Origin of the sequence: Bradyrhizobium murdochi, assembly GCF_000472965.1 — a bacterium.
Lineage (GTDB): Bacteria > Pseudomonadota > Alphaproteobacteria > Rhizobiales > Xanthobacteraceae > Bradyrhizobium > Bradyrhizobium murdochi.
The window spans coordinates 112,149-158,806 of the sequence record NZ_AXAU01000018.1 but is presented as its reverse complement, the minus strand read 5'-3'; the positions used below and the strand labels follow the sequence as shown (position 1 = coordinate 158,806).

At 58.0% G+C, this 46,658-nt stretch carries 40 protein-coding genes (1 of these 40 only partly in view); 20 read left to right on the top strand and 20 right to left on the bottom strand.

What is annotated here, in order from left to right; all coding sequences use genetic code 11:
• Positions 1-170, bottom strand: a 170-nt coding sequence (locus YUO_RS45120; protein ID WP_156908806.1) for a helix-turn-helix domain-containing protein, incomplete at its 3' end; no start/stop codon positions are given.
• Between the two features lie 390 nt (positions 171-560).
• On the opposite strand from YUO_RS45120, the gene YUO_RS0128195 reads away from it, so the two are divergent.
• Positions 561-1,361: a methyltransferase domain-containing protein gene (locus YUO_RS0128195; RefSeq protein WP_028350275.1), complete on the top strand. Its 801-nt coding sequence runs from the start codon at positions 561-563 to the stop codon at positions 1,359-1,361.
• Between the two features lie 70 nt (positions 1,362-1,431).
• On the opposite strand, the gene YUO_RS0128190 is transcribed toward YUO_RS0128195, so the two are convergent.
• Positions 1,432-2,010, bottom strand: a complete 579-nt coding sequence (locus YUO_RS0128190) for a hypothetical protein (protein ID WP_028350274.1) — start codon at positions 2,008-2,010, stop codon at positions 1,432-1,434.
• 108 nt (positions 2,011-2,118) lie between these two features.
• Positions 2,119-2,277: a hypothetical protein gene (locus YUO_RS46545; protein ID WP_156908805.1), complete on the bottom strand. Its 159-nt coding sequence runs from the start codon at positions 2,275-2,277 to the stop codon at positions 2,119-2,121.
• A 114-nt stretch (positions 2,278-2,391) separates the two neighbouring features.
• Between YUO_RS46545 and YUO_RS0128180 the strand changes: the two genes are divergently transcribed.
• Together YUO_RS0128180 and YUO_RS0128175 are read left to right on the top strand one after the other, a co-directional pair.
• Entirely contained in the window at positions 2,392-5,268 is a 2,877-nt protein-coding gene (locus YUO_RS0128180; protein ID WP_028350273.1) for a penicillin-binding protein 1A, read from the top strand.
• An 8-nt stretch (positions 5,269-5,276) separates the two neighbouring features.
• A complete protein-coding gene (locus YUO_RS0128175; RefSeq protein WP_035727810.1) occupies positions 5,277-6,284 on the top strand; it encodes a hypothetical protein in 1,008 nt (335 codons plus the stop codon).
• A 201-nt stretch (positions 6,285-6,485) separates the two neighbouring features.
• Here the strand turns inward: YUO_RS0128175 and YUO_RS0128170 are convergent, their stop codons facing one another.
• Complete coding sequence (locus tag YUO_RS0128170; protein ID WP_028350271.1) at positions 6,486-6,782, bottom strand: hypothetical protein; 297 nt, start codon at positions 6,780-6,782, stop codon at positions 6,486-6,488.
• Positions 6,783-7,244: 462 nt separating this feature from the next.
• On the opposite strand from YUO_RS0128170, the gene YUO_RS0128165 reads away from it, so the two are divergent.
• On the top strand, positions 7,245-7,907 hold the full coding sequence (locus tag YUO_RS0128165) for a hypothetical protein (RefSeq protein WP_028350270.1): 663 nt from the start codon (positions 7,245-7,247) through the stop codon (positions 7,905-7,907).
• A complete protein-coding gene (locus YUO_RS45115) occupies positions 7,904-8,170 on the top strand; it encodes an HGGxSTG domain-containing protein (protein ID WP_028350269.1) in 267 nt (88 codons plus the stop codon). Before YUO_RS0128165 ends, YUO_RS45115 begins: the two co-directional genes overlap by 4 nt.
• 87 nt (positions 8,171-8,257) lie before the next feature.
• Here the strand turns inward: YUO_RS45115 and YUO_RS0128155 are convergent, their stop codons facing one another.
• The 6 genes from YUO_RS0128155 to YUO_RS0128130 form a co-directional block, all read right to left on the bottom strand.
• Positions 8,258-8,686, bottom strand: coding sequence for a PIN domain-containing protein (locus YUO_RS0128155; RefSeq protein WP_028350268.1), 429 nt, complete (start codon positions 8,684-8,686; stop codon positions 8,258-8,260).
• Positions 8,683-8,922, bottom strand: coding sequence for a hypothetical protein (locus tag YUO_RS0128150; protein ID WP_051379686.1), 240 nt, complete (start codon positions 8,920-8,922; stop codon positions 8,683-8,685). The genes YUO_RS0128155 and YUO_RS0128150 overlap by 4 nt, the downstream gene beginning before the upstream one ends.
• Before the next feature lie 539 nt (positions 8,923-9,461).
• Complete coding sequence (locus YUO_RS0128145) at positions 9,462-10,316, bottom strand: carbohydrate ABC transporter permease (protein WP_083754744.1); 855 nt, start codon at positions 10,314-10,316, stop codon at positions 9,462-9,464.
• Complete coding sequence (locus tag YUO_RS0128140) at positions 10,316-11,251, bottom strand: carbohydrate ABC transporter permease (protein ID WP_051379681.1); 936 nt, start codon at positions 11,249-11,251, stop codon at positions 10,316-10,318. Before YUO_RS0128140 ends, YUO_RS0128145 begins: the two co-directional genes overlap by 1 nt.
• Positions 11,232-12,275, bottom strand: coding sequence for an ABC transporter ATP-binding protein (locus YUO_RS0128135; RefSeq protein WP_028350264.1), 1,044 nt, complete (start codon positions 12,273-12,275; stop codon positions 11,232-11,234). Before YUO_RS0128135 ends, YUO_RS0128140 begins: the two co-directional genes overlap by 20 nt.
• A gap of 81 nt (positions 12,276-12,356) precedes the next feature.
• Positions 12,357-13,700 (bottom strand): extracellular solute-binding protein, encoded by a 1,344-nt coding sequence (locus YUO_RS0128130; RefSeq protein ID WP_028350263.1) that lies wholly within the window; start codon positions 13,698-13,700, stop codon positions 12,357-12,359.
• A gap of 799 nt (positions 13,701-14,499) precedes the next feature.
• Between YUO_RS0128130 and YUO_RS0128125 the strand changes: the two genes are divergently transcribed.
• Positions 14,500-15,864, top strand: coding sequence for a tyrosine-type recombinase/integrase (locus YUO_RS0128125; protein WP_028350262.1), 1,365 nt, complete (start codon positions 14,500-14,502; stop codon positions 15,862-15,864).
• 517 nt (positions 15,865-16,381) lie between these two features.
• On the opposite strand, the gene YUO_RS0128120 is transcribed toward YUO_RS0128125, so the two are convergent.
• Positions 16,382-16,672: a hypothetical protein gene (locus YUO_RS0128120; protein ID WP_156908804.1), complete on the bottom strand. Its 291-nt coding sequence runs from the start codon at positions 16,670-16,672 to the stop codon at positions 16,382-16,384.
• Between the two features lie 288 nt (positions 16,673-16,960).
• Between YUO_RS0128120 and YUO_RS41940 the strand changes: the two genes are divergently transcribed.
• The 3 genes from YUO_RS41940 to YUO_RS41935 all read left to right on the top strand — a co-directional run bounded on the left by YUO_RS41940 (position 16,961) and on the right by YUO_RS41935 (position 19,059).
• On the top strand, positions 16,961-17,179 hold the full coding sequence (locus tag YUO_RS41940; protein WP_035727807.1) for a helix-turn-helix domain-containing protein: 219 nt from the start codon (positions 16,961-16,963) through the stop codon (positions 17,177-17,179).
• A gap of 29 nt (positions 17,180-17,208) precedes the next feature.
• Positions 17,209-17,862: a helix-turn-helix domain-containing protein gene (locus tag YUO_RS0128110; protein ID WP_028350260.1), complete on the top strand. Its 654-nt coding sequence runs from the start codon at positions 17,209-17,211 to the stop codon at positions 17,860-17,862.
• A gap of 771 nt (positions 17,863-18,633) precedes the next feature.
• Positions 18,634-19,059: a hypothetical protein gene (locus YUO_RS41935; protein WP_156908803.1), complete on the top strand. Its 426-nt coding sequence runs from the start codon at positions 18,634-18,636 to the stop codon at positions 19,057-19,059.
• Between the two features lie 729 nt (positions 19,060-19,788).
• Here the strand turns inward: YUO_RS41935 and YUO_RS0128100 are convergent.
• The 4 genes from YUO_RS0128100 to YUO_RS0128085 form a co-directional block, all read right to left on the bottom strand.
• Complete coding sequence (locus tag YUO_RS0128100; protein ID WP_028350259.1) at positions 19,789-21,459, bottom strand: esterase/lipase family protein; 1,671 nt, start codon at positions 21,457-21,459, stop codon at positions 19,789-19,791.
• A gap of 667 nt (positions 21,460-22,126) precedes the next feature.
• Positions 22,127-23,668, bottom strand: a complete 1,542-nt coding sequence (locus tag YUO_RS0128095; RefSeq protein ID WP_028350258.1) for a PEP/pyruvate-binding domain-containing protein — start codon at positions 23,666-23,668, stop codon at positions 22,127-22,129.
• Positions 23,665-24,756, bottom strand: coding sequence for a hypothetical protein (locus YUO_RS0128090; protein ID WP_156908802.1), 1,092 nt, complete (start codon positions 24,754-24,756; stop codon positions 23,665-23,667). The genes YUO_RS0128095 and YUO_RS0128090 overlap by 4 nt, the downstream gene beginning before the upstream one ends.
• Positions 24,757-24,779: 23 nt before the next feature.
• Complete coding sequence (locus YUO_RS0128085) at positions 24,780-25,733, bottom strand: radical SAM protein (protein ID WP_083754743.1); 954 nt, start codon at positions 25,731-25,733, stop codon at positions 24,780-24,782.
• A 111-nt stretch (positions 25,734-25,844) separates the two neighbouring features.
• On the opposite strand from YUO_RS0128085, the gene YUO_RS0128080 reads away from it, so the two are divergent.
• On the top strand, positions 25,845-27,122 hold the full coding sequence (locus YUO_RS0128080) for a DegT/DnrJ/EryC1/StrS family aminotransferase (protein ID WP_035727803.1): 1,278 nt from the start codon (positions 25,845-25,847) through the stop codon (positions 27,120-27,122).
• A gap of 9 nt (positions 27,123-27,131) precedes the next feature.
• On the opposite strand, the gene YUO_RS0128075 is transcribed toward YUO_RS0128080, so the two are convergent.
• From YUO_RS0128075 to YUO_RS0128065, 3 genes are read right to left on the bottom strand one after another with little or no spacing between them, the layout of a single operon-like run.
• On the bottom strand, positions 27,132-28,094 hold the full coding sequence (locus tag YUO_RS0128075) for a radical SAM protein (protein ID WP_028350254.1): 963 nt from the start codon (positions 28,092-28,094) through the stop codon (positions 27,132-27,134).
• A gap of 49 nt (positions 28,095-28,143) precedes the next feature.
• Positions 28,144-29,247 carry a hypothetical protein gene (locus YUO_RS0128070; protein ID WP_156908801.1) on the bottom strand — a complete coding sequence of 368 codons (1,104 nt, stop codon included), beginning with the start codon at positions 29,245-29,247 and terminating at the stop codon, positions 28,144-28,146.
• Between the two features lie 27 nt (positions 29,248-29,274).
• Positions 29,275-29,619 (bottom strand): hypothetical protein, encoded by a 345-nt coding sequence (locus tag YUO_RS0128065; protein ID WP_028350252.1) that lies wholly within the window; start codon positions 29,617-29,619, stop codon positions 29,275-29,277.
• A 232-nt stretch (positions 29,620-29,851) separates the two neighbouring features.
• Between YUO_RS0128065 and YUO_RS41930 the strand changes: the two genes are divergently transcribed.
• Both YUO_RS41930 and YUO_RS0128055 read left to right on the top strand, forming a co-directional pair.
• Entirely contained in the window at positions 29,852-31,141 is a 1,290-nt protein-coding gene (locus YUO_RS41930) for a radical SAM protein (protein ID WP_083754742.1), read from the top strand.
• A gap of 132 nt (positions 31,142-31,273) precedes the next feature.
• On the top strand, positions 31,274-32,722 hold the full coding sequence (locus YUO_RS0128055; RefSeq protein WP_156908800.1) for an HD domain-containing protein: 1,449 nt from the start codon (positions 31,274-31,276) through the stop codon (positions 32,720-32,722).
• Between the two features lie 67 nt (positions 32,723-32,789).
• On the opposite strand, the gene YUO_RS0128050 is transcribed toward YUO_RS0128055, so the two are convergent.
• On the bottom strand, positions 32,790-34,040 hold the full coding sequence (locus YUO_RS0128050) for a glycosyltransferase (protein WP_028350250.1): 1,251 nt from the start codon (positions 34,038-34,040) through the stop codon (positions 32,790-32,792).
• A 61-nt stretch (positions 34,041-34,101) separates the two neighbouring features.
• Here YUO_RS0128050 and YUO_RS41925 point away from each other — a divergent pair, with 61 nt between their 5' ends.
• A complete protein-coding gene (locus YUO_RS41925; RefSeq protein WP_035727801.1) occupies positions 34,102-36,054 on the top strand; it encodes a RiPP maturation radical SAM C-methyltransferase in 1,953 nt (650 codons plus the stop codon).
• 335 nt (positions 36,055-36,389) lie between these two features.
• Here YUO_RS41925 and YUO_RS43980 read toward each other — a convergent pair whose 3' ends face one another.
• A complete protein-coding gene (locus YUO_RS43980; protein WP_028350248.1) occupies positions 36,390-37,508 on the bottom strand; it encodes a polysaccharide pyruvyl transferase family protein in 1,119 nt (372 codons plus the stop codon).
• Between the two features lie 154 nt (positions 37,509-37,662).
• Between YUO_RS43980 and YUO_RS0128030 the strand changes: the two genes are divergently transcribed.
• The 7 genes from YUO_RS0128030 to mads1 all read left to right on the top strand — a co-directional run.
• A complete protein-coding gene (locus YUO_RS0128030) occupies positions 37,663-38,400 on the top strand; it encodes a hypothetical protein (RefSeq protein ID WP_156908799.1) in 738 nt (245 codons plus the stop codon).
• Positions 38,401-38,555: 155 nt separating this feature from the next.
• Positions 38,556-39,164 carry an FkbM family methyltransferase gene (locus YUO_RS0128025; RefSeq protein WP_198028109.1) on the top strand — a complete coding sequence of 203 codons (609 nt, stop codon included), beginning with the start codon at positions 38,556-38,558 and terminating at the stop codon, positions 39,162-39,164.
• Positions 39,165-39,217: 53 nt separating this feature from the next.
• Entirely contained in the window at positions 39,218-43,054 is a 3,837-nt protein-coding gene (locus YUO_RS0128020) for an AMP-binding protein (protein WP_198028108.1), read from the top strand.
• Positions 43,055-43,070: 16 nt separating this feature from the next.
• Positions 43,071-43,928: a cupin-like domain-containing protein gene (locus YUO_RS49015; RefSeq protein WP_430649564.1), complete on the top strand. Its 858-nt coding sequence runs from the start codon at positions 43,071-43,073 to the stop codon at positions 43,926-43,928.
• A gap of 447 nt (positions 43,929-44,375) precedes the next feature.
• Positions 44,376-45,059: a hypothetical protein gene (locus YUO_RS0128010; RefSeq protein ID WP_156908798.1), complete on the top strand. Its 684-nt coding sequence runs from the start codon at positions 44,376-44,378 to the stop codon at positions 45,057-45,059.
• Positions 45,056-45,682, top strand: coding sequence for a PIN-like domain-containing protein (locus YUO_RS0128005; RefSeq protein ID WP_028350242.1), 627 nt, complete (start codon positions 45,056-45,058; stop codon positions 45,680-45,682). Before YUO_RS0128010 ends, YUO_RS0128005 begins: the two co-directional genes overlap by 4 nt.
• An 841-nt stretch (positions 45,683-46,523) precedes the next feature.
• On the top strand, positions 46,524-46,658 hold the 5' portion of the coding sequence (mads1, locus tag YUO_RS0128000) for a methylation-associated defense system helix-turn-helix domain-containing protein MAD1 (RefSeq protein ID WP_028350241.1). It continues 60 nt past the right edge of the window; only the first 135 of its 195 coding nucleotides appear in the window; the start codon lies at positions 46,524-46,526; its stop codon lies off the right edge, out of view.

The window sequence follows — 46,658 nt, the reverse complement described above, 5'->3', positions numbered from 1 at the left end:
AAACCATCGACACCTTCCGCGCGGAAGCGTTCGACCCATTTGGCGACCGTCTTCGCTGTGGTGTTGAACTGACGGCCGGCCGCGGCCTTGCTCAGCCCGCCGTCGACTACGCTCCGCGCCATCGCCTCTCGACCTTTCGGTGTCAGAGGCGCATTCTTATGGGTGTCCATTCGGTTCTCCCCTCAGAATCTGAAGCTTCAGCAACCTCAGCTTCCTCGGTCAGGGCCGAATGGACAACCTCCTGAAAGCTCACATCTAGGCAGCCGTCTCAAAACCGAAACCGTCGCTGCCGAGATGCTTCTGGAGATGAGATGCTCGACCGGCGCCGAACGAGGGGCAGAGTGCCCTTACAGTGGTGATCCGGGAGCGGAACCCTTCGGGGCTCGATCACGCCATCGTGCTTGCCGATCCACGCGACTTCCGCGAGGATGTCGAAGCTTGGTCGGCGAGCGAACCCGATACCGGGTTGTGAAAGGCCTCCCGGATCAAGGCATCAGCTTGCCCGACCATGCAGCGTTTCGTCTTTCCAGCACCAGTTTGCTTTTGCGCGAGGTGACACGATGACCTCACCTGATTCGCAAACCTTGATCGACGCTGCGAGGACCTACGAGGCACTGTTCGTTCCGGCACTCTTTCAGCAATGGGCGCCGATGGTGGCAGATGCTGCCAGGATTGAGCGCGGCGATCGCGTTCTGGACGTTGCCTGCGGCACCGGCGTTCTGGCGCGCGAGGCGGCAAGGCGGACCGAAAGCTCAGCTCGTGTCGCCGGACTCGATCCAAACGCAGGAATGCTGGCCGTGGCGCGAGACCTAGCGCCCGGCATCGACTGGCGCGATGGAGCGGCCGAGGCGCTGCCGTTTCCGGATCGTTCGTTTGATGTCGTCGTGTGTCAATTCGGCTTGATGTTCTTTTCGGATCGCGACAAAGCAGTCCGGGAGATGCTGCGCGTGATGGTGCCTGGCGGCAGGTGCGCGGTCGCAGTTTGGGATGTCATCGAGCACGCCCCCGCATTCGCTGCCCTCGTGGACCTGCTGGATCACGTCGCCGGAAAGCCCGCCGGTGACGCGCTTCGCGCACCGTTTGTGCTGGGTGACAGGCAGGGGCTCGCCGTGTTGTTCAAGGGTGCCGGAGCCAGCTTTGTAGATCTTACGACCTGTACCGGCACAGCACGGTTTCCCAACATACGCGAATTCGTAGAGGCGGAACTCAGGGGGTGGCTGCCCGTGATGGGAGTTGTGCTGCCGGAGCCGCAGATCAATCGCATCCTGGCAGAGGCGGAAATAATCTTCGCTCGCTATCTCACGGCCGATGGGCTTGCTTTCGGCATATCGGCGCATCTCGCGACCTGCAGACGACCTTAGGCGGTGGAGGATCGCGACTTGCTTCGATCCCGAGGACGCAGATCACGCAGACCAACTCAAGTGCAAAACTTCACTCATCCAATTTCTTGCTCACTTCAGGATCGAGCTTGCTTCGATCGATAGACTGATAGAACGTGATGGGTCTGCATTTTCCGTCGAAATCCGCGAGGACAATGGCTGTCCACGGGCTTGTGTTCTCGCCCGAACCCTCGCGGAGGTCCGGCATGACCTTGCGAGCAGCGATCACATACCACGCGCGACCGGCCGCTGCGGCCTTCGCTGCCGCCGCGAACTCATCCAGTATTCCGCGCAGATTTTTGCGCATTTCCTCTTCACTGTCCCCGCGCAGGTATTTTCGAGACGACCTGCCCGCCTCTCCGTACTCATGATGAATGTTCAACTGCAGTCGGGCATCATCCACTTCGATCTTGGTGACCCGTATCACGGCTCCGCCTTCGCGAAGATAGTCTCGCACCCGAACGTCGCAGGCCAAAAATCTGTCCGTGGGTGGCTGAGTGACGCTAGCTGCAGGGGGGACGGTGGTCTTCTTTTTTCGAGGAGCAGCATCCGCAGGCATCGTGGCGATGGTGGCGCTGAGGAGCGCCGCGGCAAGCACGACCGGAAAAAAGGCATTAAAAAAGGCATTCATGAGTACGCTGCCAATGCTGAGCTTCTAAAACGCATTGGCCGCAGCGTTGGTTCCGCGGCCGGGAGCGGTGCCGGAGAAGCGGCGGGGCACGCCATCGCATGGCTGCGCTCAGCCGTAGATGATCTCTTCGTTGCCGATGCAATCGGCGGCAATGGCTTGGGCCGACCGGATGTTGTCGAGGTAGCTCGAAGGACTAATCCCGACATGCGCATCGCCGTGACCGGCGGTACCTGAGGTCCCCCACTGTCTTTCCTGAATGACCGGCATCTCTCCGCGGCCAAAGCGAGCTAGCGGGAACTTTTTCCGCAAAACAGCCTTGTTTAAATACTGTCCTACAAAAAGGGACCTTACGGAGGCGGTGTTTTTGACCGTCGGCAGGTCATGGACTCGATTCTGATCAAGATCTTCGCCACGGCGCTTGCCTTCAGCCAGGTCACTACCCGGCCGGATGGGGTCAAGACGGAGTTCGATGCGGTGCGCGACCGCTCCGAGGTGGCGCAGCTTTTGAGTGCCGGCTGCGCCCACATGCGCAAGGCTTTCGACATCGAGGACATCAACCTGGACGATCTGATTGCCACTGCCATGGATGACAAGGAGGCGTTGAGCGGCGAGATCAAGGCGCTCAAAGGACTCAATCTGGCCGATCTCCACGTGGCCTACCGGGAGTTCTGCAAAGTCGAAAAAGTGGAAGGATCTCCGGTCGATCTCGGTCAGGTCATCGCTTTCTACAACAGCGCGGCCAGGGATCTGCCCGACGCCGAGCAGCTTAAACAGCTCAGGCTTCCCGGCACCAGCGTAATTCTCGATAACAAGAGCGAGCGCGTTGCCGAGATTTACGCGCCGAACAATCGCCGCATCTGGGTCAAGCCTGCGGATATCCCGGAGGCGGTGCGCAACGCATTCATCGCCGCCGAGGACAAGCGCTTCTTTCAACACAGCGGCCTTGACGAGCGCGGACTGGTCCGCGCCTTCATCGGCAACTTCACGAAGCCGGGTCGGCCGCAGGGCGGCTCGACCATTACGCAGCAGGTCGCCAAGAACCTGCTGGTGGGCAACGACGTCACTTACGAAAGAAAATTGCGTGAGATGATCGTTGCCTCGCGGATGGAGCGCGTCCTGACCAAGGCGGAAATCCTCGAGCTCTATCTCAACTCGATTTATCTCGGGCGCGGAGCCTGGGGCATCGAGATGGCGGCGCGCAGCTACTTCGGCAAACCAGCCAAGGCGCTCTCCGCAGTGGAGGGCGCGCTGCTCGCCGGGCTCGCCAAGGGGCCGAACTACTTCAATCCCGACCACCACCCTGAGCGCGCGCGCGAGCGCCTTACCTACGTGCTGGGCCGCATGCAGGACGACGCCATGATCGACGCCGCCTCGGCGCAAGCAGTATTTCCGCAGCTCGTCGAGTACCGGCCGACGCGCCGGGACTTCGGCTTTCACTTCGTCGATCACATTGCCCGCGAGGCTAAAGCGGTCGCGGGCCTCGATAATCTCACCAATTCCTCCTACACGGTGCGCTCGACCGTCAACTCGGCCTTGCAGCGCGTCGTCGAAGCGACTTTGCAGGAGGGCCTCGCGCGATACGAGCTGAACACCGGTCGTTACAAATTTGAGGGACCCGAGGCGAACATTTCCGATGCTGTCCGTCTGAGGGCGGCTGACGTGAGGATCACGGAGCCAGCTTGGCTCGTGGCGTTGAAGGCGACGCGGCTGCCTCTCTATGACGTTCACTGGCAATCGGCGGTCGTACTAGAGAATACGCGCGGCAAGCGCGGCCATGCGATCAACGTCGGTCTGACCGACGGAAGCATCCTGCCGCTGAACACCTGGAGCGCCGCGATCGGGCGCGGTCTCAAGCCGTACGACGTGGTCTATGTGCAGGTGCGCGAAGCCAAGGGTAAGCACAAGGGTAAGCAGGCGGCGCGTGCCGATCTGCGCATTCGACCGACCGTACAGGGAGCGGCGCTCGTGCTCGGGAACGAAAGCGGCCGCATTCTCGCGATGGCGGGCGGGTTTTCGTATCCGGCAAGTCAGCTCAACCGCGTCGTCCAGAGCTTGCGGCAACCTGGCTCGACCTTGAAGCCGCTGACCTACCTCGCCGCTCTTCGGAAGGGATTGCAGCCCAACACGCTGGTGATGGACGAACCCATTACGCTGGCACCGATCGGCTCGACGGGCTACGCGCGCCAGCGCGGTTTCTGGTCGCCGAAGAACTACGACGGTGGCGCTTCGGGCGCCATTACACTGCGGCGTGCGCTGGAAAACTCCCGGAATCTCGCCACCGCGCAACTGCTCGCGACCGGCCTCGACGACAGCGCCGAGCGAGGCCTCGACCGAGTCTGCGAGCTCGCGATGGAAGCGCAACTCTACAAAGACTGCATGCGCTACTACCCGTTCGTGCTCGGTGCCCAAACCGTGCGGCTCATCGACCTTGCGGCGTTCTATGCAGCGATCGCCAACGAAGGCGCACGGCCCCAGCCCCACGCGATCGAAACGATCGAACAGGACGGCCGCGCAATCTACCGGCACGATCCGCATGCGGTGGACTGGATCGGCTCCGCCGACCGCGCATCGTTTTACCAGTTGAAATCAATGCTGCAGGGCGTGCTCGCGCGCGGGACCGCGCGCGCGGCGAAGCATCTCTCGCCCTATGTCGGCGGCAAGACTGGCACCACCGATAATTCGGCCGATGCCTGGTTCGTCGGTTTCACAAATGACGTCACCGTCGCCATCTGGGTCGGCTATGACAACAGCGACGGCGGGCGCCGCACCCTTGGGCCCGGCCAGACCGGGGGAAAAGTGGCGCTGCCGATGTTCGAGCCGATCGTGCAGGCAGCTTGGGAGCTGCACGCTCCCAAGACGGCGTTGAACGGCCCTTCGCGCGAAGCCATGCGCCAGCTCGCTACTCTGTCGATCGATCCTCATACCGGCGATCCTGTACCGGCCGGCTCCGGGCGCGCGTTCACCGAGTACCTCAAGAGAGATCCGGCGGGCAGAATTGATGATACGCAATTTCGGATCGTCTCGCGTGCAGAAAGCTACACCTATCGCGGCGGTCGTGACGAAGACGACGGGCCATTCCAGCAGTGGTCCTACGGCAACCGCCTTTACGGCGATAACCGGCTACCCTTTCCATTCCCGAACTGGCGTCTTGGTCCGCGCGAATATCCCTCCTGGCGCGGATATCCCGATGACGAGGACCGCCTCCCGCGACCGCCGCTCCGAGTCGATCCCGATTATTTCTGGCGGCGGCTGAATTGAGCATTGCCATGAGCCTCCACCGTGCCGCTGTCCTGATCGCCGCCTGCGTGGCCACTTGCACGAGCGCGGCCGCGCAGGAATTCCAGGTGGAGGACGTGCCCGCAGCCGCCAGCGTTCCGATCGCACAGATCAAACCGCGCACGGTCATCTTCGCCGACCAACGCAACGACAAGCTCGCCGATTCCTCGACCGGGCTTATTGCTTTCGACGATTGGGCCCGCTCACGTCCGGTTCAGCGGCGCTTCCTCTCGCTCTTCCCGAGCTTCGTTGAGCCCACGCTCAAGCAACAAACGAAGCTGAAGCTCTCGGTCTACCAGGCGGAGGCGCGGTTTCGACTTCCAAAGCCGGCAGCGGCATTGGATCTGTCGCGATATGCGAATGTCGCGTTCCTCGAGCAGATCGATCAGGCAGTCAAGCACCGGCCGATCACGGCGAGCGATGCTGTTCCCAACAAGGACGCAGGCGCTGCGCACAACCGTCCGCCGGATCGCCGCTGGTGCGAGGACGCGAAGGCGGTTTGTGTGCAGTCCCGCTACATGTTCGAAGGAAAAATTCCGGCAGGGATTCAGCTTGCCAACAAGCTGCGCGAGGAGAGCAAAAAGCCGATTCCGGATTTCATCGCGTTCCAGAGTGAGATCATGCTGGTCACGCAGCCGCACCTTGCCGAGCTGCCGAGCTTGACCGGGCTCGACTCCACAGTCACCAGCGCGCTCGAGCAGAACATCTTTTGGGTCAACCAGGTCATCCAGTTCGGCAAGCTGCTTGCGGTTCTGCAACAGCATCCGACCGAGCGGGAAGCCGCCATCGCGACGGTCTACATCCTGATTGCGGTCAGGAACGACGTGCTGAACAAGCAAAAGGAATACAGCAATACGCCGATGCTGCGAAACCTCGTGCCCGCGCAACTGCTCATGGGCAACAGCTCCTTCAACAGCGGCGATTCGCTGAGCGCCGGCCTGCCGAAATACGCCAGAAGCCGCATCAAGGCGATCGCCGAGATCATGGAGCGGGAATGAGCAGATCGCGCGCGCGAACTAGTTAGTACTAGCCCCTCATGGTGAGGAGCGCGAAAGCGCGTCTCGAACCATGAGGCCCCGTCTGTGGCCTACATCCTTCGAGACGCCCGCTCCGCGGGCTCCTCAGGATGAGGGTTGAGCGCTGTGACGCAGTAGAACTAGACTGGCGCCTCACGCGCATCTTGCGCGATCAAACCTGCCTCAGGTTTGTTCTTGCAATATCGCGGCACCGAGTTCGTCGAAACGAAACAGTTGATAGATCCGCTGGCCATTGTAATCGAGCATCCTCAGATCGTCTGTTTCGTGCAAATCGCTCTCGACCGCGTGGAAATGTCCGCCATAGCGCTCCTTTGCGAGATCAAGCGGCACATCGAAGGCGACGAACTTGCCGATTCCCTTGGCTTTGAGCCTGCTCAGGAACTTCGGATCGTGCAGCGATTCGTGGGACGTGAGGACCAGCAATGGACCACCAGCCGTAAGCAGCAGAAAGGACCTCATCGATCGACTCCCTGGTCGTTGGTTTCACCAGCATCGCGGTCCTGCAATGTCGCGGTTACGTCGGGCTGGTGCTTGTCGACAGATACATAAGAATGGGAATGACGACTGAGAATAGGAGCGCGTAGGACGGGTCGAGCTTTTGTGAACCCCATCACTGCGGGTGACGCTGGAGAACTCCCCTTGGAAGGTGCGCGCTCCCAAAATATCGAAAACAACCCCATGCAAAGTAGCAGGCGGCCGCCGGCATTCGACAAAGCAACTTGACGCGTCGGGCAAATCAGGGGCATTCTTTCATTATTCTGAAATCCTGTACGCGCCCGTCGCCCCGCAATAGCGGACGCGTCCGTTGCGATTGCAGCCCAAAAGTCCCCACCCACAATTGAAGCACCGGACCGCCGCGGCGAACGATGCCTGCGCGTGGCCGAACCGCGCGCTTGTCGCGCGCCTGCCAGGAATCTCGACATGAACACCGCTCCTGATATCACTGTGCCAACGGCGATCGCCGCAACCGACCAGACCGACGCTGCCGCAGCCCCGCGGATCAAGCTTCTGTCGCACGGCTTCTCCATTGACCATCCAGATCAACAGCTCGGCGAACAGCTCATGGTGAATGCGCTCGGGGTTGCCGATCGCGAAGCGATGCATGGCATCCTCCGGCAACTGGTAAAGGCCAGCGTGAGCGGCGAGAGTCCCGACGAGGTCAACCTCTCCTTCATGATTTCGATGGTGAAGAGCATTCGCCCCCGGGATTCCGTCGAGGCCATGCTGGTGGCGCAGATGGTTTCGGTTCATGTGATGGCGATGCGGTGCGCCCATCACCTTGCGAATGCGGACGATCTCGCTCAGCACGACAGCGCCGCGCGCGCGTTGGGCCGGCTCGCCCGCACGTTTCCCGCCCAGATCGAGGCGCTCAACCGCTATCGGAGCCAAGGCGAGCCCGCCATCACCGTGCAAAACGTGTCGGTCGGGGATGGCGGCAAGGCCATTGTCGGCAACGTCACGCAGCATGCGCGCGTGATCGTAGCCGACAAGAACGAGGCATCCGCGGCGCGGAATTCGCCCAAGGCCGCGGGCTCCAGGCGACGGCCCGCTTCCGCTTGTTACAAGCGGGAAGCACAGGCATGAGCGGCCACCTCCGCAATACCGGCCCGATGCTGGCGAGCCCACGTTGTGGCGCCAAAACCCGCGCCAGTGGCGCGTGCCGCTCACCGACGGTGCACGGCAAAAAGCGCTGTCGCATGCACGGCGGCGCACCCCGATCCGGCGCCCCAAAGGCAAACCAGAACGCGGGCAAGCACGGCCTGTTCACCAGGGATGCGATCGCCGAGCGAAGGCAGATACGGTCGTTGTTGGGTGAAGCGTGGAGGCTGCTGGATGAGATGAAGTGATTTGTTTTCGCGAACGGCGCGCAAACCAAAAGCGACGGATCAATCGAGTCCGATGGTGGAACGGCTCAGATGTTGATTGCTCGGCGATCAGATCGCATTCCGGAGAGGATTGACGATCTCGATGTCGGCAAAGTCCTTCTCGTTGTCGGTGACGACGATGCAGTCGTTGGCCTCGGCAATCGCAGCGATGATCGTGTCGAGAGCGCTGCGCGGCCTTCCCTTCGCCGTTCCCTCAGCCATCAAGCGAGCCCAGATCAGGCCCGCCTTTTCATCAAATGACAGCACGCGGCCAGCAAAAAGCGCCAAAGGCCCTTCCGGACCGGAGAACCGGGCAAGCTGGTCACGCTTCCGCCCGGCGGGCTTTTCCAATATGCCGCGCCGGATTTCCGCGACGGTGAGCGAAGCAATGAATAGATCCTCGTCGACCTGCTCTCCCATCCAGGCCAGCAGCGCTTCCGAAGGCGCCGGCTTTGTGACGTTGCTGATGATGTTGGTGTCAAGGAGATAACGGCTCACAGCTCAACCTTGCGCCCGGTTTCGAACTGACGAACTGGAGCGATGTCGCTACCTACGAGAGGCGAACGGCGAAGTGCCTCAAGAATGCCGCCTTTCCTGGGCGGCTCACCAGAAATTGTCTGACTGACTGCGGCCCGCAGCCGTGAGGCATCCGGCCCGTTTTCCGCCAAGCGTCGCGCGAGCGATCGGATGAGGTCGCGATCACCGTCGAGCCCAAGAACCTCGAACCGGGCCATTCCGCGCTTTTGAAGACGATTCCGATAGTTCCTGGTCGCGCGCTTCTGAGACTTGCTGGCCACAATGCTCTCCACGGATATATCCAGAATATAACCAGACTTCAGATGGACCGCGAGACCGGCGCGTGGCTCGCCGACGCCGCACGGCAAAAAGCGCTGCCGCATGCACGGCGGTGCACCGGGATCCGGCGCGCCAAAGGCAAACCAGAACGCGCGCAAGCACGGTCTGTTTCACCAGGGATGCGATCGCCGAGCGAAGGCAGATTCAGGCGCTGTTGGGTGAAGCGCGGAAGCTGCTGGAAGAGATGAAGTGATCGGGTTTCGCAGAAGGGTGCGCCACGCGTTGGCAAGCTTGCCCTTGTCTTGCACCGACAGCATTCGATTTCTAGCTAGCCATACCTGCCGTTCAAGCGTTGGGGATTTCGGTGATAGTGCACTCAAACTCTGGGGTTTTATGCACTGTCACCGTAATTGCCCGTTCACTTCATGCAGTTCGCGTTCCTGATCCGGCATACTCGCGCCTGACATGCTCCATCGCCCTATTTCACCGCCCCCACCGTAAAGCCGGCCACGAAGCGGTCGACGAAGAAATTGTAGATGATCGCGATGGGGACGCTTGCGATCAAGCAGGCGCCCATCATCGAGCCCCAGAAATAGACGTCGCCGCGCACCAGGAAGGTCGGCACGCCGACGCTGACGGTGTAGCTCGAGGCGGAGGTGATGAAGGTGACGCCGTAGACAAACTCCTGCGTCACCAGCGTGAAAGCGAAGATAATCGAGGTCAGCACGCCGGCGAGCGAGATCGGCATCACCACCTTGACGAACGCGCCGAACCGCGAAAGCCCGTCGATCATCGCCGCATCCTCAAGATCGCGCGGGATCGCCTTGAAGAATCCCATAAGCAGCCAGGTGCAGAACGGCACCGTGAAGCTCGGATAGACGAGCACCAAAGACCACAGCGAATCCTGCAGGCCAAGCGTCGCGATGATGCGCGCGAACGGAATGAACAAAATGGTCGGCGGCACGAGATAGGTCAGAAAGATGGCAATGCCGAGCGTCTGCGCCCATGGACCGGTCATGCGCGCCAGCGCGTAGCCCGCCGGCACCGCCAGGGCCAGCGTGATGAGGACGACCGCGATCCCCACGGCGCCGGTATTGATCAGCCATTGCAGATACTGGGTGTCCTGAAACAGCACGGCGAGATGCTCAAGCGTCGGCGGCTCGTTAAACAGGAACGGGTTCTTGCTGACGTCGTGCAGATCGATCGTGGTCTTGAACGTCGTCATCAGCATCCAATAGAACGGAAATGCAAGGAAGGTGATGAAGAAGACCAGGATGCCGGCATGTCCGCCAGCCCTGGCGATGCGCACCAGCTTGAACGGGCGGCGCGTCATCACGTCACCTCCGAACGCCGCGCAAGCAACAGGAACACGATCGCCACCGCCACCAACACCGGGAACAGGAACAGCGATACCGCCGCACCTCCCGCAAGATCGCCGCCCTGAATGCCTGTGAAGAAGGCCCAGGTCGCGAGCACCTGGGTCTGGTCATAGGGGCCTCCGCGGGTGAGCAAGAACACCACGATCATGTCGGTGAAGGTGAAGATGATCCCAAACAGAACGGCGACGAGCGTGATCGGCAGCAGCAGCGGGAATGTGATCTGCAAGGTGCGGCGCCAGAACCCGGCACCGTCGACAGCGGCGGCGTCATGGATGTCCTGCGGAATCGAGGTCAGCCCGGCAAGCAGGATCACGGTGGCGAGCGGCACGATGCGCCAGATCTGCACAATAATGATCGAGACCATAGCGAGGGTGGGCTGGCCGAGCCAGATCGGCCATTCGTTCGGCCCGAGGAGGCGCAAGGCCTGCCCGGTCCAGTTGATCACCGAATAGATCGAATCGTAGATCCACAGCCAGCCGATCGCACCGAGCGAGATCGGGGCGACCCAGGGCAGAAGGATCAACAGGCGCACCAGCCACTTGCCGCGAAAATCGGCGGACAGCGACATCGCCAGAATATTGGCGAAGACAAGCACGAAGACTTGCGACACGATGGTGAAGATCAGCGTGTTCTTGAGTGCGGTCCAGAAGGTGTCGGTCGCCACCACGCGCCGGAAGTTCTCCAGACCCACGAAGCTCATGCTGCGGCTGCCGACGGTCACGTCTGAGACGCTGTAGAACAACGAGAGAAAAAACGGAAAGCCGACCAGAAGAACGATATAGAGGATCGCAGGCGCGAGCATCAGCGGCCACAACAGGCGCTCGTTGTCGGCAAGCCGCGTGCGCCAGCCCGCTTTCGCGGTGAAGGTGTTAGCGGTTGCCGTCGTCATCGCCCCTCCCGTCGATGTGCCGGCCGCTGTTCCGGTCGAAGCGATGGATCTCGCGCTTGCGCACCACGAAATCGTAGCGCTCGCCTGCGACGACTTCGGCGCGGATGTTGTTCGGCAGCTTCGAGATTACGTGCGCCTCGGCCGTGCGGCCTTCGAGCACGCCATAGACCAGCCGGTCGGCGCCCAGATATTCGACGCGGGTGACGCGGAAGGGGAAGGCGACGCTATCTTCCGAACTGCCGACCTCGCGCGGCAGAAACGCCTCCGGCCGAAAGCCGACATAGGAGGCGCCCTCCTCCACCAGATTCATCGGCGGCGAGCCGATGAAGGTCGCGACGAAGGTGTCCATCGGCTTGCCGTAAATCTCCTGCGGCGTGCCGATCTGGATCACCTTGCCCTGGTTGAGCACCGCAATGCGATCGCCGAGACCCATGGCTTCGGCTTGATCGTGGGTGACGTAGATGGTGGTGGTGGCGAGGACGCGCTGGAACTGCTTGAGCTCGTCGCGAGCGGAATTCCGCAACTTGGCGTCGAGATTGGACAGAGGCTCGTCGAGCAGGAACACCACCGGTTCACGCACCACCGCGCGTGCGAGCGCCACGCGCTGACGTTCGCCGCCGGAGAGCTGGCGCGGCTTGCGATCGAGGAAGCGCTCGATCCCGAACATGCGCGCGGCCCATTCCACCTTTTTGCGGATCGCGTCCCTTTGCATGCCGACCGCGCGGAGTGGAAACGAGATGTTCTTCGCGACCGTGAGGTGCGGATACAGCGCGTAGCTCTGAAACACCATCGCGACATTGCGCGCGCGCGGCGGTAGGTCGGTGACGACGCGGCCGTCGATGACGATATCGCCCGCAGTTGGCTGTTCGAGTCCGGCGATCAGCCGCATCAACGTGGTCTTGCCGCAGCCGGAGGGGCCGAGCAGGACGAGGAATTCGCCTTCGCGCGCGAGGAGGTCGATGCCGTCGACCGCGCGCACCTCGTCAAAATGCTTCGATATGTGCCGTGCTTCGACCGTCGCCATGCATGCCTCTCGGCGCTCGCGTCGGCGTCAAACGGGGCCCGGCCCGCCGCCGGGCCCTCGCCGATCACAATGCACGCGGGATCAGAGCATCCCGCGATCTTTCCACTTTGCCCAGATCGCCGTCATCTTGGTATCGAGTTTCTTCAAGGCGTCTTCGGGCGTCTCTGCACCAGTAGCCGCCTCGGCGAAGGCGGTGTTGAGCAGCCATGTCTGGTACGTGTCGGAAATGGGCGCAGTGGAGTAGCCGGGGTAGCCAATGTTGGTTGCCCAATCGAGCACGTCCTCGAGCACCGCGTACTTGTCCGGCGGCACCGCCTTCTTGTCGTTGGAGATGAGCTGCTTGAGGTCTGGCACGGTCTGAGGGAAGCACGGGAAGTTGTAGAACTCGCTGGCCAGGAAGGCTTCCTTGAAGTTGGCAATGTAGTCGACCAGGAATTTCTGCGCGCCCGGGATATTCTCCGCGAACTTCCAGATCACGTAGCAGTCCATCACATGCTCGAGGCCCATGCGGCGCACCGGACCCTTGGCGGCCTTGGCCACGGCGATCTTCTCGTGAATCGCCATCTTCTGGTTCTCTCCGGTGCGCGTCACCGAGATGGCGTTGAGCACGAGCGAGGAGCGGCCGGCGAGCATCTGCCGGTTGTTGGAGGAGGCATCCCAAGCCAGAACTTCCGACGTCATGCAGTCCTCAAACAGCCCCTTGACGAAGCACAAAGCCTCCAGCGTGTTCTTGGAATTGATGGTGAGGTTACCGGCCTCGTCCTGCTCATGCGCGCCGAACGAATACATGATCGCCCGCATGGCCACGCCGGTGTCGATCTCGGCGGAAAGACCGATGCCGACCGGAATACGGGTCTTGTCCTTGATCTTCTTGCCGCCGACACGGATGTCGTCCCAGGTGTCCGGCTTCATGCCAATGTCACCCCAGAGATCGGTGCGGTAGTTCACCGGGTCCGGCACGTAGCTGTCGGAGAAGGCGAAATATCTCTTGGTCTTCGGGTTGTAGGTACTCTTGATTCCGAGATCGATCGCCTTGCCGTTCACCTTTTCGCATTCGGCATAGACCTCGTTCATGGGTACAACCTGATCCTCGAACACCGAAGGCGGCATGAGGAACATGAAGAGGTCGTGGCCTTTCTGGGCCGACACCTCGGCTGCGGCGCGCGACTCGAGAAGAGCAAGATTGATGTTGTCGACGATCACCTCGGTGTCGTTCTTCTTGCCCCATTCCTTGGTGTAGGTGTTGTTGAACCACCGGTCATAGCCGGGGACGAAGTGGCTCCATTGCAGGATTTTCAGTGTCTTGGCGGCCCGTGCAGGCGTGACATGGAAGAACGGGCCGATACTTGCGGCGACGCCCGCGGCAGTCGCCGTCTTGATCGCATCGCGGCGCGATAGCCCACGATGAGGCTTCTGGCTTTCCATGGATGTCCTCCCTATCGGTACGTAAGCGGACTTGCCGCTCGAGACCCCTTGGCTGCGGGGTCATTTTCATTCCGGCGCGTCCTTAGAACGGGACGGGCCTTCAGGCAGTGCCAACCGATAATTCCGGACTTGCTCAAATATTTACGTGTCGAGGATGCTCCTTTCGCCGGTTGCTGACAAGCAACAGCCGACCGCAGACACGCCTGCTGCGGCGCCGCAGGACACGCTTATTGTCTCTGATGTGGGCCGCCCGGGCTGCCCTCGACCGTGTCAAGCGCCCCGCCTCGACGATCGACGATCACTGTCGATCCACTGGCCGTTGCCGGTTTTGGCCGGGCCATGCGGAAAATCATTCCCCTGCCGGAAACGAGTGCTCAAGTCCGGAACTGGTCCGCTTCGCACGTGAACGTGGGCATGCGGAATCCACGCACGTCACTTGGCTCGGGCTGCGTTCGCCTCCATCGCCTCGGCGATTCTAAACCCATCAATGAATTGGAGCTGCCATGCCGTGGCATCCGGCATCCAGACCGCCCTATGGATGCACTCCTGATCAACTCAGCTTGCCAAATCGGCCAAATCGTCTTTGTAGATCAATGCGCTGCGGGATAGCTGGCGCTCCCTAGGGGAATCGAACCCCTGTTTCAGCCTTGAGAGGGCATAAAACAACGGTAGAGAGCGTTCGTAGACGTTCGTGCATGTCCAACGATATCAGAAAGTTAAGCGAATTTTGTCCCGGCTTGTGCCTCCCCGTACACCAAGGTATATTTCACGGATATTTGACGATCTGGGAGCAACGGCTTTGGCGAAAACCCTTAAGGAAGCGCCGATCACCACACGCAATGCCAGGGCTCGCTTGCCTGCCGGCCTACACTGGCGTGGCATCGACCCGGAGATCCACCTCGGCTACCGCAAGGGCAAGCGCGGCGGCGGTTGGCTGGTACGCTGGCGGAATGGCGCGGGGTACCGCCAAGCGCCGATCGGCACGGCGGACGATGCGATTGGGGCCGGGACGCTGGACTACAATGCCGCCATCCGTGCTGCGCGCGCGGCGGTCGAGGCAGCCCGCGCGGAAGCGAAAGCCAAGGCAGACGGGCCCCTTCTGACAGTCCGATCGGCCGTCGAGACCTACATTGCGGCTCGCAACGCCCGTCATAGCAGGCGCGCCGGGCGCACAGTGCGGTCGGATGCAGGCCACCGCCTGCCGCGCTATGTCATCGGGCAGAAAGCCAGAGGAAAGCAGGAAGTCGTCCCGGCAGCACGGCTGGCTGACGTGGCGCTACATGCGTTGAAGGAAAGCGATCTGCTGACGTGGCGCACCAATCTGCCGGCAGAGTTGAAAGAGACGACCAAGCAACGACTCATCAACGATCTGCGCGCTGCGCTCAACGCGGCCCACGCAGCCAATCGGAAACGCCTCGACGCACAATTTGCGACTGTGGTGAAACATGGCCTCAAGGCTGTGAAAGCCGACGACGACGAGGATATTCCGATAGCGCGTGAAAATCAGGTGCTGACCGATGGACAAGTTGCCCACCTGCTTCGTGCAGTGCAAGAGATCGACGTAGAGGAACAGTGGGAAGGCGACCTGTTTCGCCTCATCGTGGTGCTCGCCGCAACCGGAGCGAGATTCAGCCAGGTAGTCCGGATGCGCGTCGGCGACGTTCAACGCGCACAGAGCAGGCTTATGGTGCCTGTCAGCCGGAAGGGTAAGGGCAAGAGCGGCGCAACAGCCGTTCCGGTTGGCACGGATGTGCTTGACGCCTTAGTGCCGGCGGTGACTGGACGGCGGAACGCCGCACTGCTGCTGGAGCGGTGGCGGCACAAACAGCGTCCGGGCTCGATCGAGTGGCACCGCGACGGGCGTGGCGCGTGGCAAAGCGCGAGCGAGATCGTTCGTCCATGGAGTGCGATCCGGCAGCGCGCCGGCATGCCTGAAGTGATCCCCTACGCGCTACGCCACTCCAGCATCGTGCGCGGCATCCGAGCGAACTTGCCGATTCGACTGGTGGCGGCGCTGCATGACACATCCGTCCAGATGATTGAACGGCACTATGGGAAGTGGATCGTGGACGGCTTGGATGATCTGGCAGCCCGCGCCGTCGTGCCGCTTGTGCCGGATGGCGAGACCGCGAACGTGGTGAAGTTGGCGGATCGAACCGGATAGTCCCGCAAGCTCCTCAAACCTCCTCGAACAGTGGGTGTCACGGCAACAACCATTGGTACGTAAATCGGTTCGCGGCCACACAAACACAGGAGCCGCGACGCGGCCGTCGTCGAGGAACCGCACGGGCCCGTCCCAGTGGTTCGAGGCGTAGCGGAAAGTCTGAGCAAGCGTATCGCCGCAGCGATGCGCTCGAGAAGCGGCGAGAGATGATGGAGGCCTGGGCCAACTGGTGCGATCCTAGCCAAGGCAATGTCATTTCCTTCTCGGCAGCGAGAACTAAAAGCCTGGGCTGAGACAACCCCCATTTTCCCGTAGCTTTTCCACAACTGTTCCCTGTAAGCGAAGGCACGCTCAGTGAAAGCGTGATTCGTTTGGGGATCGAATCGTCTTGGTCAGTAAAGAAGCCCGCGACGCTCGGCGCCGGGAGGAACTCATCCGCACTCGGAAAGGACGAGGGCGTCCGCCTGGGCTTACGCCAATCAGCCGCCACAATAAGCGATTCGAAAGCGCCTTGTGGCTAACCCTCAGGGACCATCTCAAATGCTCCTACGTTGACGCCGGTCGCCTTGCGTTCGTTATGCTCCAGCTCGAACCACGTTTCCAGGTTGAAGAACTCGGACATGGTTATGTGGCTTGGCAGGGCGCCTGCCGGATTGCGGATGACGATTTCGACCGGCGCTACCACGATATGCAGAAAACAGCTCGAATCCTTCTCGCCCGCAGTAAACGATACCGAGAGCATGACGACTGGCTTTATTGGTCCCAGTTGGCGCTTGCCGTTCTTTTGCGAGCACCATTCGGCAGCCAAGCGGCCCTATTTGCGAACTTGGAGTTGCATCGGCTTGGTTGGAGCGATGTGCTTGCCGGCATTTGCAAGCGGATCGATCAGGTCCCGGCAACCACCAGACCCGCCGATCCGAAGCTAATAAAACGGTTTCTCCGACATGCGAGCCGTCGCGGGCTGGCAGTCGCAAGGAATTAGCCTACAGCTTCAGGCGGTTAGAGGAGATTTATTTTCACGCAGCGATCACCTGCAAAGTTGGGCACAGCTCCACGCACTTCGGCAAACGGCCGAAGACTCGAAAAGGAGCTGAAAATGTCCAAGAACGACAACAACGCTAGGGTTACTGCCCGTCTTCTCACCATCCCGGAGACAGCCTCCGCGCTGCGGATGAGCCGCAGTTCTATCTATCAACTGATCCGGAACAAGCATCTCGAAGTCATCAAGATCGGACGATCGACGCGGGTGCCCGCAGCCGCGGTGGACGAAATCGTGGAACTGTTCCGGAAGTGTAACGCGGCGGGGGTCATGTGATGGAGGCGAGTATCTAGGGGGACGTTCCCATGGATGCGAAAGAGTCTAACCGCGAAAAGATGCAGTGGCTCAATGCCATCAGTCTTGAATGCGAAGTCAATTCCACGGCATTTCGAGTTGCCTACCTCATCGCTGATCATCACAACCGGGTGGCTGGGTTTGCCTGGCCATCTCTCTCCCGATTGGCCGAACAGATTTGTCTGTCTAGCAAATCCGTTCAGCGGGCCGTGGGCCAGCTTGAAAGAATGGGATGGCTCGAGGTCGATCGGAAAAGAGAACGGTCCAATCACTATCGCATGAGTTGGCCTACCGGGCGAAAGCCGTCACTTAGGAAAGGTAAGGCGAAGGAGACGGACAAAATCGTCGCCGAAGGAGGACAAGACTGTTCCTTGGAAGGGGACAAGAATGTCCGCCAATCCTACTTAAATAAATATCCTAGAACCTTCTCAGGCCGGCTCGGCGAGGGAAAGCAGGGGGTGCGGTTTAACGATCGAGGCCGATACGAAATGGAGATCGTCAGACGGTATGGGGACAAGATGGTCAGCGTGCTGGAGACGCTGAACGAGGTCGAGCCGAGAGCGGTCGATAATCTTTGCAGGAAGGAGCGAGATGGACGTTTAACGCCTGCCGATATTGCTGCGGCTCGCCTAACTGCCGCACAACGAGGTCTTCGCGAGAGGTGAGAGGATGAAGAGGGTTTTGACTTTCCCAGCTGATAGAGGAGGTGGATTGCCGCACCACCTTTCCGCTCACGAAGTTCGGTTTAAAATTCTTGAACCGAACTACATCCTGGTCCCATGCGAGATTACCATAGCAGTTTCGCGCATCTGCGGCTGTAGATCGCAATTGTGGATGTCTTGATTGGGTACCTCTAATGAGTCCATCTTTCCGGCGCTTAGTAAGTTGTCCATCAATTGCTGCGCGAACGGCCCTCGTGTCGTTCGCGTAGAAGCCGGGACGTCCGAACTCGCCGAATATGCAACCGGGACCAACGGGGGCAGTGTGGCGAAAAGTTCGCAGATCTGCCCGCGCAAACAGGAAATCTTGCTGTATTGTGCCGTCCCCCTTCGGCTTCCCCGCCTACCCGACGGGCCACTTCCACTCTTAGATCATATCCCAAAAGCGCAGGCATGGCCGCCTGTTCGTTCAACGATCCGGGGCTAGTTAGCCGGCCCGACACGTCGCAGCTGATTGGGCGACGCTAACGAGCGAGTTTAGAGCGGACATTGTTTCGTACATTTAGGGGCGCCGCATCACTCCCGGTCATTTCTTTGGGGAATTCCCTTAACGCGCAAGTACTTCAAACTGGATAGCCGGAAGCGCTTTGTGTACTGCGTCGCAGGGACGGTTTTTGATCAGCCTTGATCATGATCCGCGCTTGGCACCATAGGATCAAACCAAACCCCAGCGGCGCTCTGCGCATCGAGCTTGGGAACCAGCTAATGAGAACGGAAATGAGCAAAACTAACGGCGAGCGCGAGAGCTTGTTTTCGAAGCAGACGATCGAAACCGTTATGCATCGATGTCTCGAAGCGGTTATGGATCGGTATCCCCGGCTGACCGCAGATGGCTTCATGAATCTGAAAGATGCGACCTTCGCAGACCGCCGAGAGGACCTGAAGGGCCAAGCCGACGGGTTCTGGGCGGCGCACGCGTGGTTATCGCAATTTGATCGGATGAAATCACTGTCCGTCGAAGGCGGTAGCAAAAGTTATGGACTTAAGGAGTACCCGGAGCGAAAATATCAGGTCTACATTTCGAATGGCGCTTTCATCGCTGCAGCCCTGAACCTTGGATTCCCGATCCAAGAGAAAGGCCTAAATGCGTTCATCGGCATAAAACGTACTCCCAAATTCCGATCGGCTTTGCTCCACGGGTAGATGTAACTACGAAACTACTAGGATCGCTGTCATTGTCCGCCGATCTTGAGATGATGTTGCGGCGCGCTTTCGGCGCTTGCCCGCGACGGGTTCTTCCTGGCCCACTCCCCCGTACGGCCCAAGCGCGCCGCATACTTCCGCTAGCGAAAATTGCAAAATCTGACCGAACTTACCGAACACACCGAACGCGTGTTCGGGAGCGGGCAGTAAATTTGCCAGCCCTTCAACAGTGACCGGACCAAAAGCGGGCGCAGAGGCGATGGCAGCTTTTGACCGGTTCTGTTGAAAAAGTCCTCTCCAGGGTTGAGACGAAATTTCTAAGACCCGCTGGTGCGCTTTGCGTTTTGGGACGCGGGGGGACCGCTTCGACTTGAGCGGATTCATTCAGCCGCCTTGCCACACACTCTGAGAGAGCATCGCCAGCCGAAGTCGGCCATAAGCTCGCTTTTGCGGAAGTTTTCCTGACGCGGCATTTTCGACTTTTTCAATACAATCGACCCAGAGGCGACCTTCGCCGGACGGATCAGAATGAAGGCTTTGCGGCCATGTCGGGCGTTAGAAGCCGCGCGACCGACGTCTGGAAGCAGACATGCCGGGATAGGCGCCAATGCTTATTCAGCGTGGAAAGCTGAAGTTGTGTCGCGAGACGATTTGGTCGGTCAGAGCTCATAACCGGACGGGCCTATAGCGCACGTTTTCACCCGCGCGAAAATGCAAACCGACATTACGTCAAACATCTGGGGTCGTGCTCACCGACGGCCAGGGATTCCCTTGCGATGGGTAATACCACTCGCGGTTGTCGTTGCCGAGAAGAACAAAGACATTCCAATCATTTGGTCCGATCTCGTCGAAGTCGAAGTGGGTCTGATATGCGAGCTGTGGAAGTACCCACTCGTAGAAGATACTTTCCCGTCCCTCGGTGCCATTCTGGTGGAGGTCAACGGCGATCCTGAAGGGCATGACGACGTATTCGTAGCGGCGCTCGGTCCGGCCAACGCGAGCGAGGACCAAGTAGCGGGAGCCAAGTACTCGCTTTCCCGTATCACTAGCCATTGGAACAAGGTCGACCGGACTCATATTGGGAACCTCATTAAGTTTCCAATTGAGGAGCCAAGGCACAGGCGCTCCATCTCTGAAGTCGAGATTCTCCTTCAATGGACTTACCAAGCGGAGAGCCGCGAACCGACCGAACGTCCGGAGCGCTGCGGTCGACTCCTCCAAGGATGCACCGAGCGAACGAAGGCGGTGGATCAACCGGTCAAGTCCCTCTTCTGTCGCGGCCATGCGCGTTCTGATACGCCAGATGCGCGCAGCCAGGCTCGCGTGCTCCGCGGCGGCCCACCGTTCCCGCTGAGTCAGGTCAGGAAGCTCCATGAAGTGCGGGTTTTGTGACATGAATGCCATGAAATTAGCATCCCGCTCTTCCAGCACTCGGATCATTTCCATCCAGGTGAGGTGATAGGCTATTGGACCACGCACGTTGGATGACAGCAGACCAGGGACGGCAGACTCATTGATGTCCGTCGCGGTCCGGAAGGTCAGCGAAGGGGCCCCGTCCGGCTCGGGAGCCTGAAGAGGCAAAGGGCGGCTCGCCTCCACGAAGGCGGCGAGGTGCTTGCGGACCGAGGGTGCCGCTAAGTGCTCCCTGTGTTGCGGTCGGGTGATATCGACGTGGTTAACGAGGATGTGAACGGGCTTATGGCCTGGGTACCCGAGCTCGACGCTCGCGGGCGGTACGATGAGCAGACCGGAAAGCGGCAGCTCCTCGGCAAACGAAACGACCGTTGGGCCGTTTTTGGCGAGGAATGCGTTGAACCAGTGATTTAGCCCGGCTAGATGAGCCTCCGAGCTGCTCATATTCTCAACCGGTTTCGAGATTCTGAGGAGCGCTTTCGCGATGCCGCCCAACGCTGACAGGTAGTTGGGGACGTAGGAGCCCTGGTGGGGCGTCGCGAGAAACACGATCAGCCGAGCGGCCCTGCCGAATTGCTTGTACCTTTCGACGCCATGCGTATCGGCGATATGCAGCATCTCCTTTACAAGGAGTCCGCCCATGCTGTGTGCAATTAGGGCAAGTGGCCGGTTACCCACGTCGGCGGCCCAAAGGCGCTCGAGCAAGCTTGTGGCACGTCGCTCGATTGGCATCGATGCGCCAAACCATTCGGATGCGTTCGCTTCGTATCCGAGCACCCAAACGGCAGCCTCGGGATGATCCTCGGTCACCCAGTCTGCCCAAGACACAGTCGCCGGATTGTCGCCGTGTCTCCAATTACCTTTGGCCCGTTCGCTTAACGTCTGATTGCCCGATGGGGTGATTTGCAGGCCGTGGACAAAGACGATGTCGCAATGCGTTCTTCCTCTCGCCTTGGTCAGCAGGTCCAGCGTGACATCCTCGCCCATTCTGTCACCTCTAGCGGAACTTTTCCGGCTCTTTGCGAGGATGATCTCAACAGGGACTGGCAAACGCAACACCCGCGTTGTTCCAACCGCGCTTGGGTGAGACCGCGCCGAAGTCGGCTTAGGGTCGCAACCGGCCGCGAGCGCGACGTCCGTTTACACGCATGGCTCGCCCCAAAAGCAGTCGGGCCGCTTTCGGCCAACTGCGGTCGTTCCAAATGGATGCTTAAGTGTCTGCTCCTGGGCCTCTGGCGGACGAAGGGCGTCAAGCGCAGTGCGTCTGCTCTTAGTTGCAAGCCGACTCCCGATCAACGCCTCGGCGGCAACGCACGTTCGAGCGCCGAGATCGCGGGTCCTTCTCGGGCCCCACCCCCTCACGGCCCAAGCGTGCCCCGAAAATCCTCCAGCCGCAGACGTCAGATTCTGGGTTGACACGGTTGACATGGTTGACACCCAACCTTGTCAGGTTGACAGGGCTGTCAGGTCAGAAATGCCCCGTTGCGGCTGGCGAACTTTCGGGGCGCGCTCGGGTCGTACAGGCCGGCATACTCAGAAGGACTCGAGCGCTTGATCCGTTGCCGCCGTCCGCCGTTCCCCTCAGCTACACATCAATTAAGCGGATAGCTGAACGACTTTCCGCAAAGCTTTCGGTAGAGCCAAGGGGACCGGATCAAACATTCCCCGGCGGTGCCAAACGAAGGCTGATCGACTGGTTCCAGGTAGCCAATGTAGCTTGGGACGAGAATTCCGCGCCGAACAGCTCTGCGCCGATCCGGTCGAGCCGGTCATACTCGCTGTCAGACGCATATGCTTCCGTGAGATGGAGCCCGCGCCCTCCGAGTGCCCGAGAGTAAACTCGAGCAATCCGATCCCGCTCCGCGGCGATATCCTGCCCCGGCCGGGCCTCCGCAAGTACGCGAAGGAGGAGTTCAAGAGTCGTCAAGGTCGGCTCGACCGCGATATCAAGCGAAGCTACCGAAATATCCGGCACAGGTCGCGCCACCATTTCAACGTAACCTCCTGCCCCGTCAACTGCGACCCACCGTCCTTTCAGCAATGCACGCGCATCTGCGATTCCGCTGATCAGCGGCACACCCACCTCGCGGCATAGAATTGCAACATGGCTGAGCGGCGATACATCTTGCTCAACGATCACGCCGTCATAGCCGAAGACGAGATCGTAGGAGTCTGCTCCGATTCGATCTATGACAGCGATGCGCTTTCTGGCCTTTCCTGTTGGAAGTGGACCGTCAATGGCAAATCCTATCACATTTCCACCCGCGCAGGGCCGCCCAAAAATGCGGTTCTGGCCCGCACCTCGCTGGACATCCAGATCCCGCGCTGGCGTTTTTCCTGTCAATGGACGGCACTGCAGGAGCAAAGGACTGCCCTGCGTCGGTATAGCGAATTCGATGTCGACCTCCGAGTGGAGCCGCTCTTCCAGCTTTGTGGACCAACGCCGCAAAATCTCCAGCGCATCGTCGACTCCGTCGGCTGCCTCGGCGCCGGACCAGCACCCGGCTTCGTAGCGCGCCTGGAGAGTTGCAGACTTGCCACCTACCAGCGCATCCGGGGCTACGTCCGTAAGCTCGGCACGCGGTAGCGGTACGCCGGTTATCGGATCCGCGCTGACGTATAGACCGTACCAAGTGGCTGCAATCTGGCGCTGGATCAGGATCGCAATCGAGAAATCGACCGGCTCCGCTCGCATCCGGAGCAGGTAGTCGATGGCAACCGGCGAAAACACAGATCTCCAACAGTCCACTATTGCCTTGGCAAGGGACCGGGGGGAAGTAAGATCCAGAGAACTGGCGAAGACGCCGGGAAATGCTGCAACGCGCCCGTCCTCCATCGCAGCTGACGATCGGCAGACGAGTCGCGGGGTATCAAGACGATCGTGGGCCGCTGCAGCGTCGATACGGGCGAACTCTTCTAAGACGTCGCCGGCAAGCGCTCCGCGAATTGCGCCGGCGAGCTGGCGAGTGTGCTGTGGATCCAGCCGCAAAGCGTTTTCCTCTAAATAGCGGACTTGGCTAGCGACTTTCGCCGCCTGCATCGCCGCCCAGAACAAATCCGCTGGCAGCACCCAGCCACCAGCGGTTTGAAGTCCCTCTTTTTGAGCCCATCCAAGCAAAGCCGCCTTGTGTCCGACCCGCCGGATCGGTTCGTCAGCGCAATCCTCAAGACGAACAAGGTGGTTTAGCTCGGTCATTGCGTGCCTTTACGCTGGGTTCTGCGCAGTCTGTCAATTGGATCGTCGGACCGGTCCGCCTCCGTTAGCGCGGCGGCGAGATCGGACAACCGAATGTGCGCAATCTCCAGGCCAGCTCGCCGGGCTGCATCCCGCAGGTCGCGTAGCAACCGCATTTTGCCCTGCCTGTTCTGGTCTTCGTGCTGCCCTACAGCCCGTAAGAGCAGCACAAGCGAGACAAGCCAAGCAGTGTCCTCGCCTGCGGTCGCCGCCTTAAGTTTCTCAGCGAAAATCTGGCGTGCATGAGCCTTGCGAGCCTGATCAAGGGCAAGCGCCGACCGAACATGTCGCTGCGCCGACTCTAGTGCCGCTTGCCCTCCGCCAAGCCCCGCGAGCCTCCGATCAATCGCCTCAAAACTCTCATGGAGTTCGAAATCGACATCCTCAGCCAAAAGGTAGCCAAAGTCGCGCTGGTAAGCCCGCAGTCGGCGGTGGTAAGTCTCGGCAGGAGCACGCAGCCTGAGTAAGGCAAGGGACAGTTCCCTCCGATGGAGCTTCAACCACATCGAGGGCAGATCAGGTGAGAGCAACGCGTTGAGCAGGCCCTCCTCCGAAAACCAGCTCGCCAGGCGCGTTCGAATGTCCGCGGGAAGGCAAAATTTCAGAGACCCTAGCGCTTGGTCAACTGACGAAGCGTCCAGATATTCAAGCAGGTTGGCATGGGTCGGTAGTCGTGATCCGCTTAACTGACGCGCGAATTTCGCTGCAGCAGCGTCGAGCCTCTGGCGGGCAGCGATCATCCGCCGCAGATATCCCAGCCCGCCATCCGGCCCTTCCTGCAGCCGCGCGCGGACTCGAGCGTTTGTCATCAAAAGGGCTGCAGCGTCGACGAGCAGTTCGGTGCCGTCTGAAGTGACATTCGCTGGGATAAGTTCGGGTCCGGCATCAAGCGCTTGCGCAGTCTTGCGCAGCCGCATCTGCAGCATCTCTCTAGTTACCCCGCTAAGATAATTGGAAAGATCGAAGCGCAGGATTTCTCCCTCAATCGTCACGGGAGAAAGGTGGAGAGTTAGATAGCGGTCGAGGGGGCAGCCTTCTACCGCAGTCACAGGACCCGCCGGCTTCAGTCTACTCATGACAACGTATTTGATTGGGATCGCAATAGGGTAGTGCAGCTCGATAAAGGTAGCGTCTCCAGTTCTTGCGCGTAGAGATCCATCGCGGCTCCTGCGTCTAAACCCGCGGCCCGTTGACGCCAGACATGGTTTTCCGTCAGGGTGCAGGGCAAAACCCGGCCTAGAGCATCGATGTAAAGGACGGAGCGGCCTGCGCCGCATACCTCGCCACCGCAACCGCGAAACTGCGTGGTTCTGATTACCAACCGCCCGGCGTAGCGGGTGCGGGCCGCATCGATTCGCTCGAATAGCTGTGAGTGGTGGTCTCTCTCAATCCGGAAGTCGCGGCAGTCCTCGCGGAACCGTCCAGGTGATGACGGATCTTTGAAGACGTTTATAATGCTAATTCCCGGAATTCCGCGCGCGGCAACCCACTCGAGGATCTCTTCTATCTCGTCATAGTTTTCGATGCTGACGGCTGTGATGACGTTGATCTGCGCGGGCGGGAGCCGATCAATTGTGTGGCAGAGCTTGGTCCAAGCGCCCGCGCGGCCGAAAATCCTATCGGCCTTCTCCGGCCGGACGGAAAGAATGCTCAGTGAGACTTCGAGGCTTCGATCGGTCTCGATCATCCGAAACACGGTCTCGTTTGTCACGGTACCATTTGTCAGCAGCTTGACGAGCACGCCACCGTCGAGCAGGCGCTGCATCACTTGGTCGATTCCCTTGAAAACCAAAGGCTCGCCTCCTGAGACGAGCACCTTGGATACTCGGCGCGCGACGAGTGAGTCCGCGATCCGAAGGGCCTGATCTAGCGAAACTTGGCTGCGTTTCATCTCGACCAGGCAGAAATCACACCGCAAGTTACAGGAACTAGTAATTTCCCAGAGGACACGAACCCCAGAACTCGTGATCGAGCGGTAACAGCATATCTGATCCTCGGTTCGAAGGATCGAAGTAGCCCGTTCCATCAGAGGCCCTCGTTTTCGCAACTGTCAGTTGTGTCATCGAAGCGAGCTCAGTACTATAAGTGACAAGATACCGGGGCGCAATGATCGAGCTGCGGGGTCGTGGAGAAGGGCATGGGCAGCAAGTTGGCACTACTCGGCGGCGTGCCCGTCGTGACTGAACCGACGAATTTCGAATGGCCGCCGATCACCCCACAGGATGTCAGCGTCGTCACCAAGTTACTGGTGCGCGGCGAGATCTCGTACTACGGGCGCGAGGGCGAGGTTGCTGCCTTGGAAGCAGAATTCTCTAGCCGAATCGGTGTACCCTTTGCGCTCACCTGCAGCTCGGGCACGGCAGCGCTTCATTCGGCCTTCTTCGGCCTCGGACTGGAGACCGGCGACGAGGTGATCTGTCCTACATTCACGTTCCTATCCACAGTGATGCCGCTATTTGTCGTCAACGCGCTTCCCGTTCTAGTCGATTGCGAGCCGGATACCGGAAACATCGATCCCAGCAACATCGAGGCGGCGATCACCCCGCGGACCAAAGCTATCGTAGTTGTCCACCTCAATGGCCATGTGTGTGATATGGGCCCGATCATCGATATCGCTCGCAGACGAGACCTAAAGGTCGTAGAAGACTGCAGTCACGCTCACGGCGCAACCTGGAATGGCGCCGAGGTTGGCGGTCTTGGTGATGTCTCAATATTTAGCCTCCAGGGCAGCAAACTGGTGGCGGCTGGGCAGGGGGGGATACTTCTGACGTCCGACCGCGAAATCTTCGAGCGAGCGGTCCTGCTGGGCCATTTCCGGATGCGGGCCTTCGAGGATGTGACGAGCGACTCTTACCGGCCGTTTGCCGCAACGGGTTATGGCCTGAACTATCGAATGCACCCCCTCGCGGCGGCCCTTGCGCGCCGTCAATTCGAGGAACTCGACAAGTACATCGAAGGTCGCAACGCAAACCTCGGCGACCTTACGAAAGGGCTTGCCGGGATCCCTGGCGTATCGCCTCCTGCCCACAAGGCGTTCGCGACACGTCATTCCTACTACAATTACAAACCGCTCTACGATGAGGAGCCACTTGACGGGCTTGACCGGAAGCTCTTCATCAAAGCGCTACGCGCGGAGGGGGCTCCTGTCGAAGAATCGACGTCTCTACCGCTTCATCTCGAGACCCTGTTTCAGGTGAAAGATGACGGCAGTCGAACTTATGGACGGATTTCAGGTCGACGCGTCTATGCGCCCGGAACATTTCCCAACTCGGAAATCTATGCAAGACGCGCCATGCGCATTCCGCCTTACACGGAACCGCGACCGCGCTTAATCAGTCAGATCGTCGAGGCATTCGAAAAGGTTTCGCGTGGCCGAGGCGAGCTACTTGATCACATCCGCCGCAACAGCGCATAAGGAACGATCTCAATGGCCGCTTGTCCCGAACTGGAAGGGTAAGCTTGCAAGATGTGCCGAGCATGACGATTCCGGCGCGCCAGAAATCGCCTGTCGGTAGAACGCGATTGCATTCCTCACGCGCATTCTCGAGGCGGTATTACGCCAATCGCGGTTGTCGGTGATCGTGCACGGTAGCACTAAGCCCATCGAATCGACGTAGAAGATCGAGCGCCCGGCGAGGCATTCGTCGTGGTTGTTCACGGCGAACTGCGTGGTGCGTATTGCTAGGCGTCCGCGGTATTGCGAGCGCTTGCGCCCGATTAAGTCAAACAACATACGGCGCTCATCTTGGCCGATCCGTAAGTCACGGCAGTCGTCGCGGAAGCGGCCGGGACTCGTCGGATCCTTGAAGATATCCGTCAAGCTGATGCAGGGCACACCAGCATCAGCTACCCAGTCAATAACCTCTCCGACTCGCCCTACATTGAGCTGGCTCACCGCGCAGATTGCGTTTAGCCGGGCTTTTGGAAGCGCTTCAATCGTGCCTGCGATCTTGGCCAGCGCGCCCTTAGACACGAATATTCTGTCGGCTTCGTCGGCGTCTACGGTAGGAATGCTGAGCGAGACCTCGATTGAGTTGGACTGGCGGATAAGCCGGAATACCGCAGGATGTTCAACCGTGCCATTTGTGAGAAGCTTTACAAGGATATCATGCGCGACCAAATGGCGAATGACGTTTTCAATCCCCGGATAGAGGAGTGGTTCGCCGCCGGAGAGCAGAACCTTATCGACTCGCACGGCTATCAAGTCGTCCGCAATTTCAAGCGCGCGAGCCAATGGAAGATGGCGGCGCTTAATCTCGACGAGACAAAAATCGCACTTCAGATTACACGCACTCGTCAGTTCCCAGAGAACCCTTGTTCCCTGGCTTTCGACAGCGCGATAAACGCAGAACTGGTCCTCGTTGCGAACGATGGATGTGGTTGCCATCTCTGCTCACTTTCTTTTCTCCTGGCCACTACGCATCGCAAGATCAGGCTCAGGGAACGCCGATCGATCGACCCCGCTCCTCCGATTCCTGCAGTACGATGGGCAGAATGCGCTCGAAGTCCGCCTCCGCACCCGAACGAAATATCGCACGATAGTGCGACTGGATTGGATGTCCTTGCGTTCGAAACCTGGACATGGTGGCGCCGGGCAGTGTGGGCGAATTCAATTGGCCAATCGCCAACCGCGCCGCAAATTTCGCGACATACTGCGCCTCGGTGTTGCGCCCCACTAACACTAAGTCCTCAGCGTCGGCCAAAGTTCGCGAAACATAGCTTGCTTCCGCGAAGGCAGGCGCGTAGCCCATGCGCAAAAGCGCCTCATGGGAAGGGAAGCCGCATTCTTGATGTACAGTTTCAACCAAGGTTCTGACGGCCGCGGTCGCTGCGCGCGCAGAGGCCTCCGCATCGGACTCAATGCGATATGCGCTAATCATCGCATCGACAAGGCGCTCCTGTCCGGCATGAAGCAGATCGGCGAGCACCCACTTAGCCTTCTGATAGCGCCGCGGTTGGGCGAGCAGTGCGAGCATGGATAGATTGTCGAGACAGCCGCGAAGAGCGTCTTCGCACCACGACAGGTCGTTCCGCTCCGCGCCGATGCGTGCCAGGACGGAATAGACGTCCCGTAATGTCGCCTCGACCTCAGCCGGCCGGGGCCGCAAAGCTAGCGCGCGGCGCGACAATTGTGTAGCAAATCCGGTCGGATCGTACACAGGGACGCCGCATCCGATACGCGCTGCCTCCCTGAGCTCCCATATCCAGCCGTCGCTACCAGTCTTCGCAAAGGCTTCCGCTGACGTAATCCGTTCAACATCAACGCGTACGTTCGAGACGATTTGGGTCTCGAAACTCGTGCTGTGGTTACTTGAAGGTGTGATGAGAATAAGGTCGAGGTCGGCGGTCGCGGAGCATCGCTCGAATGCGGTCGAGCCAACCACGATGGCAGCCACCACCTTGTCTTTTCGGCTGGATTGATCGGCCACCTGTCGAGCGATCTGTAATCGCTCTGTTAGGAGCGATGGCGGCGTCAAAAATTCCGGCAGCCTGGTAGCTAATGCCGCTGCTGAGAAAGGAGGCGGATCAGTCGGTGCCATGACCCACTCAAGCCTCCGATTTCTGGGCTAGCCGCCGTCTTGCTTGTCGGCTCCCTCTTCCTTGATTGCCTTGTCGATCCGCTGCATCGTCTTGGAGTCAACGCTCAGAATGGGATTAATGGCTGTCTGCTTGGCAAACTTCGACAGCTGACGCAGCGACAACTTCACGGGACGCGGGCGGATGGTTGCTCTGAGCTCATAGCCACTCGCGAGAGTAACCGGATCATCCGGTAATTTGAGAGACGGATCAGGATTGCCCTGTTTCGCCAATGCCGACTTGAAGGCCATTTCGGCCCGAAGCATGTCTGTTCCGGACAGTCCAAGGTTCATCGTTCTATTCATTACTTCAAGCGCGTGGAATATTTCACCCATGACAAATCTCCAAGGGTCGCCGAGCAATTTAAGAAACAACCTAGAATAGCTAAACCGCACCCAGACCGCAAGCCATAATCGCTGGTCCGCCCCTTGATCATTACAATTGCTCAGACCCTCCATGGAGGAGCTCGGCGCCGGATGCTCCTCAACTCTAGCTTGTCTCCATCTCGGTTGATACAGTCTCATGCAATTCGTTGGAATATGCTCTACAAAGTCTGGAGAACTTGCCATGACATCGCAGGGCGGCAGGAGCGCGCCGACACCACGTCACGCCCCTTACAATGAGTTCGATCATTATCTTGGAAGCTCAGCACCGACGAATGAGTTCGGAACACATCCGGAGACCGCACCGGCCCTTAAGAACATCGGCTGGACCCTCGGGAACGACTGCCCTTACCGCTGCACGCACTGCTACAGCATGAACGCTCGCCGCAAGGGCAGCGACATGTCGGTCGGAATGATCGACAGGATCGTAAATCAGCTAGCGATCAACGGCATCGAAACAGTGAACCTCGGCGGCAACGAGCCACTCTTCACGAATGGGCTCGATCCCAAAAAATCCCACTTGCCCTACATTGTCGAGACGCTTCACAGACGGGGAATCGAAGTTGGCCTAACGACCAGCGGCATTACTCTGCTTTATCTGTTTAGGCACCATCGGCCGACATTCGATCTACTTAACGATGTCGACGTTTCGTTCGACTCCCCGTTCGAGGCTGAGCACAACAAGAATAGGGGCGCCAATATCTATCACCAAGCAATCGAATGTCTCAGAATATGCCAGGAGCACGGTAAGCCGCACACATGCATCATGTGCGCGATGTCTTGGAATTTTTCACCGGCTCATATTGATGCGCTGGTGGCGCTTGCCAGGAGATTCGATGCGAACGTGCGTATCAACCCGATGAAGCCGGTCAGGGCGGAACACCTATCGGTCGCGTTGCCGGCCAGACTTTATTACGACGGCTTCTCTCACCTTATGCGGCTTTGCGATGCTGTCGACCTGGGTGAGCCGCCTATCGCAACAGTGACAGGCTACAGGGGCGCGCGACGTTGTCCATGCGGACGGACGTCATTCCGGATCCATTCGATTACGCCGAACGGCGAGGTGCCGGTCAGTCCATGCGTGTACCTTCATGACTACAAGTCGACGCTTGATCTTCTACGGCATGATCTTGTCGATATCATTCAAAGTCCACAGTTTCGCGTCTTCCGCCAGCGCAACGCCAATCCCGACTATGTTCGCGGCTGCGCCGGATGCGTTCACTCCGCATCCTGCGGCGGCGGCTGCTCGGCGCGCTCGTACTTGCATCAGTTGCACCACACCGGAGAAAAAACGATGCTAGCGGCAGACCCTTATTGCCCGGCGAAGGAGTATGGCGGCCAATTCTTTCCCCGGGATCCCCGATTGATCTCAGACCAGCGACTGGTCCATATGGACTACCTCTGCACATGGATCGGACGCCCTAAGAATGAGGACGGCCCGCCGGACTCTGTGTTGGGAGATTTCAGGATCTGACCGAGGTTATTGATGCAGTCGAAAAGCCCTGCCGTTAATAAACTCCTTACCGCCACAAGCAGTATTCCTGTCTGGCCAGGCCGGTACCATGACCTTACGCTCGCCGAAGCCGCTGTCTTGTCGACAGAGCCAATGCAGCGGCTGCGCCGCTTGAGACAGATTGGACTAGCCTATCACGAATTGCCGCTCAGCGAGCATACGCGCTTCTCCCACAGTCTCGGCACCTCCTATTGGGCAATGCGAATGATGGACGGCGTGGCATTGCACGACGACGCCGTACTGAACAAGATGGAGACGCGGCTCGGCCCTGATTTTTCGCTCCGATTGCTGATCAGGCTGTTCGCTCTAGTGCACGACATCGCATTGCTTCCGCTTGGCCACACGATGCGGTTCCAGCTCAACCTGTTCGAAGAACACTCATTCTTTGATCAGTCCATGCGCAATTGTCTGGTTCGTGTCGTTGACCAGTGCTCTCATCGTTTGGCCGCTGCCGCGAGCGACGCGGCGGAACGTCAAGCACTGGTCGCGGCTATTGAGGCGCATTTTGAATTGGTTGCCGCGGTCACGCGAGCCCCCAGGCTCGTGGAAGGCGCTGCGCCCACAGCGCTAACGCCGGAACATTCAACGGACAGCATCGTTGCGAACATTCCTATCCTGACATTTATCTACGACCTTGTTCACGGAGTGTACTCGGCCGACCTTATCGACATCTGCGTGAGGGACATGTTCGTCGCGGGCCGGACGTGGGAGATGCCAGTAGCCCTCTTGTCGGCCGGTCGCGCGCTCTGCTGCAAACCCGATGATACCTCTTGGCCGCCCAAAGCAAGAGCGAACGGCCACGGCTTGCGCGAGATCTTCCGCTACGGCGTGAACGCGACGAAAGAGGGTTCAGCGGAAACCGCGATCCTGACCGATTTGCTGCATGTACACCAAACGCGATTCGACCTGGCGGAGAAGGCCTTCTATTCACGCAGGAAGTGCGTTGCGGATGCAATGCTGGACAAATGCATTCGAAGATTGCGAGACTCGAATGTGGTCGGTCTAAGGAAGTTGCTCGACCCGCCGACACTTCTCAGAATGGGAGATGACGCTCTGATCGACGGTCTCATTGAGCTTGAGAAAAATTTGGAGAGCAACCATAGATCTCTCGCTGCAGACATCCGGGACGGCGCGCTGTTTGAAGAGATTCTGACGGTGGACGCGACCCGCCACCCTGGGTTCAACGAGATGTTCGGACACCTGCAATCGCCATCGGAGCGGACCGCGTTGGAGGCGCGTGTCGCGGAGCTACTTGTCGGTCTGAATGCGGAGGATGTCGTCGTCGGCATCCTTCCGGCACAGATGCAGAGCAAGACTCCGGACACGCTGGTGAAATGGCATGACGAGCGGGTCCTGCCATTTCATGACCTCGCCTCGGAGATCAATTTTCCGGTGGCGGCGACCTCACTCGCCGATCAGTATCAGCGGCTTAGGCGCGTCGTTATCAGCGTGTCAACAAATCAGGCAAAATCCCACCGGGTGGTCGAAGCGTCCCGGATTGCGCTTTCCCAGCGTCATGATCTTTTCGATCGGGCGCATTGACTGTGAGGTATAGCTAGGCGCGCATGAACTGCGCAAATACAATTGAAACTGCTCCAAGCTATATCCGCTAGCCGCCTTCGGCAACTCTTGTCCCAAGTTGTTGTTCCACCAGCATAACGATGTCGCTCCAATGCAGTGAAGTCACGAAGGCTGAGGCCGCGCGCCGAGATTGTTGTGAGAGCTCCGCATACATGTCCCGGTCTTTCGAAAGCGTTGTGAGTATATCTATCCAGTTGCCGGCGCTCTGAATTGGCAAACGCAGGCGACGAGTTCTCCAATGGGCGTCGGCTTCGATCTCAACGGGTGACACCGGAATCATGAAGTCGACGCCGAGCTTTGCTTCTTGCAAACCTCCGTGTGCAGAAGCGATCACCACAATCCCTCTCAGCATTGCTTCTATGACAACATGACCAAGCGCCTCATAGCAAAGTGATGGGACTAGCAGGATCTTGGTCGGCAAGTAGATCGAGTCCACTTCTCTGGAAAAAGGCAGCATCGTGACATTTCCTGCATCGTGCAGGATTTTAAGATCAGATTGGGTGGTGCCCCACCCAGGAACCGCCGCGAAGCGCATATCACGCAAGTTGGCTACCAAATCAGCAAATATCGTTAGTCCTTTTAATACCGACGCATTTATCAAGGTTATGGCATGTGCCGATGGTCTTGTGGCGTAGTCTAGTTCCGGCAATTCGTAGACTGGAAAGTATACGTGCCGCACCTCGCGACCCGTAACTGAGCTGATGACGTCGGCCACAAAACGGCTGGGGGCAATCACCAGTCGAATGTTTAAGAGCGCTTCGACAATCGAATGATTTGGGGAAATGGAATAGGGTCCAATAGGTAATAGATGGACCGTCTTAGGGCAATAGATTAGCCGCTCCGGAGCGGCGCGCGCTAACTCGCTTAGTAGCGACGCGCAGTGGGGATGCTGGCCGTCAGTGATAACCAGGGCATCTGGCTGCCACGCATCCAAGAGATGCCATAGTTGACGTACCGTGTTCCCGCCTTCAACCGAGATACCCCGATAATCAATGCCGCTAAGCCGAAAGCAAATGTTGTCATCTACAAGTACCTGCCGCCAATCGGTCAGCTCCGGAGCCGTGTGTAGGGATGCTAGCTGTTGGGCAAGCGGCCATTCAGCCGCGCCCGCAGATGATGACGCTACAAAAATAGCCACTTGGCAATCATGCCCGGCGCGCGCGAATGCCTGTACCATGCCGCGCATCTCGCGCGCGCCTCCATGGCGGATCGGAAAGAGGGAGTCAAATGCGACGAAACAGATCTTCACGGGATAACGCACGCTAGTATAAGTTTGCATGAAGGGTGTCGCCGTCGCGTGGCAACGGCGTAGCCCGCGAAGGTTTTGAAGCAATCAGCTAATGGGCACAAGGATAGCAATCGTAGTCTACCCCTTCTTTGACGTACGCCGGCCTGCGCTTGGACCTACGTCCTTAAAGCGAGTAGTTTACGATGCAACCGGTGTCGATGTCGACCTGCATTATCTCAACATCGCGTTCCGCGACAAAATCGGCGACAAACTCTACGATTGGATCCTCGACCTACCCACTACTTTGCTCGCTGGCGATTGGGTCTTTTCGGAAGCCTTGTTTGGAGCGAATCCACAAGCCGACGGCGCTTACAAGGATTTGGTCACGAGTTCCGCCTTCATGACTAGAGGTGGTGAAAGTGACCCGTTTGCGCGACTGTTGGAGGCTCGCTCTCAAGTGTCCGCCTTCAACGATTGGGCCTTGAAAGCAATCGATTGGGATAGCTACGTGTTGATCGGCTTCTCTTCAACCTTCCAGCAGCACGTAGGCTCACTTTCTTTCGCAAAGCTGTTGAAGGCTTCCAAGACAAATATCCCCAATGTGTTTGGCGGAGCCAACTGCGAAGGCGAGATGGGAGAAGGTACGCTTTCTGCCTTTCCTTTCGTGGACTATGTGTGTAGCGGCGAGGGAGAGATCGTCCTCGTCGACTTGGTGGCCAAGCTCATGCGAGACGCTTCTTTGCCCCGCCGCCGGCTCATGAGGTCAACCACTCTGCAGCGGCTTGATGATCTGCCCCAACCGCGATTCGAGGACTACTTCGAGCAGCTGGATCGATCGCGCTTTGGGCGGCCAAGAGGGGTATTCGTGCCTTTTGAAACATCGCGCGGATGTTGGTGGGGCCAAAAGACTCATTGCACGTTCTGTGGGCTGAATGGCGAAACGATGCGATTTCGGCAGAAGACGCCAGGTCGGGCCGCTTCCGAGATTAGAGAGCTTTGGAGCCGTTATGGCGGCACGCATGTGGTCCTATCAGCCACCGACAACATCATGCCGGCAGGTTATGTTAAAACCGTCTTGCCGAAAATCGAGGATCTCGGTGCAAACTTGTTCTACGAAGTTAAGGCCAATCTCGATCAGCACGACTTACGGCAGCTTCAACGCGCCGGGATTCGCGCCATACAACCTGGCATTGAACAATTGTCAACGCGTCTTCTGCGGCTATTGCGCAAAGGTACCACAGCATTGAAGAATTTAGCGCTGCTCCGGGATTGCGTTCAATTCCGGGTCCGGCCGCTTTGGAACTTCCTTGTCGATATTCCAGCAGAAAGCGAGTCCGACTATGAGCCTCTGTTGGAGCTACTGCCTTCCATCTTCCATTTGCCACCGCCCGGCTGGGGTAAGGTGACGCCTATTAGATTTGACAGATTTAGCCCGTATTTGGAGCGCAGCGCCGAATACGGTTTAGGTGAAATGAAGCCAGTTGCAGCGTACGCCCCAATTTACCACGCACTTGACGAACGCTCGGCGAAGAGGATCGCCTACTATTTCGCTGAAACCGCTCCGGTGTTCTGGCGAGACCAACCCGTGAGGCAACGGGTTTGCGAACTAATTGCAAAGTGGCATGATGTTCATGGTGTCTCAGCATTGATCGAAATTGGGACAGACCACAGTCTCCTGATCATCGATCTTAGAGCGGGTTCGTCAGAGCAGGTTTTTCGCTTGCCACATCCTTGGGATACCCTGTTTTTATCGCTGAGAGAGCCTACTTCACGAGCCCGGATGATCGAGAGGGCATCAATGTACTTCGCACTGACTCCACAGGAGATCGACTTATTCTTAGATAGCCTTGCGAGGTACAAGCTGGTCGGAATTGAGGACGATTACTTGGTATCGTTATCGGTGGGAATTGAGGACGGATACGAGTTTCCGCAGGGTGTTAGGCAGCGCGCCAAGGATATTGTGGAACTCACCGCGGCACACGAAAGCTGGACCGTGATCTCAGGTAGCCAGCTTAACTCTATCGAGGGCAGAGAGAAATCATCTAGCAAGTTTAGCGCGCTGTAGTATTCTTCGGTCTATCGGCCCAACATTTGGCAGATGGCAATGTCCAAAAATGATGAGACTGACGACGCGCCGGATTCCAATCGGCGACTTTTGCTAGGCGCCGTTGCCTTTACGGCAACAGTCGCTCCTCTGAGCATTGCTGCCCCGGCCATCGCGGCGGATTTAATTCGGCCTAGCCAAGCGCGCATAGTGATCAGGAATCTCGCGTCTGAGTCTATTAAGGACCTTGCCCAGGCGAGTAGAATTCTTCGGAAGATCGGCAGCCAGGTTAGAATACTAAACCAGTCTGCAAGCGAGAGACTGATCGGAGAGAACGAAGCGATCGTCAATCTCAGTTACGTCCTGGGCGTCCGGGGCTGAAAGCGCCGCTCGCCTTTACCTTCGTCGTCGAGCATGTAACGCCGTGCCTTGTCCTGCATGGCTAGAGCCGATGCCCGGAAAGTAACAGCTGCATTGCTTATTGAAACACCAGCAGGGTGGTCCATTCCATGAGCAATTGCCTGTTGAAGGCGATCCGACTGATACATCTCCCGCCAGTCGATCACCAAATTGGGCCAAGGGAGCATTTTTCCGAGCTCGAGCAAGCGCTTGTCCTGGGCGACGAGGATCGGTACGGCACCAGACAAGATACCTAGAACGATTCCGTGATAGCGTGCCGACACGACCGCGTGGGCACGGGTCAACACCGCAAATAGCTCCTTGAAACCCGCACTGCGGGGCATGTATTGAGCAGCGAGGCGACGCGCCACGCGCTCACAGACGTCGTCATCGATGCTCGCAAAGCTTACCAGGACAAGAACTTTTTCCCTAGCGAAGGGCCGCAATGCCTTTGCTAAGGCCACTTCGTAAGCTGCGGCATTCGCGAACCGGTATCCCGGGCAGACAACGATGAGGTCGCGGTTGGCACTTGCACGGACGCCATGATCCACAGTCCCTTTGACATCAGGCGCACTAAGATCAAGCGCCCATACCGGGTCTGTTCCTAGCCTTGCTACTATCCCTCTCGCTTGCAGCCTACGGTAGCTTAGCTCATCACGAGTGAAAATGAGTGCTTCCGTAGACGCCTCGCTCAATACGGCATAGTGCTCCCGAAGCAGAGCGCCTACACTGCAGCCGAACACGACAGCTCGCTTGTTCATATCCGCGGCGAGACGAAGCGCTTGAGCATAAAGTGCAAATGGCTTCGGAAAGAATGCGCAACCTTCCGAAATAGCAACCAGATCGGACGTCGATACCGCCGAGGTCAGAGCAGGAAGAAAAGTTTCGCCGAGCAAGACTTGCCGAGCTCCCGGCAGAAGGTATGCTGAGCGGGACATATCGAATGTGCAGAGCGTCATATGGGAAAAATCATTGGCTTTCCGCGTTTGCAGCATTTGCGCGACGATCACAGATCTCAGGTCCGCACCAGCATTGTTGAGTCCATTATAGCCGACGATTAGGACCTTCTGGCTCATTGAGTCTTGCTCCACGGTTCGAGCTTGGGATCACACTGTACTGCTTGATTGCAGTTAGGTAATCATAGCAAAGTATCATCTGCGCTCGATCAGCATACGACAACCGGCTGGTCGACGCGACAACACCGCGAGCAGATCAGCTAGAGTGGCTATCATGGAGTTTAAGGAAACATTCATTGAGGTTCTCCGGCAATCCGGAGCGCTGGCAAACGCCATCTCGGACGTGCACGACTTTCTCATAGTTCGTATGGAAGCCGAGAGGCTCGCGCTATCTCCTCCAACCGATTTGGAATTACAGGGAGAAGCCGATCGATTCCGTCGATCACGCGGGCTGTTGACGACGGAACAGTTCAACCGGTGGTTCAGCTCACAAATTGCTTTCACCTGGGCTGACTTTGAAAGCCTGATCTCATATGAGGTGTTGCGCCAAAAGGTAAAAGCTCGCGCAATTTTGAATGCAGAGACGGATGAGATCGCAACGTTTCGGCAGGCTCTTCAAGTCGTCTCGTTAACAACGATTGTCATAGGTGAGGAAGGCCTTTGCCGGGAATTGAAGTCGATGATTGAAGATGAAGACGAAGACATCCACTCGCTAGCCGAAAGATACTCACGCCACCCCATTTCGGCTCCGTTTGGTGGACGGATGGGACCGAGGCGCCTCCTGGAGCTTCCCACCGCCGTCTGGAGGCCTGTCACCGCAGGTAGCGTGGGGAGCCTTGTCGGTCCCATGCTTGTGGAGGAAGACTGGTGGATTTCAAGAATAGACGGAAAAGTGGAGGTGGAATTGGACGCGGCAGAGCAAGAAGTAGCCGATGAAGCATGGTTCCGCACTTGGCTCGACAAAAAGCGCTCTGCCCTATCGTTTTCTATTCAGGTCCAAGAGGACGGATGATCATGTACCCTACTACGACTGAGCCGCCCCGTGTGAGTAGCCTAGTCCGCTGTTCTGTCCACCGCGGCAAGGTTGGCTTTGTCCTTGACCTTTCATCGGACATTCCGGCGCACCAGTGGTGGATAGAACAAATCCGATGGGGCTGGGAGCAAGGAGTGTTCGATTTTCTGGACGAAACCATGCGCGAAGGGGACAGCTTCCTCGACATTGGCGCCTCAATCGGGCCCTATGCCGTGTTCGCCGCAATGAAAGTCGGTGTACGAGGACACGTCATCGCCGTCGAGCCGGATCCCGTCGCCCTCGCGTTCCTTCGCCATAATCTTCAGCTTAACGGCTGCAACCAAGTCGTGGTTCTCGCGGCGGCGCTGAGCGATCACGATGAACCGATCGGTATCAAGAAGAGCAATGTGTGGGGAGATTCAAGCACTAGAGTTGCATTCCCAGATGAAATTCCAGATCATATCGTTCCGGGTTTCACCTTTAAATCCATTTACAGACATCTCAACTTCATTCCGACTTTCACCAAGATAGATATCGAAGGTGGAGAACGGCTCCTTTTAGATCCTGACACTCTGTCTATGGCGCTTTCGACAGAGGCTCTGATACTCGAGGTGCATGCGCATGCTCTGGGCGACGCTGCCGCGCGTTTAACGCAGCTCCTGAGAACTGCGTGCCTCAAGACCAATATGGATGTCCGAGAAATCGATCGCCGAACTGAGGATAACTATCACCTTGTGGCACACCGACGGACAGGGCGTGCATGAGAGCGCCGGCAACGGGTTGGTTCATCAGATCCCGTCTGATAGGCGAGCTGCCATTGGCCGACGGTCGGACTGTCGTTACGCATCTGCTAGCCCGCAGCCGCATGCTTCTGGGGCCCGGCGCTTACCGCTTTCTTCGATCGTTCGACCTGCCAAGGGAGATTAGCGCCGAATTGCTCGATGCTGATGCGGACCGTACCAGCATGGACGTCGAAGCGAGATGGTTTTCCGACCTTCGATCATCATTGTTGCTTAGGCCGTCAGGAAATGAGGAGGCTGAAAGAATACAGCGCGTTTACCGCATAGCCTTGTGGCGGCAAGATGCCTACGCATCCGTCTTGAGCTCGCTCGCCGGATCGCTCACGTTCGATCGTTCCAGTGTCGCATGGCGAAAGATTGACGACGAAGTTACCGTCTCAGAGAGTACCTTGCTTAAACTCTCCGCATGCCTCGCCAAACTCGATCTGCCCGACGGCGGAATGCTTGCCACTCATCCCCTGGGCTCGCCTGTGGAAATGGAAGGCGCACTTTGGAACTTGGCCTCAGCATTTGACGGCAGCAAGACCGTGGGAGAAATCGCCGAGACATTCGGACAAGACTCAGAAGTCGTATCGGCCGTGGCTCGGTTCCTGTTAGTAAAACGTCTAGCATTCGAGAATTCATTGATGGAAGTGAAGCTGGCCGACGAAATAGGCGGACGCTCGCTCGATGAGTGCAAGACTATCTACCCTGCCGAGAACCGATGGCGGCAGCGATATCAGCCCTATCAACTGGACTTGCTGGCTCAGGTTAAGGCGCTACTAAGAGTAGCTACGATTGGGCCATGTCAAATGCAGCTTCACGCGGAGGCATTGGAAAGCGTCGGCCATCAGGCCGGACTTTGCCTTACCGTCACTTCCATGCTGCAACCTGGTCCGGAATTGCAGGAGAAGAATTGGGCGGCTGTGATCTGCTCGGCTGCTTCCTTCATGGCCCGATTTCTAGAAGCGACTTGGGCATCACCGTCGCGCGTCCGGCAATGTATACCCGAACTATTGGCAAGGGTCGATAACCTGATCTTCGAAATCAGGCAGCACACGAATGCACCCGTTCTTCTATTGGGCCTTAGTCGATCGGGTTTGTCCAATGACAGTTCGTGGACGGAAATCAGTGCGGCCATCGCCGAAGGCAACCAACAGCTGGCCCGCTACATGTCCGATAGGGACGGTGTGGTGCTCATCGATCAGGAGGAAATTACTGCCAGATCCGGGGGAGCGTATTGGGACGATCTGTACACGGCCTCGCCGCATCATTCGGCGATAAGCTCCTGGAGCTGGGTGGTAATGAAGCCCCACGTTACGGATCAATCGATCGACAAGGATTCAATTCCCTCAAGCCCACCGGTTGCTCCTGGACAAGCCGACCCGGCGGGAACTTTGGCAGAAAAGGTTGTCCGGCTTATCCTGGGGTTACACGCCCGGCCTATTAAGTTGCTATTTGTCGATCCGGACGATTTGCTCTGGCCCGGAACTCTCATCGCACGCCCGCATCCGCTTGGACGCATCCCGCATTATTTTGCGGACGTCGAGCAGTATCTCTATTCAGGAATCCACGAAGCTCTTTCGATTATAAGACGACGAGGCGTGAAACTTGTACTAGCAACAGAGACGCCGCGTTCGCGGCTCGAGCAGTTGTGGCGCATTGATGTCCCCGTCGAAAATGTCGTGCGTTTCACGGACGTTTCGAACATTGTGAATCCTCGCAGCCTCGATGCGGTCGCGACTACCCTAGACCGGTTAGGGGTAGCGCCCGAAGAGGCACTCTGGTTATCACGCTCCCGACCTAAACCTATGTCGAGGATGCATGCTTACAGAGGTGATATTTGGCATATCAGAAGCTTTCTATTGGACAACCCGCTACTCATGTCGCCAGAGCGCCCGGATTTAGTCCGGGAAATGCCCGCCGAAGCGGTGAGGTCTGCATCCCCCAATCAAACTAGTGTTAGCGACGCGCTTAATACGCTTATCGCGCGCTCACTTGGCTGCAGCACAACGAAGCTGACTGATGCCAGCGACCTCCGAAATCTAGGCCTAGATTCAATCGGTGCTGTTAATCTTCTTAATAATATCGAAGAGCATTTCGGTATCGAGCTGGAGGATGCCGATTTTACGGAGGCTGTTGCCTTCAACGGGGAAGCTCTTCTCGGATCGGTTGTAAGAGCGGTGAATCGCTTAAGCCAAGTGCCCCGCTACGTTACAGAAGTAAACGGTCTTGAAGCTAAGGAAGCCTCTAGCTTGGGCGAATTCGTTCGCCACGCGCTCGTTTCGTCGAGACAGGAATGGCTGTTTAAGATCTTGAGAAGCAATGATATGGGCGATTGTGATTATCTCTCACCTCGTACACTCCTTCAACGCGTCGAGCAATCCGCGGCGTGGCTCCGCAACGAAGGACTAAAGCCGGGTGACATCCTCGCCATCCAAACCGAAGATCTATCACTTCAGATCGAGATGCTCTTAGCAAGCTTGATCGCTGATATCCTCCCGGTCGTTATGGCTCCACCTAGAGTGCTGGACGCTTCAACGCTGGCCGAATGGACATGTTCTTTTTCTTCCCTGACCCGAACGGCCGCCCTATTCAGCGACAACGAAAAGGTCACCCGCGCGCTAGCCTGGGTTCGACCTCATCTCAAACTGCTGCCGGCTGCCAGCGCAAGAAATTGCCATCAAGGAATTTACCTCAAGCCTTCAAATACCGACGTCGACGCGCCAGCGATTGCGCTCCGGTCCTCTGGATCCGCTTCACATGGCCACACTTTCATCCACAGCCATCGCGCGATCTTGACTGGGTTGAGAGAGCTAGCTGAAAGGCTGAAACTAACTCAGAATGACGTTATTGTTAACTTTGTCCCAATCCATCACTCGATGGGACTTTTGAATACGGTGCTGCTTCCCCTACTAGCAGGAGCGCGCGTCGTTACGATGAATCGCTCTATCTTCGCTACTGCTCCTTATACGTTTCTCCGTGAAGCGACGAAGGAGCGCGCTACCTGTGCTTTTGTCAACAACGCAGCTCTCACACATTTGGTCAGAGCAGCCAAGCCACGATTGCTTCGGGAAATCGACCTTAGACATTTTCGCCTAATCGTGGCGGCCGGAGAGCCGGTGACCGCCCTCGTGTTCCAAAAATTCGCAACGATGTACGAAAGCGTCGGACTTAGAAGAGGCGCGCTGTCTTCGGGCTATGGCATGGCGGAAGCCGGTGGGCCTATCGCGCACGGGGCTCCGGGCCATCCGCCAAAGGCGCTATCCGGCAGCGACACAATCACAACCCATGGAAATCTGCCAGCAGCTTCCGAAATCCTATCGTCTGGAAGGCCCCTTCCGTCAGTCCAGATACGAATCGTCACGGAAAGCGGGTCGATCGCACAAGACGGCGAAATAGGTAGGATTTTTGTTCGTGCTCCGGGCATCGCCCTGAATATCGATAGAACTTCGGAAGCGGGCGTGGTGACACCTGACGGTTTCCTCGACACTGGGGATCTGGGAAGCATGAACAAAGAGGAGGTTTTCGTCATCGGCCGCCGCGACGACACTATTTTGGTTTCTGGAGTTAACAACTACCCAGCGATAATTGAGGCTGCTGCAAGCAAGGTGCTTCCGGACACAGTAGAGGCTGCGCTGTGTTTCGGCGAATGGGACGCTGAGGGCGGCACCGCCCGTCTTGTTCTGGGCGTCGAATGCCAAGGCGGCCAACTCACTGCTGAGAACGAAATGCGCATCCGTGAATATCTATTAATCCATTGCGGCGTTGTCGTTAAAAGTATTCGCGCGTATAAGATTGGAACGTTCTTGCGAACTCCTTCCGGCAAACTCTCGCGAAGCGCGACCCTCGGAAGGCTTGGGCATAGCAGCTGAGAACAACAGTGGACGGGTGTCTACGGTGTTAACTGTTCAATCCTGCTGGACCCTCGCGGACACCCAACGATCCCATAGCTTAGATTGTTTTAGCCGCGGTCCTTCGTTGATTGAGCTCTCTGATGAACTGAAGGTGCAATTGCGGGAGGCCGCGGGGCTGATTCGATCCGAGCTAGCAGACACTCCCGTTCCTGTCGAATACACACTCAAGCCAATTTTTCAGCCACGCCCGAACGTTAACCGAGGCCATTACAGTCGACGAATGCTACCATTCGCGGAAGCTCTGGCGAAGGTCTTGGCGTCTCCTGCGCGGGGGCCAACCTACTACATTTCGGGTCTCCCACTTTCGCGCTTTCCCATAAGTTTGGCGAAACCAGTGTCGCTAATTGCGTCGGTCTTGCACACTCCTCCGTTCGAGTCATTTTTGTTCATAGGAGGTTTGAACTCCGGCTCTTTCCTTCACTACGATCTCACCCACAATTTGATGATTGGGATCGAAGGAGAAAAGGAGGTCCACCTCATTGACCCAAGGCGCGCGAACGGGATCAAACCCTATAGCGCAGTCCATCAATGCCGACGCTATGCTGCCCTGCCAAGAAACCACGATGGCCTGGCAAGATTGCCTGAAGGTACTAAGACCTTGGTGGCACGCGTGGGTCCCGGGCAAGTGCTGGGAATTCCTGCGCATTGGTGGCATCAGGTGCGCAACTCTGATCTGGCGATCAGCGTAAGTTTAGCTTTGCATAGGCCGTGGTATGATAGGCTAGTCTGGGCGGATTTGCGATGCTATATCGGAGACCTCGCAAATAAGTCCAAGCTTGTGGCCGAAAACACAATACGAAAAATGCAGGACTACCCGAAAAGCTCGTCGTGAGATGTCTTTTTAAGGCGGTGGTACCGAAAGTCCCATAATAAGCGCAGCATGGGTTCAGTAAGCGTTGTGCCTTTGCGAAGGGGCGTGCGACGTCAGGCCACGCGGCCAGAAGGGTGGCGGCATTTTTCTGCGACGGCTCGCTATGTATGCCGCGCCATCTGCTGCTACGAAAGGATACCGGCTTGCGGACTGCCCAACAATCCCCTGCCCTAGCTTTCTCAAGAGGCTGTCCTCGCAGGCTGAGACGTCGATGTAGATGATCTCGTATATGGTTTCAGGCCGCGCACCTGATGGCGTCCAGCAAGACGGGTGCATGAATTCGATCTTAGGTATAACGAAAGAATGAGCCCCGGCGTGTCCGATGAGGCTCGCACAACCAAGGCGTTTAGTGATATCCTTGGCACGGTTGACCTACCGGGACTCATCGGCAGGGTAGCGAGGACGACAATGATCGGTCCTAGTCTATTAGAAGCAGGTATTTATACGGTGCCCGCCGCTGCGGAGCTTGTCCAAGCTCCACAGCGAATGGTGAGGATTTGGGTTGGCGGCCACAAGCGTAAACAAGCTCCGATCATCCTAAATGAACTGGGTCGCGTTGACGGCAAGGTGGCTGTTAGCTTCAGCAATCTAATGGAGCTTCGCTTTGTCGCGTTATTTCATGGCGCGGGCGTGAAGCTCCGTGACATACGCGCGATAATGAATCAGGTGAAGGACACACTTGATCATCCCCATCCCTTTGCAACGCGTACTGTGTTTAGAACCGATGGCCGGAAAATTGTAGCTGAGATTGGCCGGAAGAACGGCATCGATAACATCTATGATTTGCGCAGCAAGAACTATGAGATGCATCCAGTCGTGATGAAGTCTCTAAAGGATGACGTGATTTATGATCCGGCTGGCGACGCCGTGTCTTGGCGCCCGCGCCGGAAAATTGCGCCGAATGTTGTCATCCATCCCGTATTTTCTTTTGGGCAACCAATTCTACAAGAGAGCCATATTCCGACGGCTACTCTGGCAGCCGCAGCCAAGGCAGAGAAAAGCACTAAAGCGGCGGCGTGGATGTACGAGATACCTGAGAAGCAGGTTCGGGAAGCTGTTAAGTTTGAACAAGATCTTCATAGGGCTGCTTGAAGATAGCGTTTGACGAGCACATACCCCCGGTTCTGGTGAAAGTCTTTCAAGAATTCGCCAGCGATAGGCATTTGCTCAAACTAAACGCAGACCTCGTCCTACAAAGCGTAAAGCTTTACTACCCGAAACCAGAAGATTCAGACTACCTACGGCGCAATGACGCTCCCTGGGTGAAGCGGTTCGCGGCCGCTGGTGGAAAGGTCGTGATCTCTGGCAATACCCGGATGAAGATTGTCCCGCACGAGCGATTGGCCTTAGTTGAAGAAGGCATGGTCGTCATCTTCTTTGACGGCGGTTGGAACAATTGGAATTTTTTCAAGAAGTGCTCGCTTCTTATTCATTGGTGGCCGACGATCGTTAAGCAGTTGAAGACGGCTAACCCAAGTTCGTTCTGGCATGTCCCGGCTGTGTGGCCCATTAAAGATGGGAGCAAGCTGAGGTCCGTTTCCAATGAAGACCTTAAGCTTCTCAAGATCGACCGGCAGAAAGCCGCTCAAGGCAAAATGAGATCCGCGCGAGACTCAAAACGGGCCAAAGCTTACCGGCATCCTGATCTATTTGCAGATTCGCCAGTGACCGCTAACGAGAGCCCAAATGAAGCAGAAACCACAGAAGCTAGATGATCCATAACCGTCGCGCGCTTTCATCGAAAAGGCTCGCGAGATCGAAGCAGATGAAAATCGTTCGGCTGCGGACAAGCTGATGGAACGACTGGCAAAGACGAAGCCGCATCCAAAAACCTCAAGACCAAATGAGGCTAATGCACCGCTGGCCTGCTGAAACGCTTCTACGGAATTCTCGTCTGGACATCATAATTTGCGCTATCGTTTGGCTTGGAGCTTGGGCGCGGGGCAAGGTGAGTTAAGATGCTGGCCGAAGAGGCCACCAACTAAGGCGTTAAATGCGTCCCTATACCACGAAAGAGAAAGCCAAAATAGCAGCCGGGGCCATCATGGCTTATCATCGTTAGATGGCTGGCTGTGTTTTGGCTGGCGATGCTTTCTACGCGTTAGCGGCCGCCAACTGAGGCGGCCCTAAAAGAAGTGAACTTCGAGCCTTGCAACAAGATCTAGACCCACATCAGATAGCTCATCCACGATCCCCCAAACCCTACGCGGTACCCAACACCCCAGCCGTACTTCGATAGTCCATGGCCATGCGATCGCCAGCGCCCATCCCTGGAAGCGGCTTCTCGCGAGTGGCCGTTGCGCATCGATCGCAATTTGACCGCGGCCGACGATCGACTAGCCTGCCTCCGCCTGACATTGCTCGCGCCGAACACTGCGAGGCGATACTGGGCGGAGGCAGCAGCGTTGCCAGACTACAGCTGGATTACGGTGTCCCTATGCTGGCCACAATCCGCCCACGGCAAGCGTAGGATAACGCTAGCAAGTTCAGTGATTTCTCTAGCGTATTCTGGCAACTTCTGGCATCCACTACCATCCATTCATGGGCTGCGCTCTGATGCCGGACGAAATTCTAACGCTGCCCGAGGTGGCCCAATTGCTAAAGGTCGCCGAAAAAACCGTCTACACAATGGCCCAAAAGAACCAGTTGCCAGCCTTCAAAGTGCGCGGGCAATGGCGGTTCAAGCGCGTC

Coding starts and splice junctions, on each gene's coding strand:
- YUO_RS0128085 (WP_083754743.1), bottom strand. CDS start 25,733: ATGGAACGGGCTACTTCGATCCTTCGAACCGAGGATCAGATATGCTGT.
- YUO_RS41940 (WP_035727807.1), top strand. CDS start 16,961: ATGTCCAAGAACGACAACAACGCTAGGGTTACTGCCCGTCTTCTCACC.
- YUO_RS43980 (WP_028350248.1), bottom strand. CDS start 37,508: ATGAGCCAGAAGGTCCTAATCGTCGGCTATAATGGACTCAACAATGCT.
- YUO_RS0128130 (WP_028350263.1), bottom strand. CDS start 13,700: ATGGAAAGCCAGAAGCCTCATCGTGGGCTATCGCGCCGCGATGCGATC.
- YUO_RS0128165 (WP_028350270.1), top strand. CDS start 7,245: ATGAACACCGCTCCTGATATCACTGTGCCAACGGCGATCGCCGCAACC.
- YUO_RS0128145 (WP_083754744.1), bottom strand. CDS start 10,316: ATGACGCGCCGCCCGTTCAAGCTGGTGCGCATCGCCAGGGCTGGCGGA.
- YUO_RS0128030 (WP_156908799.1), top strand. CDS start 37,663: ATGGAGTTTAAGGAAACATTCATTGAGGTTCTCCGGCAATCCGGAGCG.
- YUO_RS0128095 (WP_028350258.1), bottom strand. CDS start 23,668: ATGACCGAGCTAAACCACCTTGTTCGTCTTGAGGATTGCGCTGACGAA.
- YUO_RS0128175 (WP_035727810.1), top strand. CDS start 5,277: ATGAGCCTCCACCGTGCCGCTGTCCTGATCGCCGCCTGCGTGGCCACT.
- YUO_RS41925 (WP_035727801.1), top strand. CDS start 34,102: ATGGGCACAAGGATAGCAATCGTAGTCTACCCCTTCTTTGACGTACGC.
- YUO_RS0128065 (WP_028350252.1), bottom strand. CDS start 29,619: ATGGGTGAAATATTCCACGCGCTTGAAGTAATGAATAGAACGATGAAC.
- YUO_RS0128170 (WP_028350271.1), bottom strand. CDS start 6,782: ATGAGGTCCTTTCTGCTGCTTACGGCTGGTGGTCCATTGCTGGTCCTC.
- YUO_RS0128080 (WP_035727803.1), top strand. CDS start 25,845: ATGGGCAGCAAGTTGGCACTACTCGGCGGCGTGCCCGTCGTGACTGAA.
- YUO_RS0128100 (WP_028350259.1), bottom strand. CDS start 21,459: ATGGGCGAGGATGTCACGCTGGACCTGCTGACCAAGGCGAGAGGAAGA.
- YUO_RS41935 (WP_156908803.1), top strand. CDS start 18,634: ATGAGCAAAACTAACGGCGAGCGCGAGAGCTTGTTTTCGAAGCAGACG.
- YUO_RS0128110 (WP_028350260.1), top strand. CDS start 17,209: ATGGATGCGAAAGAGTCTAACCGCGAAAAGATGCAGTGGCTCAATGCC.
- YUO_RS45115 (WP_028350269.1), top strand. CDS start 7,904: ATGAGCGGCCACCTCCGCAATACCGGCCCGATGCTGGCGAGCCCACGT.
- YUO_RS41930 (WP_083754742.1), top strand. CDS start 29,852: ATGACATCGCAGGGCGGCAGGAGCGCGCCGACACCACGTCACGCCCCT.
- YUO_RS0128055 (WP_156908800.1), top strand. CDS start 31,274: ATGCAGCGGCTGCGCCGCTTGAGACAGATTGGACTAGCCTATCACGAA.
- YUO_RS0128180 (WP_028350273.1), top strand. CDS start 2,392: ATGGACTCGATTCTGATCAAGATCTTCGCCACGGCGCTTGCCTTCAGC.
- YUO_RS0128190 (WP_028350274.1), bottom strand. CDS start 2,010: ATGAATGCCTTTTTTAATGCCTTTTTTCCGGTCGTGCTTGCCGCGGCG.
- YUO_RS0128050 (WP_028350250.1), bottom strand. CDS start 34,040: ATGCAAACTTATACTAGCGTGCGTTATCCCGTGAAGATCTGTTTCGTC.
- YUO_RS0128070 (WP_156908801.1), bottom strand. CDS start 29,247: ATGGCACCGACTGATCCGCCTCCTTTCTCAGCAGCGGCATTAGCTACC.
- YUO_RS0128140 (WP_051379681.1), bottom strand. CDS start 11,251: ATGACGACGGCAACCGCTAACACCTTCACCGCGAAAGCGGGCTGGCGC.
- YUO_RS0128195 (WP_028350275.1), top strand. CDS start 561: ATGACCTCACCTGATTCGCAAACCTTGATCGACGCTGCGAGGACCTAC.
- YUO_RS0128010 (WP_156908798.1), top strand. CDS start 44,376: ATGATCGGTCCTAGTCTATTAGAAGCAGGTATTTATACGGTGCCCGCC.
- YUO_RS0128135 (WP_028350264.1), bottom strand. CDS start 12,275: ATGGCGACGGTCGAAGCACGGCACATATCGAAGCATTTTGACGAGGTG.
- YUO_RS0128075 (WP_028350254.1), bottom strand. CDS start 28,094: ATGGCAACCACATCCATCGTTCGCAACGAGGACCAGTTCTGCGTTTAT.
- YUO_RS0128150 (WP_051379686.1), bottom strand. CDS start 8,922: ATGGCCCGGTTCGAGGTTCTTGGGCTCGACGGTGATCGCGACCTCATC.
- YUO_RS46545 (WP_156908805.1), bottom strand. CDS start 2,277: ATGCCGGTCATTCAGGAAAGACAGTGGGGGACCTCAGGTACCGCCGGT.